This window comes from Pseudomonas sp. CFBP13528 (genome assembly GCF_005233615.1).
Taxonomy (GTDB): Bacteria; Pseudomonadota; Gammaproteobacteria; order Pseudomonadales; family Pseudomonadaceae; genus Aquipseudomonas; species Aquipseudomonas fluorescens_AM.
Genome location: NZ_QGAJ01000004.1, coordinates 168,458 through 224,225, shown reverse-complemented (window position 1 = coordinate 224,225; position 55,768 = coordinate 168,458). Strand labels below are relative to the sequence as shown.

General features: G+C 61.1%; 55 protein-coding genes, 1 tRNA gene and 1 pseudogene (2 of these 57 cut by a window edge). 11 read left to right on the top strand and 46 right to left on the bottom strand.

Annotated elements, in window-relative coordinates:
* A protein-coding gene (locus PspCFBP13528_RS10625) for a non-ribosomal peptide synthetase (protein ID WP_137200166.1) crosses the window boundary here: on the bottom strand, positions 1-128 show its 5' end (the start). It extends 6,145 nt beyond the left edge of the window; the window shows 128 of its 6,273 coding nt (coding positions 1-128); its start codon is at positions 126-128; the stop codon falls past the left edge of the window.
* 488 nt (positions 129-616) lie between these two features.
* On the opposite strand from PspCFBP13528_RS10625, the gene PspCFBP13528_RS10620 reads away from it, so the two are divergent.
* Entirely contained in the window at positions 617-1,411 is a 795-nt protein-coding gene (locus PspCFBP13528_RS10620; RefSeq protein WP_137200165.1) for a helix-turn-helix transcriptional regulator, read from the top strand.
* Positions 1,411-2,835, top strand: coding sequence for an AdeC/AdeK/OprM family multidrug efflux complex outer membrane factor (adeC, locus tag PspCFBP13528_RS10615; protein WP_137200164.1), 1,425 nt, complete (start codon positions 1,411-1,413; stop codon positions 2,833-2,835). Before PspCFBP13528_RS10620 ends, adeC begins: the two co-directional genes overlap by 1 nt.
* A 7-nt stretch (positions 2,836-2,842) precedes the next feature.
* Here the strand turns inward: adeC and PspCFBP13528_RS10610 are convergent, their stop codons facing one another.
* Positions 2,843-3,103: a hypothetical protein gene (locus tag PspCFBP13528_RS10610; protein WP_065952983.1), complete on the bottom strand. Its 261-nt coding sequence runs from the start codon at positions 3,101-3,103 to the stop codon at positions 2,843-2,845.
* A 552-nt stretch (positions 3,104-3,655) separates the two neighbouring features.
* Here PspCFBP13528_RS10610 and PspCFBP13528_RS10605 point away from each other — a divergent pair.
* Complete coding sequence (locus tag PspCFBP13528_RS10605; protein ID WP_137200163.1) at positions 3,656-3,931, top strand: DUF3077 domain-containing protein; 276 nt, start codon at positions 3,656-3,658, stop codon at positions 3,929-3,931.
* A 111-nt stretch (positions 3,932-4,042) separates the two neighbouring features.
* Here PspCFBP13528_RS10605 and PspCFBP13528_RS10600 read toward each other — a convergent pair whose 3' ends face one another.
* From PspCFBP13528_RS10600 to PspCFBP13528_RS10585, 4 genes are all read right to left on the bottom strand, one after another.
* A complete protein-coding gene (locus PspCFBP13528_RS10600) occupies positions 4,043-4,975 on the bottom strand; it encodes a pyridoxamine 5'-phosphate oxidase family protein (RefSeq protein ID WP_137200162.1) in 933 nt (310 codons plus the stop codon).
* A 79-nt stretch (positions 4,976-5,054) separates the two neighbouring features.
* Positions 5,055-5,939 carry a LysR family transcriptional regulator gene (locus PspCFBP13528_RS10595; protein ID WP_137200161.1) on the bottom strand — a complete coding sequence of 295 codons (885 nt, stop codon included), beginning with the start codon at positions 5,937-5,939 and terminating at the stop codon, positions 5,055-5,057.
* Positions 5,939-6,859 carry a LysR family transcriptional regulator gene (locus tag PspCFBP13528_RS10590; protein ID WP_137200160.1) on the bottom strand — a complete coding sequence of 307 codons (921 nt, stop codon included), beginning with the start codon at positions 6,857-6,859 and terminating at the stop codon, positions 5,939-5,941. The genes PspCFBP13528_RS10595 and PspCFBP13528_RS10590 overlap by 1 nt, the downstream gene beginning before the upstream one ends.
* A gap of 16 nt (positions 6,860-6,875) precedes the next feature.
* Entirely contained in the window at positions 6,876-7,508 is a 633-nt protein-coding gene (locus PspCFBP13528_RS10585; protein WP_137200159.1) for a glutathione S-transferase, read from the bottom strand.
* A 203-nt stretch (positions 7,509-7,711) separates the two neighbouring features.
* On the opposite strand from PspCFBP13528_RS10585, the gene PspCFBP13528_RS10580 reads away from it, so the two are divergent.
* The 3 genes from PspCFBP13528_RS10580 (at position 7,712) to PspCFBP13528_RS10570 (ending at position 10,206) form a co-directional block, all read left to right on the top strand.
* Positions 7,712-8,788, top strand: coding sequence for an aldo/keto reductase (locus PspCFBP13528_RS10580; RefSeq protein WP_137200158.1), 1,077 nt, complete (start codon positions 7,712-7,714; stop codon positions 8,786-8,788).
* A gap of 69 nt (positions 8,789-8,857) precedes the next feature.
* Complete coding sequence (locus tag PspCFBP13528_RS10575) at positions 8,858-9,100, top strand: hypothetical protein (RefSeq protein ID WP_137200157.1); 243 nt, start codon at positions 8,858-8,860, stop codon at positions 9,098-9,100.
* A 269-nt stretch (positions 9,101-9,369) separates the two neighbouring features.
* Positions 9,370-10,206 (top strand): HAD family acid phosphatase, encoded by an 837-nt coding sequence (locus PspCFBP13528_RS10570; protein ID WP_065952974.1) that lies wholly within the window; start codon positions 9,370-9,372, stop codon positions 10,204-10,206.
* 24 nt (positions 10,207-10,230) lie between these two features.
* Here PspCFBP13528_RS10570 and PspCFBP13528_RS10565 read toward each other — a convergent pair whose 3' ends face one another.
* The 20 genes from PspCFBP13528_RS10565 to PspCFBP13528_RS10470 form a co-directional block, all read right to left on the bottom strand.
* Positions 10,231-11,004 (bottom strand): OmpA family protein, encoded by a 774-nt coding sequence (locus PspCFBP13528_RS10565; RefSeq protein WP_137200156.1) that lies wholly within the window; start codon positions 11,002-11,004, stop codon positions 10,231-10,233.
* 11 nt (positions 11,005-11,015) lie between these two features.
* Entirely contained in the window at positions 11,016-11,408 is a 393-nt protein-coding gene (locus PspCFBP13528_RS10560; RefSeq protein ID WP_065952972.1) for a DUF4398 domain-containing protein, read from the bottom strand.
* A gap of 178 nt (positions 11,409-11,586) precedes the next feature.
* Positions 11,587-12,009 carry a RidA family protein gene (locus PspCFBP13528_RS10555; RefSeq protein ID WP_065952971.1) on the bottom strand — a complete coding sequence of 141 codons (423 nt, stop codon included), beginning with the start codon at positions 12,007-12,009 and terminating at the stop codon, positions 11,587-11,589.
* A 51-nt stretch (positions 12,010-12,060) separates the two neighbouring features.
* On the bottom strand, positions 12,061-13,644 hold the full coding sequence (locus tag PspCFBP13528_RS10550) for an FAD-dependent oxidoreductase (RefSeq protein WP_137200155.1): 1,584 nt from the start codon (positions 13,642-13,644) through the stop codon (positions 12,061-12,063).
* A gap of 11 nt (positions 13,645-13,655) precedes the next feature.
* The gene (locus PspCFBP13528_RS10545) at positions 13,656-14,579 is read right to left on the bottom strand and encodes an ABC transporter substrate-binding protein (protein WP_101220009.1); all 924 of its coding nucleotides are present in this window, start codon (positions 14,577-14,579) and stop codon (positions 13,656-13,658) included.
* Between the two features lie 18 nt (positions 14,580-14,597).
* Positions 14,598-15,371 carry an amino acid ABC transporter ATP-binding protein gene (locus PspCFBP13528_RS10540; protein WP_065952968.1) on the bottom strand — a complete coding sequence of 258 codons (774 nt, stop codon included), beginning with the start codon at positions 15,369-15,371 and terminating at the stop codon, positions 14,598-14,600.
* Positions 15,364-16,335 carry an amino acid ABC transporter permease gene (locus PspCFBP13528_RS10535; protein WP_137200154.1) on the bottom strand — a complete coding sequence of 324 codons (972 nt, stop codon included), beginning with the start codon at positions 16,333-16,335 and terminating at the stop codon, positions 15,364-15,366. Before PspCFBP13528_RS10535 ends, PspCFBP13528_RS10540 begins: the two co-directional genes overlap by 8 nt.
* Before the next feature lie 19 nt (positions 16,336-16,354).
* A complete protein-coding gene (locus PspCFBP13528_RS10530; RefSeq protein ID WP_137200153.1) occupies positions 16,355-18,748 on the bottom strand; it encodes a TonB-dependent receptor in 2,394 nt (797 codons plus the stop codon).
* Positions 18,749-19,184: 436 nt separating this feature from the next.
* Positions 19,185-21,404, bottom strand: a complete 2,220-nt coding sequence (gene gspD / locus PspCFBP13528_RS10525; protein ID WP_137200152.1) for a type II secretion system secretin GspD — start codon at positions 21,402-21,404, stop codon at positions 19,185-19,187.
* Positions 21,401-21,925, bottom strand: a complete 525-nt coding sequence (locus PspCFBP13528_RS10520) for a general secretion pathway protein GspN (protein WP_065952964.1) — start codon at positions 21,923-21,925, stop codon at positions 21,401-21,403. The genes gspD and PspCFBP13528_RS10520 overlap by 4 nt, the downstream gene beginning before the upstream one ends.
* On the bottom strand, positions 21,922-22,533 hold the full coding sequence (gene gspM / locus PspCFBP13528_RS10515; RefSeq protein WP_057721904.1) for a type II secretion system protein GspM: 612 nt from the start codon (positions 22,531-22,533) through the stop codon (positions 21,922-21,924). The genes PspCFBP13528_RS10520 and gspM overlap by 4 nt, the downstream gene beginning before the upstream one ends.
* The gene (locus PspCFBP13528_RS10510) at positions 22,508-23,551 is read right to left on the bottom strand and encodes a PilN domain-containing protein (RefSeq protein WP_101220005.1); all 1,044 of its coding nucleotides are present in this window, start codon (positions 23,549-23,551) and stop codon (positions 22,508-22,510) included. Before PspCFBP13528_RS10510 ends, gspM begins: the two co-directional genes overlap by 26 nt.
* Positions 23,548-24,273: a general secretion pathway protein GspK gene (locus PspCFBP13528_RS10505; protein WP_101220004.1), complete on the bottom strand. Its 726-nt coding sequence runs from the start codon at positions 24,271-24,273 to the stop codon at positions 23,548-23,550. The genes PspCFBP13528_RS10510 and PspCFBP13528_RS10505 overlap by 4 nt, the downstream gene beginning before the upstream one ends.
* Entirely contained in the window at positions 24,270-24,899 is a 630-nt protein-coding gene (locus PspCFBP13528_RS10500; protein ID WP_065952961.1) for a prepilin-type N-terminal cleavage/methylation domain-containing protein, read from the bottom strand. The genes PspCFBP13528_RS10505 and PspCFBP13528_RS10500 overlap by 4 nt, the downstream gene beginning before the upstream one ends.
* Entirely contained in the window at positions 24,896-25,258 is a 363-nt protein-coding gene (locus PspCFBP13528_RS10495; protein WP_137200151.1) for a type II secretion system protein, read from the bottom strand. Before PspCFBP13528_RS10495 ends, PspCFBP13528_RS10500 begins: the two co-directional genes overlap by 4 nt.
* Positions 25,255-25,686 (bottom strand): type II secretion system protein, encoded by a 432-nt coding sequence (locus PspCFBP13528_RS10490; protein ID WP_065952959.1) that lies wholly within the window; start codon positions 25,684-25,686, stop codon positions 25,255-25,257. The genes PspCFBP13528_RS10495 and PspCFBP13528_RS10490 overlap by 4 nt, the downstream gene beginning before the upstream one ends.
* Before the next feature lie 9 nt (positions 25,687-25,695).
* Positions 25,696-26,121: a type II secretion system major pseudopilin GspG gene (gene gspG, locus PspCFBP13528_RS10485; RefSeq protein WP_065952958.1), complete on the bottom strand. Its 426-nt coding sequence runs from the start codon at positions 26,119-26,121 to the stop codon at positions 25,696-25,698.
* 20 nt (positions 26,122-26,141) lie between these two features.
* Entirely contained in the window at positions 26,142-27,344 is a 1,203-nt protein-coding gene (gene gspF / locus PspCFBP13528_RS10480) for a type II secretion system inner membrane protein GspF (RefSeq protein ID WP_065952957.1), read from the bottom strand.
* Positions 27,341-29,071 (bottom strand): type II secretion system ATPase GspE, encoded by a 1,731-nt coding sequence (gene gspE / locus PspCFBP13528_RS10475; RefSeq protein ID WP_101220001.1) that lies wholly within the window; start codon positions 29,069-29,071, stop codon positions 27,341-27,343. The genes gspF and gspE overlap by 4 nt, the downstream gene beginning before the upstream one ends.
* Positions 29,072-29,225: 154 nt before the next feature.
* Positions 29,226-29,450 (bottom strand): hypothetical protein, encoded by a 225-nt coding sequence (locus PspCFBP13528_RS10470; protein ID WP_065952955.1) that lies wholly within the window; start codon positions 29,448-29,450, stop codon positions 29,226-29,228.
* Positions 29,451-29,959: 509 nt separating this feature from the next.
* On the opposite strand from PspCFBP13528_RS10470, the gene PspCFBP13528_RS10465 reads away from it, so the two are divergent.
* Positions 29,960-32,710, top strand: a complete 2,751-nt coding sequence (locus tag PspCFBP13528_RS10465; protein WP_137200150.1) for a glycoside hydrolase family 3 C-terminal domain-containing protein — start codon at positions 29,960-29,962, stop codon at positions 32,708-32,710.
* A gap of 630 nt (positions 32,711-33,340) precedes the next feature.
* Here the strand turns inward: PspCFBP13528_RS10465 and PspCFBP13528_RS10455 are convergent.
* The 6 genes and pseudogenes from PspCFBP13528_RS10455 to PspCFBP13528_RS10430 all read right to left on the bottom strand — a co-directional run bounded on the left by PspCFBP13528_RS10455 (position 33,341) and on the right by PspCFBP13528_RS10430 (position 41,871).
* Complete coding sequence (locus tag PspCFBP13528_RS10455; RefSeq protein ID WP_137200149.1) at positions 33,341-33,955, bottom strand: TetR/AcrR family transcriptional regulator; 615 nt, start codon at positions 33,953-33,955, stop codon at positions 33,341-33,343.
* A gap of 62 nt (positions 33,956-34,017) precedes the next feature.
* A pseudogene (locus tag PspCFBP13528_RS10450) lies at positions 34,018-34,379 on the bottom strand (substrate-binding domain-containing protein); the annotation flags it as partial.
* Between the two features lie 37 nt (positions 34,380-34,416).
* Positions 34,417-36,822, bottom strand: coding sequence for a TonB-dependent receptor (locus PspCFBP13528_RS10445; RefSeq protein WP_137200148.1), 2,406 nt, complete (start codon positions 36,820-36,822; stop codon positions 34,417-34,419).
* Between the two features lie 76 nt (positions 36,823-36,898).
* Positions 36,899-38,668: a sensor domain-containing phosphodiesterase gene (locus PspCFBP13528_RS10440; RefSeq protein WP_137200147.1), complete on the bottom strand. Its 1,770-nt coding sequence runs from the start codon at positions 38,666-38,668 to the stop codon at positions 36,899-36,901.
* Positions 38,669-38,769: 101 nt separating this feature from the next.
* Positions 38,770-40,083: a PAS domain-containing methyl-accepting chemotaxis protein gene (locus PspCFBP13528_RS28045; protein ID WP_101220253.1), complete on the bottom strand. Its 1,314-nt coding sequence runs from the start codon at positions 40,081-40,083 to the stop codon at positions 38,770-38,772.
* Positions 40,084-40,230: 147 nt separating this feature from the next.
* The gene (locus tag PspCFBP13528_RS10430; protein WP_137200146.1) at positions 40,231-41,871 is read right to left on the bottom strand and encodes a methyl-accepting chemotaxis protein; all 1,641 of its coding nucleotides are present in this window, start codon (positions 41,869-41,871) and stop codon (positions 40,231-40,233) included.
* 336 nt (positions 41,872-42,207) lie between these two features.
* Between PspCFBP13528_RS10430 and PspCFBP13528_RS10425 the strand changes: the two genes are divergently transcribed.
* Positions 42,208-43,704 carry a trypsin-like peptidase domain-containing protein gene (locus PspCFBP13528_RS10425; RefSeq protein ID WP_241669079.1) on the top strand — a complete coding sequence of 499 codons (1,497 nt, stop codon included), beginning with the start codon at positions 42,208-42,210 and terminating at the stop codon, positions 43,702-43,704.
* 192 nt (positions 43,705-43,896) lie between these two features.
* Here the strand turns inward: PspCFBP13528_RS10425 and PspCFBP13528_RS10420 are convergent.
* The 9 genes from PspCFBP13528_RS10420 to thrS all read right to left on the bottom strand — a co-directional run bounded on the left by PspCFBP13528_RS10420 (position 43,897) and on the right by thrS (position 51,351).
* Positions 43,897-43,973: transfer RNA gene (locus PspCFBP13528_RS10420), tRNA-Pro, on the bottom strand.
* Between the two features lie 90 nt (positions 43,974-44,063).
* On the bottom strand, positions 44,064-44,420 hold the full coding sequence (locus PspCFBP13528_RS10415) for a MerR family transcriptional regulator (RefSeq protein WP_003174972.1): 357 nt from the start codon (positions 44,418-44,420) through the stop codon (positions 44,064-44,066).
* Complete coding sequence (ihfA, locus tag PspCFBP13528_RS10410) at positions 44,401-44,703, bottom strand: integration host factor subunit alpha (RefSeq protein WP_002553164.1); 303 nt, start codon at positions 44,701-44,703, stop codon at positions 44,401-44,403. Before ihfA ends, PspCFBP13528_RS10415 begins: the two co-directional genes overlap by 20 nt.
* 3 nt (positions 44,704-44,706) lie before the next feature.
* Complete coding sequence (gene pheT, locus PspCFBP13528_RS10405) at positions 44,707-47,085, bottom strand: phenylalanine--tRNA ligase subunit beta (protein WP_137200145.1); 2,379 nt, start codon at positions 47,083-47,085, stop codon at positions 44,707-44,709.
* A gap of 26 nt (positions 47,086-47,111) precedes the next feature.
* Positions 47,112-48,128, bottom strand: coding sequence for a phenylalanine--tRNA ligase subunit alpha (gene pheS / locus PspCFBP13528_RS10400; RefSeq protein WP_034099107.1), 1,017 nt, complete (start codon positions 48,126-48,128; stop codon positions 47,112-47,114).
* A gap of 109 nt (positions 48,129-48,237) precedes the next feature.
* Positions 48,238-48,594, bottom strand: coding sequence for a 50S ribosomal protein L20 (gene rplT / locus PspCFBP13528_RS10395; protein ID WP_003192488.1), 357 nt, complete (start codon positions 48,592-48,594; stop codon positions 48,238-48,240).
* Positions 48,595-48,623: 29 nt separating this feature from the next.
* Positions 48,624-48,818, bottom strand: a complete 195-nt coding sequence (gene rpmI / locus PspCFBP13528_RS10390; protein WP_002553160.1) for a 50S ribosomal protein L35 — start codon at positions 48,816-48,818, stop codon at positions 48,624-48,626.
* Positions 48,819-48,877: 59 nt separating this feature from the next.
* Entirely contained in the window at positions 48,878-49,429 is a 552-nt protein-coding gene (gene infC / locus PspCFBP13528_RS10385) for a translation initiation factor IF-3 (RefSeq protein ID WP_170827566.1), read from the bottom strand.
* Entirely contained in the window at positions 49,429-51,351 is a 1,923-nt protein-coding gene (thrS, locus tag PspCFBP13528_RS10380; protein ID WP_065952948.1) for a threonine--tRNA ligase, read from the bottom strand. Before thrS ends, infC begins: the two co-directional genes overlap by 1 nt.
* A 365-nt stretch (positions 51,352-51,716) precedes the next feature.
* Between thrS and PspCFBP13528_RS10375 the strand changes: the two genes are divergently transcribed.
* Together PspCFBP13528_RS10375 and PspCFBP13528_RS10370 are read left to right on the top strand one after the other, a co-directional pair.
* Positions 51,717-52,031 (top strand): hypothetical protein, encoded by a 315-nt coding sequence (locus tag PspCFBP13528_RS10375; RefSeq protein WP_083218060.1) that lies wholly within the window; start codon positions 51,717-51,719, stop codon positions 52,029-52,031.
* 289 nt (positions 52,032-52,320) lie between these two features.
* Positions 52,321-52,533: a cold-shock protein gene (locus tag PspCFBP13528_RS10370; protein ID WP_007905882.1), complete on the top strand. Its 213-nt coding sequence runs from the start codon at positions 52,321-52,323 to the stop codon at positions 52,531-52,533.
* 72 nt (positions 52,534-52,605) lie between these two features.
* Here the strand turns inward: PspCFBP13528_RS10370 and PspCFBP13528_RS10365 are convergent, their stop codons facing one another.
* Positions 52,606-52,926, bottom strand: a complete 321-nt coding sequence (locus tag PspCFBP13528_RS10365; RefSeq protein ID WP_065952947.1) for an I78 family peptidase inhibitor — start codon at positions 52,924-52,926, stop codon at positions 52,606-52,608.
* Positions 52,927-53,071: 145 nt separating this feature from the next.
* The gene (locus PspCFBP13528_RS10360) at positions 53,072-53,380 is read right to left on the bottom strand and encodes a hypothetical protein (RefSeq protein ID WP_065952988.1); all 309 of its coding nucleotides are present in this window, start codon (positions 53,378-53,380) and stop codon (positions 53,072-53,074) included.
* A gap of 157 nt (positions 53,381-53,537) precedes the next feature.
* On the opposite strand from PspCFBP13528_RS10360, the gene PspCFBP13528_RS10355 reads away from it, so the two are divergent.
* Complete coding sequence (locus PspCFBP13528_RS10355) at positions 53,538-53,744, top strand: hypothetical protein (protein WP_137200144.1); 207 nt, start codon at positions 53,538-53,540, stop codon at positions 53,742-53,744.
* Positions 53,745-53,777: 33 nt separating this feature from the next.
* On the opposite strand, the gene PspCFBP13528_RS10350 is transcribed toward PspCFBP13528_RS10355, so the two are convergent.
* The 3 genes in view from PspCFBP13528_RS10350 to rbsK are tightly spaced (at most 26 nt apart) and all read right to left on the bottom strand, a layout consistent with a single transcriptional unit that may run on beyond the window.
* Complete coding sequence (locus tag PspCFBP13528_RS10350) at positions 53,778-54,806, bottom strand: nucleoside hydrolase (protein WP_101220257.1); 1,029 nt, start codon at positions 54,804-54,806, stop codon at positions 53,778-53,780.
* A gap of 26 nt (positions 54,807-54,832) precedes the next feature.
* The gene (gene rbsD / locus PspCFBP13528_RS10345; protein WP_065952944.1) at positions 54,833-55,237 is read right to left on the bottom strand and encodes a D-ribose pyranase; all 405 of its coding nucleotides are present in this window, start codon (positions 55,235-55,237) and stop codon (positions 54,833-54,835) included.
* Positions 55,234-55,768: the 3' portion of a ribokinase gene (gene rbsK / locus PspCFBP13528_RS10340; protein WP_137200143.1), read on the bottom strand. 383 nt of this gene lie beyond the right edge of the window; the window shows 535 of its 918 coding nt (coding positions 384-918); the start codon falls outside the window, past its right edge; its stop codon occupies positions 55,234-55,236. Before rbsK ends, rbsD begins: the two co-directional genes overlap by 4 nt.

Here is a 55,768-nt window from a genome sequence, read left to right as displayed (position 1 = left end):
CCGGGCAGATCAACGTAACCGCCGATGTTGTACAACGGCGAGTGACCCACGCGCAGTTGGTCGAGCCAGATGTCCTGTTGCGCGGCGGTAAGGGGAAAGCTGGCCGGCGAGCTGGAAAGTTGCGTCATAAGATCCTTCTCATGGGGGTCAGGCACTGGCCGCGCAGGGTCGCCCATTACCACGAATTGACCGGATTTGAGCATGGTGAAGCGAGGGCGTCTGACACCCGAAACCCGGACATCCAAACGGATAGAGCGGGCTTGGCTGAGGGTTCACTGCTGAAACGATGAAAGCCTTGTAGGAGATTGGCTATATGTGTCCGACGTTTAATTTGAAAAATGTTTTTCAATTTTTGAGTTTTCTTTAACTATCAATAGGTTAATCACATTTAAAGATTCACCTTTCGTCCTCGTATGCTGAGTTAACTGTAAGAAACGTCGAATTAATGACGCGGATTTTATGGCAGCTTGTGTCCCTCGATTCCGCTACATACGTAGGACAAATCGCTATGGCTAAATGAAATCTCGAACGCCGAGTTACGTTCACGCAGTACGGAATGCCCCGAACAGACCCAGGGCATCCGTTGACGGTTTTCGACATCAAGGATGAGATGGCTATGAGTCTGCCCCCTAGTATTACCGATACCCAGAGCCCACATTTCTATGCCGAAATGGGCGCGCTTATTTCCAGCAGCGGCCAAGAGAATTTCGCCGCGAACATGCTGCATCTGGTGGATAAATGGATACCGGTTCATCTGGTGGACCTCAGCGAGTGGTGCCTCGATGAACTGCGTGACAGCGTGCTGGATATCAAACTGCTGGGCAGTGCGGGCCTGAACGAAGACCTGCCCGCGCCTCAGACACTGCACTCGCTTGACGACCACCCCCTGCTGCGACAGATGCTGCGCATGCAGGACCCGCTGCTGATCCAGATGAAAGCCAAGGCCGACAGCGCACACCCGCGTGGCAGCTCGCACCAGTGCAACCTGGTTTCGCGCCAGGGTCATCGACGCTGTGTGATTTCGTTCTATCGCCCACCTGCCGAGCGCGGGTTTTCCCTGGCGGAACTGTCGTTTCTCAAATGCCTGTCCGAGACCTTGCTGCCGTTGATGGAGCGTCACGTGCTGATCCTGCGCCAGGCGCCGCACGCCGAGGCGGAGCCTGGGCACAACGGGCTGGAGCAGTCGCAATTGCAGCGTGAGTTCTACAAGCGCCTGGCGCTGAGCGACATCACCCTCTCGGCCCGCGAGCAGGAAGTGTGCCTGGGCCTGTTGACCGGCGGCACCGTGCCGCAGATCGCGGAAAAACTCAGTGTGAAAAACAGCTCGATTGAAACCTACCTCAAGCGCGCCGCCGCCAAGCTCGGTGTGAGTGGCCGACACGGCCTGGCCAAATGGATGGTGGGCGCCTGATGCACACACGGACCCTTGCCGCCGTTGGCGTAGCCTGGATGCTCGGCGGGTGTTCGCTGATCCCCGAGTATCAGCGGCCCGACGCGCCCGTGCCGGCCCACTATCCCCACGACGGTGTGTACCGCCAGGCGCAGGCCGGCACACTGCCCGACGCCATGGACTGGCGCCAACTGTTCCACGACCCGGCACTGGCGCCGTTGATCGACGCGGCATTGGTCAACAACCGCGACCTGCGGGTCGCCGCACTGAATGTGCAGGCATTCCAGGCGCAGTACCGTATCCAGCGCGCCGACCTGTTCCCGGCGGTGTCCGCCACGGGGGCCGGCAAGCGTCAGAAATTGCCGGAGGGTGTGACCGGCACCGGTAAGTCGGCGATCACCTCCAACTACTCCGCCACCCTGGGCTTGAGTGCCTATGAACTCGACCTGTTCGGCCGCGTACGCAGCCTCAGCGAACAAGCGATGCTGACTTATCTGGGTACCGAACAAGCCCGGCGCAGCGCACAATTGAGCCTGGTGGCCAACGTCGCCAACGCCTACCTGACCTGGCGTGCCGACCAGGAGTTGCTGGCCCTGGCCGAGCAGACCCTGGCGGCCAACGATCGCAGCTGGCAACTGACCAGCCGCAGCAAAACCGCCGGCAAGGCCTCGGCGCTGGACGTGGTACAGGCACGCACGGCGGTGGAAAGTACCCGCGCCAGCGTGGCCCGCTACGAACGCCAAGTGGCCCAGGACCTCAACAACCTCACGCTGCTGGTAGGCGGCCCGGTGGATGCCAACCTGCCCGCGCGCCCACTGGCCGACGACCTGGTCGCCCGCGTGCCTGCGGGGTTGCCTTCAGACCTGCTGCAACGGCGACCGGACATCCTCCAGGCCGAATACCAGCTGCAGGCGGCCAACGCCAATATCGGCGCGGCCAGGGCGGCGTTCTTTCCGTCGATCACCCTGACGGCCAACGCCGGCAGCACCAGCACGCAACTCTCGGGTTTGTTCAAGGGCGGCGCGGGCACCTGGACGTTCCAGCCGCAAATCAATCTGCCGATCTTCAACGCCGGCAGCCTGCGCGCCAGCCTTGATTACGCCAGGCTGCAGAAGGACATCACGGTGGCGCAGTACGAAAAGTCCATCCAGACCGCTTTCCAGGAAGTCGCCGACGGCCTCGCCGCGCGCCAGACCTTCAACGACCAACTGGACGCGCAACGGGATTTCGTCGCCGCCAACCAGCGCTACTATGACCTGGCCCAGCACCGCTACCGCAGCGGCGTCGACAGCAACCTGACCTTTCTCGATGCGCAGCGCGCGTTGTTCAATTCACAGCAGGCGCTGATTGTCGATCGCCTGGCGCAACTGGTGGCGCAAGTGAACCTGTATACCGCGCTCGGCGGCGCGTGGGATCAGCCGCCAAGCCTTGCAACTGCACGCTAGGGCAGCTTCAGACCAGCAGTTTGGGGATTACGGCCACGGGAGCCGGGGGCGTGTGCGGTGCGTTGTCGTTGTTCATCCAGGTTTTAAGCGTCGTCACTAACGTGCCCAGCAACTTCAACAGCTCGGCTGTTTCCAGATCACTCCGGTTGGACTTGAAAACCTGGCCAATGACATGGTGTGCTGGCACCTGGCCAAAACGCTCGAATTGATCAAGGGTTTTACCCGCCAGTCGAGAAGTTGCGCCGTCAGCTGTGTTGAGCGTGACCATTGTGTATAGCCTCATTTAACGAAAGGATAGAAATCGCAGTGCGATCAAGGATGCATGACTTGCCCACCGTCACCGTCGGGCATTGAGTTCAACAAGCACTCATGCGTGGCCAGCCGGTAGGAAAGGTTCCTGATGCCAACGTGGGCGTGCGGTAACAACATCCTTCTACTTCAGCCGATTTCTATCGGAAAACTCCGCAAGCCCGGCGTTTTCATCCGAGCGCAGTATTGCGCCGCCCGGCAGCATTCAGCGGGCTGCGGACACATCACGCTTGTCGGACCGCTCTTACGCAACTTTCGGGTTGCGTCCGATGAACCCCGCCGCTAACCTTCGCGAGTCGCTGCAAAATCAGCGAACGGGTGTGGTAGCCCAGTTCTTTCATAGACCCCAAAACGCTCGCGGGCGTTTTTTTGTGCGGGCTGCTTTGTGGCGGCTGTGCATGGGAGGCTTCGGCCTGCCGGGTTTCTATGACCGGTCTACCACCCCGTGTACAGTCGCCTCCCTACTTCGTGTGGTAGCGAAATGGAGGTGCTCATTCATAGGAGCTTCGCCATGAAAAAAGTCACGCCCAATCCCCCGCCATCCCCCTCGGATGACAACCTGCAATTACCCCCCGATGTCATCTTCTCCGTCCGCCCAGGCCTCAGCACCGAAGCCGCCTTGAGCAATGCCAGCGAAATGCTGGAGTCAGCGACCGTCTGCGCCTATGACTGCGCCGAACACGTGGATGGCGCCAGTCGCAAGCATGTTTTAGCCGTGGTGCAGATGATCGAAATAGCGAAGTTACTGGTGGATAATGCGCTGAACCGGGAATGTCCGGTGGCCTGATCCGGAACGCCACCCCCCAGCACAGTGCAACCCCTGTGGGAGCTGCCGAGCTTCAGCGAGGCTGTGACAGCGCCCACATCTGATCTGCCGTGCCGGCAAGACCGCACCTGGCTAACAGCGTCCCATCGCCAGGCTATGGGGTGAAAACTCTACGAACTGCCAACGCAATGCCAAGGCCGCGGGACGTCGGATCACCTGTTCCACGGTCACCGTCCACAACCGCTGCGCCCCCTCGAACTCGGCCACCTGCGGCCCGCTGAGCATCAGCGATGTACGCCCCGCCACTTGCAGCATGTCCCCCGACTCGAAATCGATGAACAACAACCCTGCCACCGGGTTGGCTTGCAGGTTGCCGAGGGTGTTGAAGAACAGGTTGCCGGCAAAATCGGGGATGGTCAGCACGTTGCCCTGCACCTGCACGAACCCGGTGTTCCCGCCCCGATGAGAAACGTCCACCGAACGCTCGCCGTGCAGGTCGACATAGCTGGCGACGAAGAAGGTGTCGGCGTTGCGGATCATGTGCTGATCGGCGCCATCCAGGCTGTCGCTGCGCTCGGCCACGTCAGCGGGTTTGCGCGCAATCGTGTCGACCGGGCGCAGTTGGATGTATTTGGGGCAATTGCCGAAGCTGTGCACCACGTCCACTGCAAAGCCTTCGTGATCCACTGCGCCAATGCGACCGTTCATGCGATTGCGCCGACGTGTGTTCAGGTCGATGCCAAGCACGCCGACGGCTGCGCCGGCCGTGATTCCAGCGCGCGCCGGATCGCTGTTGGAGGGCAGGCTGTCGATGTGCAACCGGTACGGATCAGGTGAATGCGCGAAACCGGGCGCGCCTTCGAGCATCGTCGCCCACGGCGTGCCCTGTTCATCCACCGCGCCCACCACCAGATAAGGCAGCAAGGGATAGAAATCGCGATGTTGCTCGGGCAGATGATCGCGTATGACCTTGGGGCCGATCACGGCCATGCGCTCGGCCGCGCCGGCACTTGCCTGCAGTTGCCGTTCGCCGGCATGCCAGGGGGATTGCTCGATCGAGTTCATGACGGTCACCTCTCGTTGGATAGCTGGATGCTGCGCCTGACCCGACGCGGAGAGAATGACCACCCCGGGCAATCCACTATTACGCCAGCTGAAATGCCGGGTGCCCGCGCAATGCCGCTACACAGTCATCGACAAAACTGCGCACACGCATCGGCGCATGGCGACCTTCGCGGTAGACCACCTGCACCGGCACCGCAGGCAGCTCAAAGCCTGGCAATACGCGATGCAGCCGGCCACTTGCCAGGTGCTCGTGCACCGGATAGTTCAAGCAACGCACCAGCCCCGCGCCCTGCACGGCCGCATTGATCGCGCCTTGCACCGTGGCGCAGCGCAGACGTGCGCGGGCCTTGAGCTGACAGTGCGCGAAGTCCCACTGCACCGGGTCGGCATCGGCGATCAGATGGTGCTGCCTGAGGGCGTCGGGATGCAGCGGCTCGCCGTGGGCGGCAAGGTAGCCGGGACTGGCGCAGAGGATGTGCCGCACATGCCCCACCGGTCGCGCGATCAAGGATGAATTGGGCAACGCGCCCACCAGCATCGCCACGTCCAGCCCTTCCTCATGCAGGTTCGGGTAGTAGTCGTGATAGTGGGCGAACAGGCGCACCAGCGGGTAACGCTCCATGTACGCGGCCAGTACCGGCGCCATCACATAGCGGCTGAACAGCAACGGCATGAATACGCGCAGATTGCCCTGGGCCTGGCTATGCAAGCCCTTGGCCGACGCTTCGGCCGCCTCCACCGCCGCCAGCAACCGCACGCAGTCGGCCATATAGGCAGTGCCGGCGTCGGTGAGGCTGACCCCACGGGTGCTGCGCTGCAACAACCTCACCCGCAAACGCGCTTCCAGACGCGCAATCGCGCGCACCAGGGTCGGGCCCGAGACGTGCGCAACGCGCGCCGCCGCCGCCAGACTCGGTTGCCCGGCCAGCGCCACGAACAACTGCATATCGCGATAGCGCTCCATCAACCGCGCTGCTTTTTCATCGGCTTGAGGGCCACGTCATGCCCCAGGCGCTCGGCCAGAAAATCCACGAATGTGCTGACCTTGGCCGGCACTCGCCCGGTGTTCTGGAACACCACGCGGATCGGCAGCGCCGCCGGCTCGAAATCCTGCAGGACAATCTCCAGCTCACCGGCCGCCACGGCCGCCGCGACCTGATAGGACAGCACCCGGGTCATGCCCCACCCCAGCCGCGCCAGGTTGATCGCGGCATGGTTTGCCGTGACCGCCAGGCGCGGTTCGATCGGCACCGTCAGCGGCAGCCCGTCGTCAACGAAGGCCCATTCACTCACCCGTTGGCTGGCGGATGAGGCGACGATCTTCGCTTCACGCAAGTGTTCAGGCCGCTGGGGTCGCCCATGCCGAGCCAGGTAAGCGGGCGATGCGCACACGACCCGGCGCACCTCACCGACCTCGATCGCCTGCTGCCCCGGCTCGGGCAGATGACCGATGCGCACGGCCACATCGACACCTTCGTCGCTTATATTGACGACGCGGTCGACCAGCAGAGCATTGATGTTCACCTGGGGAAAACGGTCGAGGTACTCCCCCAGCGCCGGCGCCACAAACAACTCGCCGAACAGCACCGGAGCAGTCACGTTCAGTTGCCCGCAGGGGATCGAATAACTGCCCGCCGCCGCTTCCTCGGCTTCGTCCAGCTCGGCGAGGATCCGCCGACAGTCTTCCAGGTAACGCTGCCCGGCTTCGGTCAGGTGCAGGCTGCGGGTGGTGCGCGCCAGCAGTTGGGTGCCGATGCGTTGTTCCATGGCGGCAATCGCCCGGGTCACGCTGGGCGGCGAGGTGTTCAGACGCCGCGCGGCGGCGGCAAAGCCGGCCTCTTCGGCCACCGCAAGGAACACCTGCATTTCATGAAAACGGTCCATCGACACCCCTTGAAGATTACTCTGATTGCAGCCCCACCACGGTGCGCGGCATGCCGACGAAACCCGGCAATGCTTCAATACTGGCGAGCCAGGCGCGCACCTGAGGATAGTCGGCCAGCGACACGTTGCCTTCCGGCGCATGGGCCACGTAGGTGTAGAAGGCAATATCGGCAATGCTCGGCAGGTCGCCGGCCAGAAAGCGGCTCTCGCCCAGTTGCTGCTCCACCACGTTCAACAGGGCGTGGGCGCGGTTGATGGCAACGGCTGTGTCCACCTCGGCACCAAACACCGTGGCCAGGCGCGCCGTGGCAGGCCCGGCATGCAATTGACCGGCCGCCGCCGAAAGCCAACGCTGCACACGTGCCTGCCCCACCGGGTCAGCGGGCAGCCACTGGCCATTGCCATATGTGTTGGCGAGGTACACCAGGATCGCGTTGGAGTCGGCCAGCACCGTGCCGCCGTCGTCGATCACCGGCACCTGGCCGAAGCGGTTGAGGGTGGCGAGGAATTCGGGTGATTTATGGGCGCCTTGCTTGAGATCCACCAGGATAAATTCCATGGGCAGGCCCAGCAGGGATAGCATCAGCTCGACCCGGTGGGAGTGGCCGGACAGGGGAAAACCATACAGTTTGATCGCAGGCTGGGTCATGAAAGGCTCCAAGGAATAGGTATCAACGCCAGGCATGTTCCACCCCTGTCGGACTTAGCGGAATGGCCAGGAATGACAATCCAGCATTTCACCTGATGAAACAATCGGGCGCTAAGCCAAACACAGGATTTCGATAAAAAAATTCAAACTATCGCCCCTCCCATCGTTCACACCTTCACGTGCAACGCAATGTAGGAGGCAACATGCAATACCGACAACTGGGCCATTCCGGCCTGCTGGTCTCGGAAATCATCCTGGGCACCGTGCCGTTTGGCGGTCGTGCCGAGTTCGAGAAATGCGGCGCGGTGGACGTGCCCCAGGCCAGGCGCATGTTCGAGATCGCGTTCGACGCCGGGGTGAATATGATCGACACCGCCGACCTGTACTCCCATGGCCTGGCCGAGGAAGTGGTCGGCAAAGCCTTGGGCGACAAGCGCAACGATATTCTGCTGGCGACCAAAGGCCGCAGCCCGGTGGACGAGAACCCGAACAATTCCGGCTCGTCGCGCTACCACTTGATTCGCGCCTGTGAAGCCAGTTTGAAGCGCCTGGGCACCGACCATATCGACTTGTACCAACTGCACAACTGGGACGGTCTGACGCCGATCGAAGAAACCCTTGAAGCGCTGCGCCTGTTGGTGGGCTCGGGCAAGATCCGCTACTTCGGCACCAGCAATTTCACCGCCTGGCAAATGATGAAAGCCCTGGGCAAGGCCGAGTTGCACGGCATGCTCAAGCCGATCACGCAGCAGATCTACTACACCCCAGAATCCCGCGAGGCCGAGTACGAGCTGCTGCCTATGGCGCTGGACCAGAATATCGGCACGCTGGTGTGGGGACCGATGGGTGAAGGCCTGCTGACCGGCTCGACCCGGCGCGGGCATAAGCCACCGGCCAATACCCGCCAGGGCAGCGGCTGGCCGGAACCCTACGTGCATGACCAGGAACGGGCGCTGGATATCATCGAAACCCTGGCCGCCGTGGGCGACGAGCACGGTGTGTCGGTGGCGCGCACCTGCCTGGCGTGGCTCAAGGATCGCCCGGGGATCACCTCGCTGATTGTCGGCGCCCGCACCGAAGAGCATCTGCGCGACAACCTTGCGGCGACCGAGCTGAAACTGACCGAGGAGCAATCCTCACGCATCGAGGCCGTGACGCGCCGTCAGCCGCTGTATCCTTACTGGCATCGCTTTACTGCGGGGATCGATCGCTTCGATCCGGCAGAACAGCCGTTCCTTGCCGAGCATCAAAAAACCATGGATGCGCGCAAGGACAAATAGCCCCTGCACGCAGCACATCAACAGGTGGGAGAGGCTTGCGCCCTCTCACCTTTGATAAGGGAGATCGCGTTGATCGCACAGCTCATGATCGCCGCCCTCGGCGTCGTCGCCATCTGGTTCAGCCAAAGCAAACGTCTCAACGTGCGCCGTTATGCCTGCCTGTTCGGCATGGCCGGGCAGCCGTTCTGGTTCTGGTCGTCGATCAATGCCGAGCAATGGGGCATTGTGCTGCTCAGCTGTTTCTACACGGTGGCCTGGGCCAAGGGCATCAAGACTCACTGGATTGATCGCAAGACTGATGAACCCGTCTAGCCGCACGCCACCCCGACCGCGTGGCCAGCAATTCCCCCCTATTGACGCCTTGGCAATGAAACCGCCCAAGACACGCGTCAGGCCTGCTCAGCTCGGTTGGCGAAGCGCCATCGACTAGGCTTCCTCGTCAGAGGAGCCTTCCATGATGAGCTCGATGATGGCTTCTCTATATTCCTTCACATCTAAAGGCATACCGGTTCTATTCGCCTGATAGCATGAGTTCCGAATGCCGCCTGAGCCAAAACTGCTTTCATCTGCGAGACCACACTATGCGTAACCTGATTGTCGCCGGCGCTTGCCTTTTATCCATCACCCTGACCGGCTGCCAGCACACCCCACCGGCCAACGACCAACTGGACGCCGTGCTCTGGACCCAGACCTCCATCGAGCACGAGTTGATCTACCGTCAGCTCTTCGCCAACGCCACCCGCCAACTGGATGTCGCCCTGGCCGATCCCGGCTGGGACGCCCTGCCCTTTCCCGCGCGAGATCTCACAGGCCTGCCGCCGGCGGTAGTGGTCGATATCGACGAAACCCTGCTGGACAATGTGCCGCTCAATGCCCGCGACATTCTGAACAACCAGGTCTATTCCTATGACCGCTGGAACACCTGGGTCGACCAGGCCAAGGCCCAGGCGCTGCCCGGTTCGGTGGCGTTCCTGCAGGCAGCCCGGCAAAAAGGCATCAAGGTCTATTACCTCACCAACCGCGAACACAGCCAGGTTGCGGCCACGGCGCGCAACCTGCGCCTGCGCGGGTTCCCGATTGAGAGCGATGAACACATCCTGGCAGCCAGCACGCCTACCGGCCACTGCGAAAGCGCCGGCTATGGCAAGAACTGTCGTCGCCAGTGGGTGGCCAGCCATGCGCGGGTGCTGTTGATGGCCGGTGATTCCCTGGGCGACTTCGTGCAGGCCGAACACAACACGCTGGCGGCCCAGCGCAAGGCGGTCGAACCCTATATGAACTGGCTGGGGCAGCGCTGGTTCCTGCTGCCCAATCCGAGTTACGGCAACTGGTACAGCGCGCCCTATGGGGATAATGAGAAGTTGGCGTTCGAGCAAAAGCGCAGGCTCAAACAGCAGGCGTTGCAGTTGCAGGAGTAGCAGCGTGCACTACTCCCGCCTGGCTCAGCGGCGTGCGCTGACGGCTGCGCCGTCGTTGGACACGATCACTTCCACACGGCGGTTCAACTGGCGTGACGGCGCGCTCAGGTTATCGGCCACCGGGTACTGCTTGCCGTAGCCCGCCACGGTGATGCGTTCGCTGCCCACGCCGAACCGCTCCAGGCCACGCGCCACGGCCTGGGCGCGACGTTCGGACAAGCTCTGGTTGAAAGCGTCGCCGCCGGTGCTGTCGGTAAAGCCTTCTACGCGAACCTGGCGTTCAGGGTTCTGCAACAGAAAATTCGCCAGCCCCTGGAGGTCGCGCTGGCTGCCCGGCTTCAGCTCGGCCTTGGCGGTATCGAACAGCACATCGCCAAAGGTAATCACCTGGCCGCGCTCCGACGGCTGCGCCTTCATGGCCTGCAAGGCCTTGAGCTGTGCGGTCCTGACGTCAAGCTGGACCTGGGTGCGGTCGACTGCGATGTTGTCGAGCCGCGCATCGATTTTGCGGCCGGCAATGGTCTGTTCCGCTACCGCGATTCGCTGCGACGCCAGGTACGCCAACTGGTCGATCTTCGGATCGGTGCGCTCATGCAGCGAAACCTGGTTGGCGCGGTCAAGCGCATTGGAGGCGATACGCGTCTCGACTGCCGCCAAGGTGGTGGACTCAGGCTTTTGCTGCAAGCTGGAAAATTGACTGCGCGCTTGCAGCAGTTGCGCGTTTTCCGGTGGCGTGGCGCAACCGGCCACGGCCAGCGCCAAGGCGGACAGAACGGGAATGAAGTAAGTGGCACGCATGGGGAGAATCCTCAGTGGGTAGTCGCGGGAGCGTTGAGCATTTCCTGCTTGAGCACCTGGATGCCCTCACGTGCCTGCTGCAAGACCTGCTGTTTACGCACCGTGTTGGCCTTCGTCTCGGCGAGGTTGGCGTCGACTTCGATCTGCTCGGCCAGCGCGTCCACTTCCACGTAGTGTTTTTCGCCGATGGCTTGCTCCATACGCGCCAGTTTGTCTTGGGCGGTCTTCATCTCCAGCGGTGCGAATTGCGTGGCTTGCGCCGCCAGGGCGCGGCCCACCGAATCGCGGGCCAGGGAGATTTTTTCCGTCGGTGCCAGCGGCGTGGCGCAGCCTGCCAATGTTGCCGCAACGATCACCGCCCAGGCCGAGCGGCGCAGGCGTTTGCTCACACGGGTGATCCTCATGTTTTGACTCCTAAGCCTATTCGTATGGCTGTGGGGCCTGTTAGACAGGCCCCTTGCCGTCTCGCTTGTGGTCAAGCGATGGCGCCATCCTAGGAGGAAAAACACGGGCGAGAAGAATGAAAACTCCCAGATACCTGTAGGGGATTTCTCAGAGAAAGGGTGACAGTCTGCCCTGCGCTCACACCGCCCTGGCCGCCACCGCCTCTACTTCCACCAAGGCCCCGGGCAATGGCAATGCCACCACCTGCAACGCCGTGCGCGCCGGTTTGTTCGGTTGTTCAAGGGTGCCAAAGAACTGCGTATACCCGCGCTGCAATCCGGCGAAATCCAACTTGCCGTCGGTTTGTGCGGCGCCCACCAGGAACACCCGCAACTGCACGATATCGCCCAGGTCCAGATCCTGCTGCCCAAGGATGTTGCGCAGCTTGTTGAACACCGACACCGTTTGCACTTCGGTGTTGCCGTACACCCCGGGAACGTTCGGGTCGACCAGGTCCGGCAAGGTGCCGCTGACGAATACCAGGCTGGCCGAGGCCGGCACGGTCACGGTTTGCGAGATGGGGAAATCGCCGACGCTGGTGCGTTGGATACTGTCGCTCATGGTGTTGCTCCTTATTGGATGTCTACCCAGGTTTTAAAGGCCGCCGCAGCGTTATGACGCCGCCATTGCCGCACGGTGACGTTGCCGGCTCACGCGTTCGGCCAACTGCGCAACCACATGCCGCGCCGAGTTGGCCGCCGACTCCTGCCAGATACCCACGCCGCTCTGCACCAGACCGTCGCCGGCGAAGTACACGCGGCCGTGGGCCTGTTCCAGCAACGCGCTGGCCTCGGCGGGAAAGTGCTCGCGTTGCAGCCAAGGGCCTTCGCTGTAGGGGATCTGCTCCCAGGCCACCGCCAACGGGTGGCGCAGCTGCCTGGAATAACCGGGGTGCAGCAGTTCCACGGCGTGCCGGGAGGTGGCGTACTGCGCGGCGAACGACTGCGCGCCGAACGCGCCGGCGCCCTCCCCGGTGACATAACCGGCCACCAGTACCCCGTCGCGGGTGTTGAGGTCGTTGCTTGGGTACCACAGCAGGCGCGCCGGATGTTCAACCCAGGACAGCCCGCCGTAAATGCGGTAATCGGTTTCCCAGAAGCGCGGCGATTGCCACGCCACTTTGGTCGCCTGGTCGCTGCGGGTGCTGAGCAAGGCGGCTTTGACCGGGTCGCTGAAGTCGGTGTCAAGCCTGGCCAGCAATGGCAGGGGCAAGGTGGATACCAGGTAATCGGCACGCACCACCTGTTCACGGCCGCTGTGCTGGTCGTGATAAGTCACCGCGACGCCGTCTTCCAGTTGGCGAATCTGTCGCACCTGAGCGCCCAGTTGCACCTGCTCGCGCACACGTTGATAGAACGCCTCGGTGATGCGGTCCATGCCGCCCACCGGCTGAAACATGGTCGCCGAGAACTCCGGGAATTCGGTGTGCAGCAGCGCGCCCCACAGCTCGGGATGCAGCAGGCGCTCAAGGCCGATCGGCTGCGCGCTGGCGGGCAGTGCGCCGGGATGCACGGGCGATTCACGGTGGCCGGAACGCAAGCTGCCTTCGTAGGCCAGCGCCTGGGAAAGGTCGCCATACACTTGAAGGAATGCCAGCAAGCGCGTGCGTTCCTCGCCGCTCAATACGTCGTCGAGCGCATCACGCTGCACCGCCTTGGCCAGCAAGCCGGACAGATGGCCGCGTGCATCATTGACCGCCTGGCCGACGGTGAACGCCGGTTGTTGCAGGTCCGGCCGCACCTGGGCGCCATGGCTGCTGTTGACCAGCACTTGCAGCGGCACACCCAGTTCGCTGCAGTAGTCGAGGATGGTGCGGTGCTGGCTGGGAATGCGCGCGGGGCCGGCGTTGAAATACTGGCCCGGATCGAACGCTACCGTTTGCGCGCGGCCATCGGTGTAGTCCACGCGGTCGCCGTTGCGCAGGGTCCAGGTGCGCCCACCCACGCGGTCGCGGGCCTCCAGCACCTGCACGGTGAACCCGGCACGGCTCAGTTCCAGCGCGCTGACCAGCCCGGCGATCCCGGCGCCCAGCACCAGCACGCGGGTGCCCTGGCCCAGGCCGACCTTGAGTTGCAGCGGTTGCGGCCGCCGGTGTGAAGACGGCCCCAGGCCCAATGCGGCCAATGCGTCTTTGGCCGCCTGCTCACCGCCGACGGCGGCAATACTGGACAGCGCTTCACGTCGTGTCAGTCCCATGTTCGATACTCCTAATCCGGCAGGCCCGGTGGGTTGATCAGCGATTTATCGACGCGCTCCACATCCAGCCCCCAACGCTGCAAGACCTGGGCGTATTGGCCGCCGGCAATCGCGCCTTCCAGGGCGGTATGGATCGGCTTGACCAGGCCGTTGTCCTTGCGCGTGGTCACGGCGATATCGGCCTGCAACGGCCAGCCGCCGTTGACGGTGCCGACGCGCTTGATGCCGCCGGTGATCGCCGCCGAATAGGCGTACACCGAGTTGGGCCCGAACAACGCATCGCTGCGCCCCGACTGCACCGCCAGTTGCGCGGCGGCCTGGTCGTCGAAGTACTGCAACAGCGCAGGTGTGAGGCCCGCTTTTTCATTGGCCTCGTTCCACGCCAGCAGGACTTTTTCCTGATTGGTCCCGGAGCCGACGATGATCTTGAGCCCGGCAATGTCGGCGGCCTGTTTGATCTCGCTGATGGGGCTGGTGCTCTTGACGTAAAACCCGAGCACGTCCTGGCGATAAGTGGCGAAGTCAAAACGCTTCTTGCGCGCTTCGGTCACGGTGACGTTGCTGACCACCGCGTCGTACTTGCCCGAACTGACGCCCAGGGGCCAGTCCTCCCAACTGGTCTGCACCACATTGAGTTGCAGGCCGAGACTGTCGGCGACCAACTGCGCGGTGTCGGCTTCACTGCCGATGGTGGTCTTGTCATCGCTGGCCAGCAGCGCCAGAGGCGGCCCGGCCACGCCGGACACGGCCACCGTGAACTTGCCCGGTTGGGCGAACTTGAAGCCCGGCGGGATCTGCGCAATGGCCGCTTCGTTACGGGGCGCATGAATGCGCGGGCGGTCGGGGCTGAGGTCGACCTGCTGCACGGCGAACGCCTGTTGCGCGGTGGCGACGGCGAGCGCCAGCACGGCCACACGCAGGGGGTGGTTAAACATGGGCAGTCACTCCTTGAACTAAAGCACTTTGCCGAGAAAGGCCTGGGTGCGGGGATGTCGGGGTTGGCGGAAGATCTGTTCGGGCGGGCCTTCTTCGATCAATTGGCCGTCGCAGAGAAACACCACGTGGTCGGCCACTTCGCGGGCAAAGCCGATTTCATGGGTGACGATGACCAGGGTCACGCCCAATCGGGTCAGGCCCTTGATCACGTCGAGCACTTCGCCCACCAGTTCCGGATCGAGGGCCGAGGTGGGTTCGTCGAACAGCAATACCTTGGGGTCCAGCGCCAGGGCACGGGCGATGGCGACGCGCTGTTGCTGGCCGCCGGAAAGCTGACGCGGGTAGGCATCGAGCTTGTCCGCCAGACCGACCTTGGTCAGCAACTCGGCGGCGTTGTAACGCGCCTGGGCCTTGCTCCAGCGTTTGTGCGCCAGTGGCGCTTCGGCAATGTTTTCCCAGGCGGTGAGGTGCGGGAACAGGTTGAAGTTCTGGAACACGAAACCCACGTCGATGCGCCGTTTGAGAATCTCGCGCTCCTTGAGCTCAAACAGCAGATCGCCCTTGCGCCGATAGCCGACGTACTCACCGTCAATGGTGATATGCCCGCTGTCGATCTTCTCCAGGTGGTTGATGGTGCGCAGCAAGGTGGACTTGCCCGAGCCGGACGGCCCGAGGATCACCGTGACCTTGCCCGGGTCGATCGTCAGGTCGATGTTGTCAAGCACCTGCTGGTTGCCAAAGCGCTTGCCGACGCCCTGGATCTGGATACGTCCTGCGCGTGCTTCAGCCATGGGATTTCTCCTTGAGCCAGTGGCGCAGCCGTTGCAGCGGTGTCGGCGGCAGCACGCGCGCAGTGCCACGGGCGAAATGGCGCTCGACGTAATACTGGGCGCTGGTCAGTACGGTGGTGATGATCAGGTACCACACGGTCGCCACGATCAGCAGCGGGATCACCGCCTGGGTGCGGTTGTAGATGACCTGCACGGTGTAGAACAGCTCCGGCAGCGCCAGCACGTAGACGATGGAAGTGCCCTTGACCAGGCCGATGATTTCGTTGAACCCCGACGGCAGAATCGAGCGCAGTGCCTGCGGCAGGATGATGCGAAAGATGCGTCGCGAAGCCGGCAGCCCCAAGGCCGCCGCCGCTTCATGCTGGCCGGCTTCCACACCGATCAGGCCGCCACGGATGATCTCCGCCGCGTACGCCGCCTGCATCAGGCTCAAGCCCAATACAGCCACGGTAAATTGGCTGAGCACATCCACCGTCGACCATTCGGCGAACACCACCTCGGTGAAGGGCACACCGACCACGATGTGGTCGTAGAGGTAGGCAAAGTTGTAGAGGATGATCAGCACCAGCAGCGCCGGCATCGAGCGGAAAAACCAGATATAGCCCCAGGCCAGCGCCGCCAGCAGCGGCGAGCCGGACAACCGCGCCAGGGCCAGCGCGGTACCGAGGATGATGCTGAACAGCGTGCTCAGCAGCGTCAGCAGCAACGTCTGCCCCAAGCCACGCAGCACCGAGGGCGAGAAAAACCACTGGCCGAACACGCCCCACTCCCAGCGCGGGTTGGTGGCCAGGGAATGCACAATGGCGAGCAGCACCAGCGCGGCAAAGATCGACCCGGCCCAGCGCCAGGGATGCCGGGCGGGCACTACCTGCAGGGCCTTGATCGGCGTGGCGACACGGCGCTGGTGACGCGGGTAAGGATTGACTTCATCGATCAGGTCGAAGGGTTTGGCGACAATGGGCATGGTCTATTCCTCGCAGGCCTTAGAAGGCATAAGTCAGCCGGGTGTAGTAGTACCCGCCAGTAAAACCGTAGGGCGAATAGGTGCCGTAGCTGGCAAGCATGGTGCTGCTCGGCACGCCTTGTTTCTTGGGGTAGAGGTCGAAGAGGTTCTTGGCGCCGATGGCCACGTTGAGGTCTTTGGTGAGGGCGTAGCCGAGGTCGAGGTCGGTGATCCATCTGGCGCTGTAGACCCGGTCCAGCTCGCGATCAGCCGAAGCATTGACTTCCTTGTAGGCGCCGTAGCGCGTCAGGGCCAGGTTCAGGTTGAAACGCTCGAAGCTCCAGTCGCCGCCGAGGATCAGCTTGGTCGTGGGTTGCACGCCGGTGATCAGGTTGCGCGCCTCCCGGTCCATCAGCTCATAGGAAGTGCCGAGGATATTGGTCGACTCCTTGTAATTGCGGATTCTGGTCTGGTTCCAGTTGAACGCGGCAGTCCACTTCACGGCACCGAACGCGCCCAGGTCGTGGTTGTAGCTGCTGACCAGGTCCAGGCCCTTGGTGCGGGTATCGGCGCCGTTGATGAAGTACTGGCCGCCGGAGGTGGAGTTGACGCCGTTGTTCTGCAACACCTGGCTGACTTCGGGCCCGAGCAGGGTGCCGGTGAGGGTGATGCGGTCGCGCAGGTTGATCACATAGGCGTCGGCGGTGAAGCTCAGGCGGTCGGTGGGGGTGAGGGTCAAGCCCAGGCTGAAGTGGGTCGAGCGTTCGGGCTTGAGGTCCTCGGCGCCCAACGCCCTGGCCGCCGCCGAACCGACCGGCAACACGCCGTAGTTGATCGACTGGTACACCCCATCCACCACGCCATAGGTGGTCGAGCGCGCGCTGAACAGGCTGTTGGCCAGGGACGGCGCACGAAAGCCGTTGCTCACGGTGGCACGTACCGCCAATTGCGGGGTGAAGTCATAGCGGGTGGTCAGCTTGCCGCTGCGGGTGGCGCCCACTCCTTGGTTGTAATGTTCATAACGCACGGCGCTGCCGACGTACCAGTCCGGCAGCGGGTTGAAGCCCGCATCGACATACCCGGCGACGCTGTTGCGCGAGGCGCTGCTTGCTTCGTCGGGGGAAATGCCATTGGTGACCTGGGCCCCGGACGCGGCGCAATTGCCCGGCGCCACGCAGTAACCGCCGTCGGCATAGGACGCGTAGTCTCCGGCCTGCACCTCATAGGTGTCGCGCCGGTGCTCGAAGCCATAGGACAGGTCCAGCGGCTTTTGCAGGCCGATGTCGAAGCCGCGCTTGACGTCCAGGTTGGTGGTCAGCTCGGTGGAAATCCACGTGCCGGAGGTGAAGTTGTTCGGCGTGGCCTCGCCCAGGGACGGGTTCTGGTTGTGGGTGGTGCCCTGCTCCGCTTCGTTGCGCCCGTAGGTGGTGGACAGGTCCCAGTCCCACTCGCCCACAGTGCCCTTGCCGCCGAAGGCCGCCTGGAAATCGTCTTCGTCGATGTACCAGGTGGGCGTGTAGCCGGAAGGATAGCCATTGGGCCCGGTGGTGATGGTGTTGGTGATGGTCGGCAGGCGGAAGTTCTGGCCCTGCTCGGCCTTGCGCCGCGAGTAGGTGGTGAAGGAGTACAGGCTGAGGCTGTCGTCGATCGGCAGTTCGGCGTTATAGCCCAGGGTCAGCAGATTGGTCTTGGGCGTGCCGTAGCCACCGTACGTAGACTTGCCGGCCAGGCCATAGGCTTGTTCATAGGTGTAGCCGTTGGCGCTGGCCTTGTTGTCGTCATTCTGGCTGCGCGCATCCAGGGCCAGTTGCACGATACCGCCGTCGCCGATTTCGAAGCCTTTGTTGAGGCTTTGCTGCACGGTCTGCTTCTTGCCGTCATAGCCCAAGCCCGCGGTGGTCACCGAGGTGCCGCGGGTGTCGGCCTTGAGGATCACGTTGATCACCCCGGCGATGGCGTCGGAACCGTACTGGGCGGCGGCGCCATCGCGCAGCACTTCCACATGGTCGATGGCACTGATGGGGATCAGGTCCAGGTCCGCCGGCGCGGCGCCGGTGTTGATGCCGTTGATGTTCAGGGTGGCGCTGGTATGGCGGCGCTTGCCATTGACCAGTACCAGCACTTCGGCGGCGCTCAAGCCACGCAGGTTAGGGGCGCGGGCAATGCCGCTGGCGTCCCAGCCGGTTTTTTCCGGCAGGGTCAGCGACGGGATCACCGCGCTCAGGGCCTCCATCAAACCGGGCTTGCCGGTGCTTTGCAGTTGCTTGGCGCTGACCACATCGATGGGCACCGGGCTGCGGGTGACGGTGCGCTGCTCGGCGCCTCGGTTGCCGGTGACCACCACGGTGGACAGGGTGCTGTCATCCTGGGCCTGGACCGCGGCGGCCAACAGGGACAAGGTCAAGGCGGCGGTGGGGGGTAGAACATGCTTCATCGCTATTCCCGGCTTTTTTCAAATCGCAGAGTCGGGCAGGCACGCGCCTGGCGCGGCATGGCCGGTGTTCAAGGTGCAGGTGCGGTTTGAACTAGGTGTGGGGCGAGCGAGGGGTTTGAAGGGGCAACATACGTCGAACTCCGTTCCAACGATTCTGCTGCGGGGGGATTACCCGGTCAGGTGCGCAGAATCTGAATCACGCTGGGTACCATCCGGGGTCAGGGGTAGGCTGTTGCGATCAAACATAACGGAATGGATTTTAAAAATATAATGCTATTTGGGCATAAGCTAATATTCTTGAATTTCATTATTTTTAAAAATGTTTATTCATATAAATAATAACTAACCTGCCAAGCCCAGCCCGGATACACCTGACACAAAGAGGATCAACTGTGGGAGGGGGCTTGCCCCCTCCCACATTTTTAACCACGTTCCTTCAGTTAGCGGGCTTCAGCAGTTGCATCTGCTGGCGATAATCATCAGTCACCTGCCGCGCCTGGCTGCTGCTGGTGATCACCCGGGGCGTGATCAGCACAATCAATTCGGTGCGGTCCTTGGATTTGCTGGTGTTGCCAAACAACCAGCGCAAGCCGGGGATCTTGCCCAGGTACGGCACGGCACTGACGGAGTCCGCATTGTCCTGCTTGATCAACCCGCCCAGCAGCACCGTCTGCCCACTCTGCACCGCCACCTGCGTCGACACCGACCGTGTGGAGATACGCGGATTATTCGGCGTGTCATTATTCGACGACGCCTGATCCTGCGCATCACTGACCTGCTGCTGAATATCCATATACACCAGACCTCCCGGATTGATCCGCGGCACCACATCCAGAATCACCCCGGTCTGCACATACTCCACACTGCTCAAGGTAGTGTCAGAAGTCCCCGTGTTCACCGTGGTCTGGCTGATGGGAATGTTATCGCCCACCTGAATCTGCGCCGGCTGGTTGTTCATCACCACCAGCGACGGCGCCGACAGCACCTGGGTGCGGCCGTTGGTTTCCAGGGCGTGCAGGGCCACTTGCAGGTTGGAACTGACGAAGGAATAGAACAACGAATCCGCCGCCCCCAGCCCGGCCCCGCCACCGCCCAACGCGCCCTGGCTGCCGGCGGCGTTCGCCACCGTGGTGCTGGTGGAATTGCCGGCCAGGCGACCGAGGTACCACTGCACGCCCAGGTCCAGTTCGCCGGTGAGTTTGACCTCAAGGATGCGCGTCTCGATCTGCACCTGCAGCGGCGGATTGTCGAGGCGTTTGATCGCCGACTCGATCTCCTTCCACTGCACCGGGCGCGTGCGCACCAGCAGCTGGTTACTGCTTTTTTGCGCGGTGATGCGCGTACCGGCGTCGAGGCTTTTGGCCGGCGCGCCTTCGGTGGTGTCTTGCTCGACAGTGTCCTCGGCTTGTGGCTCCTGCTCCTCATCCTCGGCGGCAGGCTGGTTGTTATTCAGGTTATTGCTCAAGCCGCCAGGCGTGCTGCCGGACGTGCTGTTGGTGCCGGGCGATGACAGGGTCGCGGTGCGCAAACCGGGCGCGACCTTGGCCGGGGCGTCGTCCTTGATTGCGCCGCTGCCGTAGATCTGCCGCAGGTACTTGGCCAGGTCGGTGGCCTTCATGTTGCGCACGTCGTACACATACATCTGCGGCTCGTTACCACCGCCTTCGTCGATGGTGTGAATCCAGTCACCGACTTCGCTGAGGTACTGTGGCTGCGACGAAATCGCGACCACCGAGTTGGTCCGCTCGATCGGCAAAAAACGCACCATGCCCGCCAACGGCATGCCGCTGTCAGGACCGAACATTTTTTGCAGTTCGGGCATCAGCTCGGCGACGGAGGCGCGTTGCAGGCCGAACACACCCACCGACATGCCCTTGAGCCAGTCCACGTCAAAGGTGTCGATGGTGTCCTGATAGTTGGCCAGCTCTTGCGGGGTACCGGCCAGGCTCAGCACATTGCGCGCCGGGTCAACCAGCAGAAAGGCATTCTCGCGGGCAAACGGCTTGAGCAGTTTCTGCATCTCGGTGGCCGAGATGTAACGCAGTGGAAACAGTCGCGCCGACAGGCCGCTGGACGGTTGCGACACGCGCATCTGCGGCACCAGCTTGCCCGCCACCGCCTGATTGGCCGGCAAAATCACATAGCGGTTGCCCTGCTTGATCATGGCGTTGTCGGTCCACGACAGCAGGGTTTCCAGAATCGACAGCGCCTGCTCCTTGTTCACCGGTTTGGAGGTGGAAAAGCTGACATTGCCCTTCACCCCCTGGGCAATGCTGTAGTTCTCATGCAGCAGGTCGCCCATCACGCTGTTGATCACCGCTTCGATCGGCTGGTCGGCGAAGTTGAACACGATGTCGCCGCCCGCCTCTGCCTTGCCAGCCGGCGCTGCTGTTGGTTGGCGCACGAACTGCTGGTTGCCGCGAATCAATTGGCGCTGGGGGGGTGTCTTGGCCTGGGGCTGGCTGCTGTCGACCGGGGCCTGTTCGCTGGCCGGGTCCACGGGCGGGCGTTGCGCGCCGGTGCCCTGCATCGCCTCGTGCAACAAGGCCTCGTCCGGGTCCAGATGCTCGGGGAATGTGCCGCAGCCACCGAGGGAAACGGCGGTGGCCAGGCAAAACACAGTGGTGCGCAAAGCGCCGGGGAATGTATCGATCAAGGGGCGGACTCGTGAGGAAGGGTAATCGGGGGTGTGGTGGACGGCGGCGGCAGACGCAGGCCTCGCAGGCTCAGGGTCTGCGTGCGGCCGTCGAGTACAAAGCGGGCTTCGCGGGGGGTCAGGTGTTCCAGGCGCCAGCCGTTGGGCAGGGTCTGGTCCTGGTGGACTTTCAGTGGCGGGCCGTCCGCGCGCTTGAGCAGTGCGACGCGCAGGTCGCCGTCCAGCACGATGCCGGTCAGCGTCAGGCTCGACAGGCTGGAGACGGCGGCTTGGCCCACCGCGCGGTCAGGGCTGCGGTCAGGGCTGAACAGCGGCGCCTGCCAGGTGCCGGCAAGGCTCTCCAGGGTTGCGCTCGGAGCCACCAGTGCCTTGGCCGTGGCGTTGGCGCGCGCATCGGGTTCGGGCGCCGGCAACCACTCGGGCGCATCGCCGATGCTGCTGAGGATGCCGACCATCAACAGGCCCAACAGCCCGGCCACGCCGAGCAACAACCACTCCAGGGGACGCAGTGCGTTGATCATCGGCGCACCTGCGCGGCAGAAGCCGGTTGCAGGTAGCCACGCACCAGCAGGTGCACCACCAGTTGACCGGCGCCACCGCTGGCGGGCGCGTTCGGCCCTCGGCGGATGCTCATCTCATCGACAAACAGAAACGGGCGCTGGTACTCCAGCTCATGCAGGATCGCGGTCAAGGGTTCGATGGCGCAGTTCAGGGTCAGGCTGACTTTGACTTGGCGGTAGGGTTCGCTGTCGTCCTGCTCGGGGGTGATCGGCATGCGCTGCGTGAGGCTGCAGCCGCCACCGAGGCCGGCGCGGCTGTTGATCAGGTCGGCGATGCGTTGCATCAGGTCCGCCGCCACAGCGCTGGGGTCATCGCCTGGCAGCAGGCTGGTGCTGCTGGCCGGGTCCTGGCGAGCCTCCTCGAGTTGCTGGCGCAGGGAGTCGCCCTGGCGCAATACGCCGGCGTAGCGTTGCTGCTGTTCGCGCAACTGCTCGGCCTGCTCGCCCATCTCGCGCAAGGGGCCGGCGAACCAGCTGTCGACCAACAGCCAATACGCGGCGCCGAGTACCAGGGCCAGGCCGATCAGGGCGGCGCCACGACGTTCACGGGGTGTCAGTGGTCGGCGCATCGGCGGCCTCCTGGTGCAGGTGGGCGCGCAAGGAAAATTGATCCTTGCCGGTTTGCGCATCGGGTTGGATCACCCCTTCGAACTGGGCGTTTTCCAGGCTGTGGCAGCCCTTGACCCGGGTGATCAGGGCGCTGGCCTTGGCGCTTTGCCCGGAGAATGAAACGTCGGCGCCATCGTTGACTTCCAACTGGTCGATCCAGGTGTCGGACGGCAGGCAGGCGGTCAGCTCGTTGAGCAGCCCGGCCAGCGGCGGCTGTGCGGTCTTGCGGCGGATCAGGTACTGCGCGGCGCCACGGGTATTGAGCAGTTGCTGGCGCAGGGCCTGGATCTGGGCGACCTGGGCTTTTTGCGCACGCACGCTTTGCTGCATGCTGTCGAGCACGCGCTGGCGGTCGTTGAGCCACAGCAGCATGGCGGCAATCAGCAAGGCGCCGCACAGCCACGGCAGGCTGCGTTGCAGGCCTTTGCCCGCCGGGCGCTGGCGTGGGCGCAGCGGTACCGGCAGCAGGTCGATGCCCATCGGGACGCCCGCCGCGTCCGCCACATCCACCGCGTGTGGCTGCAAGCCGAGGGCGGCGCACTCCGTGAGGATCTGGTCGAGGCGCTCGCGCAGGATCGCCACCAGCGTCACGTGCACGTGGGTTGGAGTGCGCCGCTCCTGGCGCGCGACGAAGTACAACTGCGCCGCATCGAACGGGGTAAAACGGTCCAGTTCATACCCCACCACCGTCGCCAGGTTGCGCGCCGCCGCCGGGGGCAGTTGCAAGGCTTGCACCAGCACCGCCGAGGGCGCCAGCAACAGCACCTGGCGCGCGTCGCCGGCCACGGGCGACACAGGCGCGGTCAGCGGCCATGGGTACACATGCTCGGGGATGTCCTGCAGCGACAGCCACGCCGGCAGGCAGCCACGCAACTCCTTGAGCCACAGCCGCCAGCCCATTTGCAGCAGGCTGCCGCGCCAGCGCTGGGTGATGGGCTCCGTCAGCAGCTGCAGCCGTGCGGATAAGTGTTCGTTCATTCTTGCCAACGTAAGACTCGATAAGGTTGTGCGCTGCCTTGCGCGGGGCTCAATAACACGGTGGCCTGCAACTGGGCGTGGTGGCCGCCGGGGCGTTGCGCGCGACTGTCGATCACCAGCACTTCACCAGGGTCGGCGCCCACCGCACTCAGGTGCGGCAGGTTCAAGGCGCGGCGCATCAGCGCGCTGGCGAAGGCCGGATCGGGCCGGTCCAGGCCACTCCACAAGCTGATCTCGGGGACCAGCGCGCTGTACAGCGCCTGGGTCATGCCCGGCAACTGCCGCACTTCTTCTATGACCCTGAACGGCGCCAGGCCCTGGTTGCGTCGTACCTCCAGATCCTTGGCGAGCTGGCTGGCCTGGGCCTGGGTCGCGCCGCAGGCCAGGGCCAGCCGCGCGAAATCGCCGACTTCGGCGCTGTTCAAGTACAACTTGCCGCGCTCACTGCGCAGGCTGACGTGCAGCTGCGCATCGTCGAACACCAACGGGATTTCACGCCCATCGGCGATCCACTGTTTGCGCTGCAACGGGTCGGCCAGGCCCTGTATCGCCAGCGCCACGCCCGCTTCGGCGGCCAGCACTGCCTGGGTGTGCTGGCGGTGCCACGCCGCCTGGCGGGTTTCCAGTTGCACCCAGCCGGCCAGGCCGCCGAGCAGCAGGCTGAGCAACGCCAGCACCCACAGCACCAACAGCAGCGCGACACCGCGCTGATGCCGGATCATTCAGGGCCCCCACCCGACAGGTTCAACCGCAGCGCGACCACCTGGGTGACCCAAGGCACCGGCCCGTTGACGCGCGCCGCAATCCGCACCGCCGAGGGCAAACGCTTGGTCCACGGCCACTCGCTGATCCAGCCGGTGGCCTGGCCCTTGGGCGACACGCCGCGATAGCTGAACTGCAGATCTTCGACACCTTTCAATAACACCTGTGGCTCACTGCGCGACGCCGGTACGCTGACCTGCGCTGGAGACTCAAACCGCGCGAACGCCACCTGCAAATCGCGCTGCGCCTCGGCGCCGGTCAACTGCAGCGTGAAGCGCTGAATCCCGCCACCGAGCACGCCCGGCAGGGTCGCGACAAACTGCATGCGCTGCGGGCTGCCGGCGAAAAACCCGTCGGTCTGGCTGTCGTCCTCGGTCACGTCCAAGGGCAGCGCCTCGCTGATCGCAGTGCGCAAAAACTGCTGCGCGGCCCGCATTTCATCCAGGCTGACTGTATAGCGCTGCGCCTTGAGCACCGCGCGATTGGCCCCCAGCAGCGCGCCACCGACCAGGGTCAGTAATACGCCGAGCAGGCTCAGCACGATCATGATTTCGAGCAGGGTAAAGCCCTGCTGACGGCGCTTCACAAACCGGCCCCTGCCGCACGCAGTTTCAAGGTGCTGAAACTGGCGTGACGCGGCCCTTCGCTGACCGTCAGGTCGAGACGAAACATGTGCGGCTGGCCGATCCGGGTCGGCTGTTGGGCGATGCGCAGCTGCCAGGCGATGCCGTCCAGATCGCCGTGGCGCACGCCATTGGCCAGGAGGCCTGCTGCTTCCTGGTCCATCACGCTGACGGCAGCATGGCTCAGGCGGTCGCTGTGGGCGACTTGCAACAGCGCGCGCGCGCTCTGGCCGAAGGCGACCAGCAGCACCGTGCTGCAGATCGCCATCAGCGTCAGCGCGGCGAGCATTTCCAGCAGGGTGAACCCGGCTTGCCGCTTCATGGCAGCGCCCTGGACTGCACGCTGCCGGTCAGCCAGCCAATATCGATGCGCCAGCGCCGGCTGCCATTGGCCAACAACAGGTTGCCGCCGGTGGAACTGCCGTCGGGGTAGAACTCCACCGCCGAGCCCGCGTGTTCGGCCGTGTGCAAGGTGACTTGCAGGTCCGCCGGCCAGTGTTTTTTCGGGCGGCCAGGGGCCTGGAAGCTGAGGCTGCGCAAGTCGAACAACGTGCTTTGCGCGGTGCCGCTGACAATCGCCCGCGCCCGCGTGCTGCGCAACGCCTCGACCATCTGCCCGACCGCCTGGCGCTCCTTGGCGGCGCGCAGGCCTTGTTGCAGGCCAAAACCCACCAAGCCGGCCGCGATGCTGATCAAGACGATCACCACCAGCATCTCCAGCAAGGTAAAACCACGTTGGGCGTTGGCCATGTTCAGCCGTTATTCCCAGTTGCCCAGGTCGGCGCTGTAGCCTTCGCCACCGGGCTGGCCGTCCTGACCGTAGAAAATCAGGTCGAACGCGCCGTGCTCGCCGGGGAAGCGATAGCCGAAGGCATGGCCGAACGGGTCCTTGAGGTCCGACGGCTTGGCATACGGGCCGGCCCAGCCGGCGGTGTTGCCCGGCTTGTCGACCAGTTGCTGCAGGGACTTGGGCGGCGAGCCGACATCCAGCCCGTAGCTTTCGATTTTCATGCTCAGGCTCGCCAGTTGCGCCTTGCCCGCGCCGTACTTGCCCTTGTCGACATTGCCGCCGACCTGGCGTACCACAATGGTCGCGACGATGCCCAGCAGCACGATCACGGCGAGCATTTCCAGCAGGGTAAAACCGCCCTGGCGGCGGGCAGACTTGAATCGGGTATGGCGCATCGGCTTGCTTCCTTGAGGGTTCATATATTGCTGGTCAGGCTCATCAGCGGCAGCATGATCGCGAGCATGATCACCGCCACCAGCACCGCCATGACCACGGTCAGCGACGGCACCAGCGCGGCGAGCAGGCGGTCGATGCCGCGCTTGGCTTCAACGTCGAACACATCGGCGACCTTGAGCAGCATGCTGTCGAGTTCGCCGGCCTGTTCGCCGACTTCAATCATTTGCAGCGCCAGGTCGGGCAGCAGCGGCTGCGCGCCAAAGGCACTGGCGAGGGTGCCGCCGCCCTTGACGGATTCGGCGGCCTGGGCGACTTGCGCTTGCAGCGCGCGGTTGGTGCACACCTGCCGGGCGATCACCAGCGCCTGCAGCAGCGCCACGCCGTTACTCAGCAGGGTGCCGAGGGTGCGCGTCAACCGCGCCGCTTCGACCCGTTGCAGCAGCGGGCCGATCACCCGGATGCCGAGCACGCGGCGGTCATAACGTTCACGGCGCTGCGGGTCACGCAGGCGTGCAGCCAGTGTCCAGATCATCACAATCAACCCGGCCAACACTGCCAGGCCGTAGGCCCCGAGAAACTGGCCGAGCCCGAGAATCACTTCAGTGATCAGCGGAATGGGCACACCGAGGTCTTTGAAAATGGGTACAAACTGCGGCACCACATAGGCCAGCAGCAGCGCCAGCGAACCCAGTACGCCGACCACCAGAAAGGCCGGGTAGATCAGCGCGTTGATCACCTCGCCCCGCAGTAATTGGCTGCGCTCCAGGTAGTCACTGAGCTGGCGCAGGGTGTTTTCCAGGGCGCCGCCCGCCTCGCCCGCGCGCACCATGCTCAGGTACAGCGGCGAGAACGTGCTGCCCTCTTCCTCCAGCGCTTTGGATAACGGCTGGCCGGCTTTGACCTGTTCGCGGATACGCTCGATGAGGGCGCGGGTCTGCGGCTGGCCAGGTTGCTTGAGCAGGATGCCCAGCGAGCGCTCCAGCGGCTGGCCGGCGCCTAACAGGGTGGCCAGTTGCTGGGTGAAACTGACCAGCGCCGCGCCGCTCAACTGACCACGGCCAAGGGCATTGAGCAGCCCTTGGGCACCGGCGACGTCAACCTGCAACACCAGCAGCCCGCGCTTGTGCAAGAGGGCGACGGCGGCGTCGAGGTCCTTGGCGTCGAGCGTGCCGTTTTGCGCAGCGCCCTGGCTGTCGAGCGCGCGGTACTTGAACAGGCTCACGTGCCCTCCCCGCGGGTCACGCGCAGCACTTCTTCCAGCGAGGTCACGCCGGCAACGGCCTGGCGCAGGCCTTCTTCATGCAAAGTGCGCAAGCCGCCACGGCGGGCGGCGGCTTCGAGGGTGGCGGCGTCGGCCTGGCGCATCAGCAGGCCGCGCAGTTCTTCATTCATCACCAGCAATTCGGTGATTGCGCTGCGACCGTGGTAACCACCGCCCGGCGCATTGGCACGCGGGCGATAGAGCATGATCGGTCGCGCATCGGTAAAGCTGTCCAGGCCATGCTCGGCGATCAGTTCGGGCGGTGCCTCAAAAGCTTCGCGAGTGGCAGGGTCGAGGCGGCGCACCAGGCGCTGGGCCAGGATGCCGTTGACGGTCGAGGCAATCAGGTAGCTCTCGACCCCCATGTCAAGCAGCCGCGTGATACTCGCCGCCGCGCTGTTGGTGTGCAAAGTAGAAAGCACCAAATGCCCGGTCAGCGACGATTGAATAGCGATGCGGCAGGTTTCCAGGTCGCGGATTTCGCCGATCATGATCACGTCCGGGTCCTGACGCACGATAGAGCGCAGCGCGCCGGCAAAATCCAGGCCGATGGCCGGCTTGACCTGAATCTGGTTGATGCCTTCCAGTTGATATTCCACCGGGTCTTCAACCGTGATGATCTTGCGCTCGGCGGTGTTGAGCCGTGACAGCGCGGTGTACAGCGTGGTGGTCTTGCCCGAGCCGGTCGGGCCGGTCACCAGCAGAATGCCGTGGGGCCGCTCCAGCACTTCAAGGAAGGTTTCCAGGCGCTGTCCGTCGAAGCCCAGGCTCTGGAAATCGAACTGAACGGTCTGCCGGTCAAGCAGACGCATGACCACCGATTCGCCAAAACTAGTGGGCACGGTAGACACCCGAAGGTCGAGCTCCTTGCCCTGGATGCGCAGCATGATCCGGCCGTCCTGGGGCAGACGCCGTTCGGCGATGTCCAGGCGCGCCATGATTTTCACCCGCGAAATCACCGCGGCGGATGAGCTCGACGGTGGCGCCTCGGCCTCGTGCAGCACGCCGTCGATGCGGTAGCGCACCTTGAGCTGGTTTTCGAAGGGTTCGATATGGATGTCCGAGGCGCGATGTTCCACCGCGCGCTGCAGGATCAGGTTGACCAGGCGAATCACCGGCGCCTCGGAGGCCATGTCCTTGAGGTGTTCGATGTCTTCCAGCGCACCGCTCTGCTCGTCGAGGTTTTCGATCAGCGTGCCCATGGCCGAGCGCCCCTGGCCGTAGTAGCGCTCGATCAGGGTTTCGACCTCGTTGCGCGGGCCGACCGCCAGCCACACGGGCACGCCGCAGGCATAGGCCATGGCCTGGAACGGGTAGACCCGCGACGGGTTGGCTGCCAGCACGCGCAGACCACCCTGGCTCCAGCCCACGGGCACCACCTGGTAGTGGCGCATAAAGCGCTCGGTCAGGTTCGGTAAAGGGTCAAGCAAAGGTGGCGCGGCGTCGGCCAGCAGCAGCGGCGCGCCGAGCAGGTCGGCCCAGGCGCGGGCCAGTTCGACTTCGGAGACCAACCCCAGGCGGGTCAGCAGGCCAAGTAATTCAGTGTCGGCGCCCTCTTGGGACAGGCGACGGGCGCGCTCCAGGTCCACCGTTTTCAACCCGGCCTGTTGCATCAGCCACGCGCAGACCTGTTCGGTATCCGGGACGTGCATCTGGCAGGCATCGATGGGCGTTGAGGGACTTGGCATAAGCAGCTATCTGAGGGGCAATGTTCTACAGAACTGCAGGAACCCTTGTGGGAGGGGGCTCGCCCCCGATAGCAGTGGACCAGTTGGCGCATGTGCTGGCTGATACACCGCTATCGGGGGCAAGCCCCCTCCCACAGGGGACCGCGTTTCCAGGTTAGTTCGAGGTCTTCGGCGCGGCCTGGCTGCTGCTCAGCGGTCGGCCGCCCTTGGTGGTTTCGGCTTTCTGTTTTTTCGCCGCCTTGGCGTCGTGGGTCTGGGTCAGCACGGTGGAATCGGTAGCACCCGACGTCGCATCGGCGTCGGTTGATTCAGCGGCCATGGCCGCGCCACTCAGTGCAACGCCGAGCACGAGGCCGGCACCCATCAGGGACATTTTCATAAACATTCTCCAGTTCAAAAACAGCGGACAGCTCAAGTGGCGCCTTGAATTCGATCAAGACCCTACACCAAAGCGTTGTGAATGACAGCTTGTATAAAACATGGCCTTTTAGAACTACCGGGCAACGCCACTAGTTCGCCATGCCGCCATAAATTTCCTTAAACCAATCGACTGGTAGGTTTAACCTTAGTTCCAAAACGTAATGAAATATTTCTTATTTCACGCAAAAATTAGCTTTTGTTTGACTTATAACCGCAAGAATTGCCTTAATTATGCAGTTTTAGCGGTTCAAAACGCTATCGCGTGATGCCACTTAGGCACTACCCATAACAACAATCACTACAATTATTAAACTTTTAATACTGCAAAAACTGCCAAGTAGTTGCAATTAGCCATTGGTTAAAAATTGCGATCAAGGCGGACTATTGCCCGTGAAAAAGTGACGAGCGCGCTGTGTGAAGCGCGCGTCTTGGCGCCCTATTTTCAATAAACAGTTGTCGGAGAAACCCATGAACAAACGCAAATTGATCGGTGCGCAGTCGGCATTTGCCCTGCTGGCACTGGCCGTGTCCCAGGTGCATGCGGCCACCAGCCCGGCCCTGGACGAGGGCCGGGTGAGCCGCGCAGAAAAGGCCGCGGACAAAACCCTGGCGAAGATGACCATGGAAGAAAAACTCGCCTACATCGGCGGCACTGGCGGTTGGGACGTCAAGCCGCTGATCCAGTACGGCATCCCGCAGATCCACGGCGCCGACGGCGGTGTCGGCGTGCGCTACACCAGTGAAGGCAACGCGCAGGGCGTGGTATACCCGTCCGGGCCGAACCTGGCAGCCAGCTGGAACCCGCGTCGCGCCATCGACCTGGGCCGCGCCCTGGGCTACGACACCGCCAGCGGCGGATATCAGTTCGTCACCGGCCCCGGCGTCAACCTGTACCGCATGCCGTACAGCGGCCGTGCGTTCGAGTATTTGTCGGGTGAAGACCCCTTCCTCGGCGCCAGCCTGGGACCGGCAGTGATCAACGGGATTCAGTCGCGCGGCGTGTGGGCCAACGCCAAGCATTTCGCCGCCAATGACCAGGAAAGCAACCGCTTCCACCTCAACGAAACCATCAGCGAGCGCGTGCTGCGCGAGATGACCCTGCCGCCTTTCGAGTCCGCCTCCAAGAACAGCAAAGTCGCGATGATGATGTGTGCATTCCAGAAGGTGAACGGCGAGTTCGCGTGCCAGAACAAGCACCTGATGCGCGACATCCTGAAAACCGAATGGGGCTATCCGGGCTTCGTCCAGAGTGACTACAACGCCGTGGTCGACGGCTTGCCGGCAGCACAGGCCGGTACTGACCTGGACATGATGGGCTACCAGATGAACAGCACCGTCCTCAAGCCGTACCTGGACAGTGGTGAGCTGAGCAGCGCGACCATCGATGACAAGGTTCGCCGCATCCTCAAGCAGATCTACCTGTACACGTTCGACAGCAAAGCCCCGCTGACCAGCCACAACATGAACAGCGCCACCAGCAACCGCACGGCGCTCAATGCCGCGCGCGAAGGCATCGTGCTGCTGAAAAACCAGAACAGCCTGCTGCCGCTGGACGCCAAGAAGGTCAAGCGCATCGCCGTGGTCGGCACCCTGGCCAAGTACGCGCCGCCTACCGGTTTCGGCAGCGCCAATGTGATGGCCGCCAACTACATCAGCGAGCTGAGCGGCTTACAGCAACTGGCGCCAGGCGCCAAGGTCGAGTTCATCGACGGGCTGTCGCTGGACCCGGCCACCTCCAGCTGGACCCATGCCGACAGCAATGGCACTAGCGTCAAAGGCCTGAAGACCGAGTTCTTCAGCAACACCAACTGGTCCGGTGACCCGGCTGCCACCCGCACTGACAGCCACATCAACCTCGACTGGTCCACCGACAGCCTGCCGGTGAATGGCGATACCGCCGCCACGTCGATTCGCTACAGCGGCCAGATCACCCCGACCGTCAGCGGCGAACAGGTGTTCAAGATCCGCGCCGACGGTGCGGTACGCCTGTACGTCAACGGCAAGAAAGTCCTCGACAACGGCGACGGCAAGCCGCTGCCGAACAACAGCATTCCGCCGACCATCCCGGTGTTCGCCAAGGTCAATCTTGAAGCGGGCAAACCGGTCGACATCAAGCTCGAATACTCGCGCCGCAACGGCTACCTCTCCACCATGGGCGGCCTGGTCGGCGTGCAGATGAGCTGGGCCTCGCTGGTTGCGCCACAGGACCTGGCCCAGTACGACGCCGTACTGGTGGCAGCCGGCAACAGCAATGAATACGAGGGCGAAGGCTTCGACCACAGCTTCGACCTGCCGGAATACCAGAACCTGCTGATCCAGAGCATCGCCAAGGTCAACCCGAACACCGTGGTCACCCTGCACGGCGGCACCGGCTTGAAGATGAGCGACTGGATCGACCAGGTGCCGGCCGCACTGCACGCGTTCTACCCTGGGCAGAACGGCGGCCAGGCCCTGGCAGAGATCCTGCTGGGCAAGGTCAACCCGTCGGCCAAGCTGCCGATCAGTATCGAACGCAATATCGAAGACAACCCGATCTATGCGACTTTCCCCAAGTTCGACAATCAGGAAACCCTGAGCGAGATGAGCTACAAGGACGACCTGTTCCTGGGCTATCGCGGCTACGAGAAGAAGGGCATCAAGCCGCTGTATCCGTTCGGTTATGGCTTGTCGTACACCACCTTCGGCTACAGCAACATCAGCGTCAGCCCTGGCGTCGCAGTGGCCGGTGCGCCGATCAAGGTGTCGTTCGATCTGACCAACACCGGCAAGGTCGCAGGCGCCGAAGTGGCCGAGCTGTACGTGGGCCAGAACAACCCGAAAGTCGAACGCGCGATCAAGGAGCTCAAGGGCTACAAGAAAGTGTTCCTCAAGCCTGGCCAGAGCAAGCGCGTGACCATCGAGCTCAACGACCGCTCGCTGGCCTACTACGATGTGGCCGGCAAGCAGTGGGTGGTGGATGCCGACAGCTTCAACCTGTCGGTGGGCGCTTCGTCCCAGGACATCCGCCTGAACGCCAAGCTGGTCAACCCGTTCCGCCAGGAACTGTCGACCACCACCAGCAACCCTCTGCCGCGTTCGGCGCTTAATTCGACGTTGCGTGAATCGACGGTGAAGACCGGCGGCGTGCTGCATCAAAATGAAGGGGATAGCGGCACCAGCGACGGTGATGGCTATGACATGAGCGATGACAGCAGCCAGGGCAGTGCTGCGGGCAACTGATCCCTGCGGGAGGGTGCCTTGCTCCCGATAGCGGTTGTCCAGTCGACACTTGTATCGACTGAATCACTGCTATCGGGCACCTAGGTATCTACACAGGTATCTACACAATACTGCAGCGCCCCCCTAACCACGATGCGCAGCGAGCCGCTCTTGACCTTGACCTTGACCTTGACCTTGATCTTGATCTTGATCTGCTTTTGATCTTAGGCGCCCCGTTAAACCACGCTGGCCGAACGCAGGCTTGAATCCGTGGGCAACCCGGCAGGACGCCGGGTTAGCCGCACTGGGCCAGGGATGGCCCATTGCGGCGGCCCACGGATTCAAGCCGGAGAGAGGGCACACCGAGCATGAGCGAGGTGCCGAGTGGTGGGGCAAGAGCCTTTTTGGTTACTTTTGGGGCTCTTTTCCAAAAGTGACCCGCTGTAAAAGCGGAACCGATAGCAGCCGTGACCGCAGAAACGGATATGTACTCGGTCCAATCCAACATCCTGGTCGGCCCAGAGGCCGCCATCGGGGGCAAGCCCCCTCCCACATTTGGATTGTGGAGCATCAGTAAGATAGTCATAAGCTAACAACGGGGGGCAAGTCGAATCGTCGCACAGCCCCTCCCACATTTGGATTGTGTTCGACTCAGGCTCTAATTGCCGCTTCGACCCGCGCAATATACGCATCGAACCGCGCCACCAGGTCCACCCGCTCCGGAAAGCGCAGCCACTGGATCTGCAGGCCATCCATCATGGCCAGGATCTCTTCCACCAGCCCGGCGATGTCGACATCGCTGCGCACCTCCCCCGCCACCACCAGGTCGGCGAACTGCCCCTGCAAACGTCGCTGGATCCCCGCATAGCGCTCCTGGAACCAGCCCCACGCCGGTTGCGTATCAAGCAGGCTTTCCGCATTCAAAATGGTAAACGCGCGCACCACGCCAGGCGCGGTGGCATTCGAACGGTTGATCGCACGCAGGCTGCCAAGCAACCCGCTCAACGACTTCTCGGCGCGTACTTCATCGGCAATCCGTTGGTTGACTTCGTCGCGGCGTTGCAGCACGCCCATCAACAACGAGATCTTGCTGGGAAAGTGATGCAACAGGCCAGCCACGGAAATACCGACAATCGCCGCCACCTGGGCCACGGAGGCGCCGCTGTAGCCCTCCAGGGAGAACACCTGCAAGGCCGCGTCCAGCAGCTCTTCGCGGCGTTTTTCTCCCTTGGGTGCACGGCGGGTTTTAGGGGCGGGTTCGGTCATGGGAACATCCTTGTGGGCAGGCCTGCACCGTATCCAAATTGCCCCTGGGCCGCAAATAAAGCTCAGGCGCTTTCGCGTTTGATCAAGCGGCAGTCCAACAGCTTCAAGCGCTGTACCTCAACCACCACCGGCAGTCCGCCAAGGCTTTCCAGCACCCGCGTGGCCGCCAGCACACCGATTTCCAACGCCGGCGGCTTGCTGGTGCTCAGGCTCGGCAACAGCATTTCGGCAAACGGGTAATCGCCGAAACCGAGTACCGCGCAGTCCTGGAGGATCTTCAACCCGGCACGCTGCCCCGCCAGCAAGCCACCGGCGGCCAGGTTGTCATTGGCGAAGAAGATCGCGTCGGCGGTGTGGCATGGCTCATCAGGCTTTCCATCGCCTGATTGCCCGCATCAAAAGGCGCGCGATCGGCGTCGGGGGCAAGCCCCCGCCCACAGGTTGATGGGTGTTTACAGCCCTCAGAAATCGACAGTGGCCGACAACAGGTAGGTACGCGGGGTCGACAGGGTCAATCCCGGCTCACTGTCATCCGACGCACCGGCCGAACTCCAGTAGCGCTTGTCGGCGACGTTCTCCACATTGGCCCGCAGGGTGATGCGCTTGTCATCGACCTTGAACGCGTAACGCGCACCCACGTCGATGCGGTTCCAGGCGTCGATCTGTTTGACGTTGGACTGGTCCAGGTACTGTGAGCTCGAGTAAATGCCGCGACTGGTCAGGGTCAGGCCTTCCAGCGTCGGCACGTCCCATTCGGCGCCCAGGTTCACGTTGTATTTGGGTGTGGCGGGCGCGCGATTGCCGTCGAACGTACCGTTGGTGGTGTGGGTCAGTTCGCTGTCGATGTACATCACCCCGCCGAGCAGGCGCAAGCCCTTCAGTGGTTCGCCGAACACGCTCAATTCCATCCCATTGTTCTGGCGCTTGCCGTTGGGGCCGAACACCCGCGAGGTGGCGTTGGTCTCATACGCCGGTTGCCTGATACGGAACACGGCGGCGGTCACGGCAAAGGCCCCAGCGTCGTATTTGGCGCCCGCTTCGATCTGGCGGCTGATAAAGGGCGGGAAGATTTCGTCCTCGTTGATCGAGGTGGACGGTGCGACCTTGCCCTGGCTCAGACCTTCCATATAGTTGGCGTACAACGACAGTTTGTCGGTGGCCTTGAACAGCACGCCGCCCGAGGGCGAGATCTTTTCTTCATCGTAGGCGGTGGCGCCTTTGACGTTGTCGGTCCAGTCATCCACCTTCACCCGCTGCCAGCGCGCGCCAAGGGTCAACAGCAAACGGTCGTCGAAAAAGCCCAGGGTGTCGGACAAGGCCACGCCGCTGAATGTATTTTCGGTATAGACCTTGGAATCAAAGCGCGTCGGCCGTGAGGGCGCCGGGGTCTGTACCGGATTGTAGAGGTTGCTCGGCGCCGCCGCATACCGCGCCCCGCCGTTTTCAAAGTCCATGTAGAAGTAGCTGGCCGCCAGGTTGATTTCATGACTGACCGGCCCGCTGTGGAACCAGCTGCGCACGCCTGCAGTGGCGGTGCGCACGTTTTCATCGCGGGTAAAATCACGCGGCAGCACGCTGAAATCCCCGGCGTTGTTGGTGACCGAAACCGCGTGGCGCAGGAAGTCATGGTTACTCTTGCGCGCGCCTACCCCGCCGTACAGCATCACACTGTCGCTGAGATCGAACTCGCCGTTGACCGTGCCAAAGGTGTCGTTGGTACTGGCCTTGCTCCAGGACTGCGCGTAGTTGCGTCGCACATCATTGGCGCTTGGCACCTTGGCATTGGCGCCGACCTGCACGCGCTCCTGGGGCGCATCGGTGTCCCGCTCGGTACGCCCGATATCGGTGGAAAGACGCAGGCGCTCGCCGCGAAAGTCCAGGCCGAGCACCGCCATTTCGCGGTCAACCGACTGATGATCCCACGCCGTATCCCCGGCCTGTTTCACCCCGTTGAAACGGATACCGAATTTGTTGTCCTCGCCAAACCGACGCCCGATATCCACCGCGCCACCGGCCTGGCTGTCGGACGCCCAACTGCCGGTGAATGAATTGATGTCCTTGTCGGTAGCACGCTTGGGCACCACGTTGATCCCGCCGCCGACACTGCCGCGAGGGGAGATGCCATTGATCAACTGCGTCGGGCCCTTGAGGATATCGACGCGGTCGGCCATTTCCATGTCGATGGTGTAAGTCGGCAACACACCGTACAAGCCGTTATAGGCCACATCGCTGTTGAACAGGCTGAACCCACGGATGGTGAACTGCTCATAACGCCCGCCGGCCGGGTTGGTGGCACGCACCGAAGGGTCGCTGGCGATCAGATCGCCGAGGGTGCGCGCCTGCTGGTTCTTCACCGCATCCGCGGTGTAGGTGGTCATGCTGAACGGCGTTTCCATGAAGTCCCGCGAGCCCAGCAGCCCTTGCGAACCGCGACGCGCCACCTGACCACCGGCATACGTGTCGCCGTCGGCCAGCCCTGTGGTGCCCACAATCGACGTCGGCGCCAATTGCAGGCTCGCGCCCTCCGGCACCGCCACTAACACATACGCCTGCTCCCCCATCGGTTGCAGTTGCAGACCGGAGCCTTGCAGCAACCGTGCGAAGCCCTCCTCCACGGCATAATCGCCGGACAAGCCACCGCTGCTGCGACCGCTGACCAACGCCGGATCGACCGACAGGTTGACCCCCGCCAGCCCGGCGAAACGCGTCAGCGCCGCGCTCAAGCTGCCGGCGGGTACCTGGTAACTGCGACGGGCGGCGGCGTCTTCGGCGTAACTGAGCGGGATGAACAGCGGGCTGGTGCTGAGGCTGAGCATCAGGCTCAGTTTCAGTAAGGGACGCAAGGACATGGCGGGGACTGCGGGCATGGGAAGGCTCTCGATTTTATTCACTGCCTGGAATGACAGGCGAGGTGAAAAAAAGGGACAGCCTGCAGTTGGATAATTATTCCTGGGCGCGATTAGAGACCCACCCGGGTATCGCTGTAGCCTCCATCGGCCTTGCGATCAGATATCCCTGAACCTCATGACACCCCCACCCACGGACAAGCTCATACGTTTGCAGGTTCTCAACACCTTCAGCCACCACGCGGTACCCCAACGAATTGGCAAGTTTGATAATTGTGCGTACCAGACACTGACTTCTGGACTGCTGAACCAGGTTTTCAATCAGTGAACGATCTAATTTAACGACACTGGCGGGCAGCCGTTGCAGGTGGGACCAGTTGCTATAGCCCGTTCCGAAGTCATCAATGGCAATCTCGATACCCAACGCACGCAGCTGATTGAGATGGCGCAGGACGCTTTCGAAATCACCTATGCGGGCGCTTTCAGTCAACTCCACTTCAAGTAACCGAGGATCGAAATCAGCCTGTCGAACCCTACGTACCAGAGCGTTTATGAATATTGAAGACTCGATGTCCTGCACAGTGACATTGATCGACACCTTGAAATTCAAGCCCTTGCGCTGCCACTGAGCCGCCTGGTCGATCGTGTTTCGCAAGACCCACAGACTGATCTGCTCCATTAACGCTGTTTTTTCCGCCAGCGGGATGAACTCTGAAGGTCCGATGGCCCCCAGAAGCGGGTGCTCCCAGCGCAGTAGCGCCTCAACCGACGTGCATGTTCCAGTACCTATATCAATACGAGGCTGGTAGACCATTCTGAATTGTTCATCGCCGGCTATAGCCGTTGCCAGCGAGCTCAAGATAATAAAAGTGCGCTGCTGCGTGGCGTCCAGTTTATCCTCGTAGTAACCCCAGCCAACCATTCGATCTCGGGCATCATCCGCGGCGCTGATCGCCAGACGCAGACACTCATGCGGCGACTCACCTGAACGCTCAAGTTTCAACAAGCCCACGCCGACGGTCATCTGCAAAGGAATGTCGTGGCACAGTACCGGCGTGATGTAGTCATTGATAACCGCTTTGCTGACAGCTTCTCCAATGGGGCAAGGCACAATAAGGCCGAACCGTGTAGGACTGATTTTGTAAAGCCGGGATTCGGGTGGAACAATCCTTAACAAGCGCTCCTTGATAGCCAACATCAAGTCCAAAGAAAACTCATAGCCCAACGTCTTGACTACCTCGTTCAAAAAGTCGGGAGAAATCACATCAATCACGACGAGACTACAGACTTGCAGGCGATTCTGAGCATTGCCGATGTCGCTCTCAAGCCGAGCGCGGTTGTATAAGCCTGTGGCAGGGTCAACATAGCTTTCTGATCTGAGCGCAATGATTCGACTCATCACCAGTCCAGCCAGATGCCTCAGCATTGAGGCATCTTGTTCGCTCATCATTGGCCTGGTGACGGTATCAATCACGCACAGAGCGCCAAGACCCAAACCGTCGTCAGTGGTCAGCGGCGCGCCCGCGTAATACCGGATACCTGGAAGCCCGGTGACCAGGGGATTGTCCTGGAAACGCGGATCAAGCATCGCGTCCGGCACCTCGAGAAACTCATGGGAGTACAAGGTATAAGCACAGAAAGATTCGCGGCGGGGCGTTGCATTGATGCTTACGCCGACCTTGGCGCGGAACCACTGCTGGTGTTCATCCACAATTGAAATGAGCACAATGGGTGCTCGGAAGTATTCAGCACAGAGCGCAACGATTTGATCAAACGTATCATCGCGCTGATCGTCGAGCAGACATAGCTCACGGATTCGCAGAAGACGACGTTGCTCAAGGGTTGACAGATCTTCGGCGTGTTCCATCAAACTCTCAACGAAGGTAATGAGATAAAGGACGATTCTTCGACGTCGCGGGCAGAGGCTTCGATCGGCGAGAACAGTGCGACCAACGATTCCTGCGCGACCTAAGCCACTTGAGTCGCGAACCTGCCCACCGCCTCGACGACTCTCTTGGCCCCATCCTGGATTTCAACAATGACCTGGCCTGCCTGCGTGGCAAGTTCAAGGCCTTGCTCTGCCTGGGACTTACTGTTTGCCATCTCAGCGACGGTTTGTTCCACCAGCTTCTGGTTCTGCAACACCACCGATGCGATCTCTTCAGTAGCGGTACTGGTGCGGCCAGCCAGTTGTCGAACTTCATCCGCTACTACAGCGAAGCCTCGCCCCTGCTCACCTGCGCGAGCAGCTTCAATCGCAGCATTCAATGCCAACAAGTTGGTTTGCTGAGCAATACTGCTGATCGTCTGAATGATCGAGCTGATCAACAACGACTGCTTCCCGAGCGCCTCTACCCCGCCGGAGGCAGCCTGCATATCACCCGCGACTTTACGCATGGTGTGCATCGTATCGTTGACTACGACGGCTCCGCGCTGAGCAGTGACATCCGTCTGCTGGGAGATCTCAAATGCAGTTTGGGCTGCTTCACTGACTTCCTGCTCACGCGCAACCTGGTCGGTGATAACCGTCGCAAACTTGACGACCTTGCAGAGCGTTCCTTCGGTGTCATAAACCGGGTTATACGTCGCTTCCAGCCATACCGTCCTACCGCTACTGTCAACACGCTCAAATCGCCCGGCGACAAACTCACCCTTGTTCAAAGTGGACCAGAACTCCTTGTATTTCTGCGACGACGCTTCCTCCGGCCTGCAGAAAATACGGTGGTGACTGCCCTTAGCCTGGCTCAGGTTGTAGCCCATCGCTTTCAGGAACTGCTCATTCGCCATGAGCACATGCCCGGAAAGATCGAATTCGATCACGGCCGTCGAACGAAGTAATGCATCGATGAAGGATGTGTTTTCCGACGCTTGTTCCACGCGCGAAGTGATGTTCGTGGCATGGCAGGTCACATGGCTCAACCTGCCATTTTCATCCTTTACCGGTTGCCAATGTGCGTGAAGCCACACCAGGGAACCGTCAGCGTGCAGGTATCTGTATTCATCAGAGATGGATTTACCGGCCGCTACCGCTGCTCGAAAGTTATGGAAGCATGGGAGCTTGGACACGTACTGCGGAACAACATCAGCCATGGCGCGACCCAGGAGCCGATCCTGGTCGTAGCCCAAGGCGCGTGCGAAATTTTCGTTGCACGCGATAATTTTGAATGTCGGGTCGATGCTCATTGTCAGCATTTCGCGGTTGAGGCCATCGCGCAGTTGGCGCAGCTCCAACAGCTCTGCCGTCTGAGCGTGAAGCTGGTTCTTGATTTTGGTATTGAACATGGAAAACCGCCTATAGGGTCATAGCAAGTCTATCGGCACCACCTGAATGATATTGAGGCCGTCCGCCGCAGATAAAGGATGCGGCGAGAAAGTACCGACCTCAGCCCCCGGTGTGTCAAAGACGTCGTCCTGCCCCAACCTGATATCCTAAGCCGCCGTGAAAAAAGCCACTTTCGCCGTAAGGCGATCCGCTAACTGCGAGAGTTCCATGCTAGCGGTTGCAACTTGATGCGAGCCGGTGGCTGATTGCACGGTGGAGCCGTGAATACGGTTGATGTTTTGAGCAACATCATCAGCCACGCCACTCTGCTGTACAGAAGCGCTGGCAATCTGGGCGTTCATATGACTGATGGCGCCAACCTGCTCGCTGATCCTGGCCAGTGCACTCTGCGCGCTGCGGGTTTGTGTGACGGTTTGGCTCGCCAGCTCGCAACTGTTGCGCATGGTTTGCGAGGCGGCTTGCGTCCCCGATTGCAGCGTGCTGATCATCTCCCGGATTTCCTCGGTTGACTGCTGGGTACGGTTGGCCAGCGAGCGCACTTCATCGGCGACCACCGCAAATCCACGCCCATGCTCTCCTGCCCTCGCCGCCTCAATAGCAGCGTTCAGCGCTAGCAAGTTAGTTTGAGAGGCGATGGAGTTGATGACATCGATCACTGACTCGATATTTTCACTGTATTTGGATACCTGATCTACGGTACCCGTGGTTTGCTCCAGCATTATTGCCAGTTGGTCAATGGCAACGGCAGTGCTGGCAACCAATCGATTACCGTTTTCCACTTCGATGTCCGCCACGCGGGACGCATCAGCTGCCTGCGCGGCATACCCGGATACTTCGCTGACAGTAGCGGCCATTTGCGTGATGGCTGTGGCTACCTGCTCGGCTTCGTGGGTTTGCAGGTTGATCTGGTTATTGTTGGTCGACGAGGTGGCAGACAATTGGATGGAGGACTGATTGACCTCCTGGGCCGCCCTGCGCACTTGTTGAATAGTCTGCGCCAAGTGCACAAGCGCGTCTTTGAGCACCCCCATCACACTCTTGGGGTAATCAGTGCAAATAGTCTGGTTCAGATCACCCGCCGCCAGACGCTCAATGGCCAATGCCACCTCAGTGGGCTCGGCGCCCAACGTCGATTTAACGAAGCGAATAATCACCGCCGATAACGTGACGCTCAGCAGCAGGGCGATACTGGTCGCGATCAGCATCAGGGTACTGAACTGGCTGGCCGTTTCCTGCACCGCGCCAAGCTTGGCCTTGATGGATGCTTCTTCATAGTCAATCAGCGCATTCACGCGCTTTAACCACTCGCTGTAATCCAAAGACGTTTGACGCATCAGAAGCGCCTGGGCTCCGGGAATGTCCCCCGCTCGGCGCATTGAAATGACCGCCTGGGTGGATGTGAGGGTTTGTTGTTCAATCTCCTTGATTGCGGTCAGCAGTCGAAGCTCTTCGCCCGTAACGCTTGCGCGTGTGAACAACTGATCCATTGGCGCCGCCGAGTCGGCGTAGGCTTGCTCCAGGGTTTTAATCTGCGACAAGTATGTGTCCAGATCATGGTCGCTCGTCACGAGCACCGCATCCCGGATAGCAATGGCACGGTTATGCACGCTGCCACGGAAATTGATGGCGTAGCGCTGCACCTTCGCCGCGTTTTCACTGACGTCGCCCAACGTGCCATCAATGAACCCAACGCGCTGAATGCCGATGGCAGTGATCAACATCAGAAGTGCCAGGATGGCTGCGAAACTCAGCCCTATGCGTGTGGCCAACGAGAGCGTTTTCTTCATGGCTTACTCTGAAATATGCCCGTCATGGGACTGGGTTGATGCGGATGACGCGAGGGGCGCGGTGAGCCAATCACGCTGGGTGCGTTGAAGATACGTCGATGCCGGATAACCAATCCATTGAGTATTACGCACTGCATTGATAGCTCAGTGCTATCACGCGAAATAGTGAGCCGCAGGCTCATGAGGCAGCGCGCCGGGTGCCTGCCATCGCTCGGAACCTCAATAAAACGGTGACAGAGGCCCCCGTCAAAGGCTCACGCAATAGCCCTGTATATCACCGGCCTTGACCTGATCGAGTAGTTTCAGCCAATCACTGACTTCCTTGCCGAGGCCCTTATGGCACTGACTCACATCGCTTGCGTCTTTTTGTATTTCCTATTGCTCAGCACTGTCTCGCCCAGCCACGCCAGGGACCTGGCCGAGGGCCTTACCGAACAGTCACCTTCGGTGGCACTTGAAAATAAAAACCAGCGGTACCCGCAATGGACCGGCATCGGTTTACTGAAAAACGCTTTGGGCCAGACCTGCAATGCCGTGCTGCTCGACACGCGCAATCGCCAGGGTAAGGCCGTCGGCCCGGCTTATGTGCTGACCAGCGGGCATTGTGTGTTCTATAGCTACGGTACGGCGCGCATCCGCCAGGCGTTCACCGCCGACGTGACCTTCAATTACTTTCATGACACCCCCGAACGGCATGCCACCTACGCCGTCAAGACGGCACATTGGAGCAGCATGGCGGGCACTGACCTGGCCGTACTCGAACTGGATACGTCACTGGCCGTGCTGGTGGCCAGCGCGATCATGCCCCTCAAGCTCGCCGCTCATCGTCAGACAACGGATCGAGAAGTGATCCATGTGGGAGCGCCGACCGGTTTTCTAAAAAAGGGCCTGCGCATGAGTGCCTGCGCGGAGTCGACCCTCAACAGTTTTGCCGAACACCCCGGCGTGTTTCCCAGCGCCTTGCACAACCGCTGCAACGGTCTGCGCCCAGGCAGCTCCGGCAGTCCGATGCTGGACCGGAACACCAATGAAATCACCAGCATCATCAGCAAAGTCGCGTCTGCCATTCAGAAGGACATTCTCAACAGCTGCCAGAACAACTCGGCGTGCGAAGCCGCCAAATTCAACTACAGCTATCCTGCCAACGACTTGTACTACTGCTTTGTAGACGGTGTTTTCCGTAACGACACCCCAACCTGCCAGCTCAAGGCCGTTGACATCACGCTGGACGAGCCGTGGAATCTGAAACCGTATGTGCATTTAAAACGTGACGCCGCCGACCAGATTACCCATCCGACCTGGAACCTGAGGTTCTCGATCCAGGAGCCGTTCTACCGATTCAAGGCCGTGAATGACATCAGCGATTGCGCACGCACACTCGGATACCAAGTTGCTGCCGCCTCTGACGAGGCCTACATCAACCAGCCCATCGGCCCAGTGCTGGGGCCGCATGTGCTATGCATACTCGGGGTACAAAAGGCCGAGCAGCCGCTGACCGAAGCACTGCTGCGCAATGTGTTCACCCATTCGGTATTCCTGACCAACCCGGCACCGGCCCCGCTGCTCAAGCACCGCTATCACATCGCCTGGGAAAACCAGCGCAACGGTTTCAGCCAGCATTACTACTACAGCGTGAACTCGGCGATCAGCACCACCTGCGGCGATATTGACGACGATCGCTACACCCTGGCCATGGATGGCACTTTTCTTGATATAGCAGAGCTGCCGATCACGCTCTGCAGCTATGCGCGTAACAGCGCTGGGCAACCGTCGGCCATTCGCACAGACGTGATCAAAGGTGCAATGGTTCGCTCGCAGCGTCATGCCAGGTGAGGCAGAACGCATCTGATTCCACGTCTATGCAGATCAACTGCACCGTCGAAGAGATGTTTGCCAGGCTGAGGCGCCTATGCGCCAACACCTCGGTCCTTAACAGCCCGCGGCGGGCCAGGAATTCCAGTAGGTTTTTTTCGCAGACATGAAAAAGCCCAACCGGTGAAGATTGGGCTAAGTCATTGAATAATATGGTCGGGACGGAGTGATTCGAACACTCGACCCCTAGCACCCCATGCTAGTGCGCTACCGGACTGCGCTACGCCCCGACTAGGCGTGTTACTGGGCTTGCTTCTTAACGAAGCGAACCGGAATATACCGCAAGCTTTTGAAATGTGGAAGTATTTTAAAAGCTTGAATCACTTTTTCAATACCACCAGCACATCTTCGAGTTCGGAGATCATCTGGCGGATCAGTTGCTTGTATTGGGTGGTGTCGTCTTTGGCTTCATCACCGGACATGCGCTGGCGCGCGCCGCTGATGGTGAACCCCTGATCGTACAGCAACGCACGGATCTGTCGGATCATCAGCACATCCTGGCGCTGATAATACCGACGGTTCCCGGTGCGTTTGACGGGGTTGAGCTGAGGAAACTCCTGCTCCCAATAGCGCAGCACGTGCGGTTTTACCGCACACAGCTCGCTGACTTCACCGATGGTGAAGTAGCGTTTGCCTGGGATGACGGGTAGTTCGTCGTTATGACTTGGTTCCAGCATAAGCCTCAACTCGGGCCTTCAACTTCTGCCCTGGACGAAAGGTGACCACACGGCGAGCCGTGATCGGGATTTCTTCTCCCGTTTTTGGATTGCGGCCGGGCCGCTGGCGTTTGTCCCGCAGGTCAAAATTGCCGAAACCGGACAATTTGACCTGTTCGTTGTCTTCCAGAGCGTGCCTGATCTCTTCAAAAAACAGCTCGACCAATTCCTTGGCCTCGCGCTTGTTCAGACCCAACTCTTCGTACAGACGTTCCGCCATCTCAGCTTTCGTCAAAGCCCCCATACGTCACTTCCTTAACGTGGCGTTCAACCTTTGTTCGAGCGAGGTGAGGATATTTTGTGTCGTGGTATTCACCTCATCGTCATTAAGAGTGCGCGATGGATGCTGCCAGGTCAAGCCAACTGCAAGGCTTTTTCTATGCGGATCAATGCCTTTACCCTGATAGACGTCAAATAGCCTGAGGTCCGTCAGCCATTCCCCTGCATTTTCTCGGATTACCTCCAGAACGGCAGTGGCGGCGACTTCACGATCGGCGATCAAGGCCAGATCACGACGCACTTCAGGGAAGCGCGACAACTCGCTGAATTTGGGCATCTTGCCCGACGCAACTTCAGCCAGGACCAGTTCAAAAACGAAGACTGGACGGTCCAGACCCAGGGTTTTCGACAGTTCCGGGTGAATGGCGCCGACAAAGCCGACCAAGCGACCCTCGCGCTCGATGCGCGCGGTCTGGCCTGGGTGCAGCGCCGGGTGTTTGCCGGGCAGGAACGTGAACGCATCCAGCGCACCGGCAAAGCCCAGTACCGCTTCCACGTCGGCCTTGACGTCGAAGAAGTCCACGGCGTCGCGGCCCTGGGCCCAGCCTTCCGGCAGGCGGCTGCCGCAGACCACACCGGCCAGCATCGGCTCTTGCTTCAAGCCATCGAGTTGACCGACGAAACGCAGGCCGCTTTCGAACATGCGCACGCGATCCTGCTGACGGTTCAGGTTGTGAGACAGCGCCTTGACCAGGCCTGGCCACAGCGACGAACGCATGGCCGCCATGTCATTGGAAATCGGATTGGCCAGCAACAGCGGCTCAACGCCCGGGTTGAACAGCTCGAATTGCTTTGGATCGATGAAGCTGTAGGTCACCGCTTCCTGATAACCACGAGCCACCAGCAGGCGACGCAACTCAGGCAGGTGCGCACGCGCCTCGGCCTTAGGTTGTGGCGCAAGACGCGCTTGCGGGTAGCGCACCGGCAGACGGTTGTAGCCGTACAGGCGAGCCAGTTCTTCGATCAGGTCGACTTCCAGACTGATATCGAAGCGATGGCTTGGCACTTCAACGTGCCACTGCCCTTCCCCACCCGCAGAGATGGCGAGGCCGAGGGCCGACAGCAGTTGCTCGATCTCGGCAGGCTCAATCACCAGGCCGAGCATTTGCTCGACGCTTTTGGCACGCAGGGTGATGGGTGCAATGGACGGCAGGTACTGTTCGTTGACGATCTCGGTGATCGGACCGGCTTCGCCGCCGGTGATGTCCAGCAGCAGGCCAGTGGCGCGCTCCATGGCTTCACGGGCCAGCTTCCAGTCCACGCCACGCTCATAGCGGTGCGATGCATCGGTGTGCAGGCCGTAGGAACGGGCCTTGCCGGCGATGGCGATCTGGTCGAAGAACGCGCTTTCAAGGAATACGTCGCGAGTGGTCGCGGATACACCGCTGTGCTCGCCCCCCATCACGCCAGCAATCGCCAAGGCGCGGGAGTGGTCGGCAATGACCAAGGTGTCGGCGCGCAGGCTGACTTCCTGGCCGTCGAGCAGTACCAGCTTCTCGCCTTCCTCTGCCATACGCACGCGGATGCCGCCGTGGATTTCGGCAAGGTCAAACGCGTGCAGCGGCTGGCCCAGCTCCAACATCACATAGTTGGTGATGTCGACGGCCGCATCGATGCTGCGCACATCAGCGCGGCGCAGGCGTTCAACCATCCACAGCGGGGTTGGCCTGGACAGGTCGACATTACGGACCACGCGCCCCAGGTAACGTGGGCAGGCGTTTGGCGCCAACACGTCAATCGAGCGCACCTCGTCGTGCACGGCAGGCACGCAGGCAACCGCAGGACGGGTGACAGGCACGCTATACAGCGCACCCACTTCACGGGCCAGGCCGGCCAGGGACAGGCAGTCGCCACGGTTCGGGGTCAGGTCGACCTCGATGCTGGCGTCTTCCAGTTCCAGGTAAACACGAATGTCCTGGCCCACCGGCGCATCGGCCGGCAGCTCCATCAGACCGTCATTGCCCTCACCCACCTGCAACTCAGCCTGGGAGCACAGCATGCCGTTGGACTCGACGCCGCGCAGCTTGGCCTTCTTGATTTTGAAGTCGCCCGGCAGTTCGGCACCGATCATGGCAAACGGGATCTTCAGGCCCGGGCGCACGTTGGGCGCTCCGCACACGACCTGGAAGGTCTCTGCGCCGTTGCTGACCTGGCACACGCGCAATTTGTCGGCATCCGGGTGCTGCTCGGTGCTCAGCACCTCGCCCACCACCACGCCACTGAATACACCGGCGGCCGGGGTAACGCTATCGACCTCAAGACCGGCCATCGACAGACGCGCAACCAGCGCGTCGCGATCCACCTGCGGGCTTACCCAGCCGCGCAGCCATTGTTCACTGAATTTCATCCTGCTCTCCTAAAGATTCGTTACGACTAGCGAAATTGCGCGAGGAACCGCAAGTCGTTGTCGAAGAACAGACGCAAGTCGTTCACGCCGTAACGCAGCATGGCCAGACGCTCAACGCCCATGCCGAAGGCAAAGCCCGAAAACTCTTCCGGGTCGATCCCGGACATGCGCAGCACGTTAGGGTGGACCATGCCGCAACCCATCACTTCCAGCCAGCCAGTCTGCTTGCAGACACGACAGCCTTTACCACTGCACATCACGCATTCCATATCGACTTCAGCGGAAGGCTCGGTGAACGGGAAGAAGGATGGACGGAAACGCACCGCCAGCTCTTTCTCGAAGAACACCCGCAGGAACTCTTCGATGGTGCCTTTGAGGTCGGCGAAATTGATATCGCGATCAACCAGCAGGCCTTCGACCTGGTGGAACATCGGCGAATGGGTGATATCGGAGTCGCTACGGTACACACGGCCCGGACAGACGATGCGGATCGGCGGCTTGTTCGCTTCCATGGTGCGGACCTGTACCGGCGAGGTATGGGTGCGCAACAGCATGTTCGCGTTGAAATAGAAGGTGTCGTGCATCGACCGGGCCGGGTGATGGCCTGGGATGTTGAGCGCCTCGAAGTTGTGATAGTCGTCTTCAACCTCAGGGCCTTCGGCAATGCCGTAGCCGATATGGGTAAAGAACTGCTCGATGCGTTCCAGAGTCCGGGTGATCGGATGCAGACCGCCCGACGCCTGGCCACGGCCAGGCAAGGTCACGTCAATGGACTCGGCGGCGAGCTTGGCCGCAAGATCGGCCTCCTCCAGCGACGCCTTGCGCGCATTGAGAACCTCGGTGACGCGCTCCTTGGCAACGTTGATCAGAGCCCCGACCTGCGGACGCTCTTCAGCAGGCAAATTCCCCAGGGTCTTCATCACCTGAGTCAATTCACCTTTTTTGCCAAGGTAGTGAACCCGGATTTGCTCCAGGGCATTGATATCTTCAGCGCTTTGCACAGCCTCAAGAGCTTGCGCGACGAGCGCGTCCAGGTTTTCCATGTACAGACTCCAGATACAAAATAGGGGAAGAGCTTGAAGGCTCTTCCCCTATTTATGACGTTTACCACCTTGGGCTACAGGAGCAACCCAGGGTGACTGTCGGGGGTACTTAAGCCAAGGAGGCTTTAGCTTTCTCGACAATCGCAGCAAACACCGCTTTTTCGTTCACGGCCAGTTCAGCCAGAACCTTACGGTCGATTTCGATGGACGCTTTCTTCAGGCCAGCGATGAAACGGCTGTAGGACAGACCGTTAACACGTGCACCAGCGTTGATACGAGCGATCCACAGAGCGCGGAACTGACGTTTTTTCTGACGACGGTCACGGTAGGCGTATTGGCCTGCCTTGATTACCGCTTGCTTGGCAACACGGAATACGCGTGAACGCGCGCCGTAGTAGCCTTTAGCAAGTTTCAGAATTTTTTTGTGACGCTTACGGGCCATGACGCCACGCTTAACACGAGCCATGAGTTACTTCCTCTATTCTTGAACCAAAATTAACGAAGGCGCAGCATGCGCTCGACTTTTGCCACGTCAGACGGATGCAGCAAGCTGCTACCGCGCAGTTGACGCTTACGCTTGGTCGACATTTTGGTCAGGATGTGGCTCTTGAAAGCGTGCTTGTGCTTGATGCCGTTAGCAGTTTTCAGAAACCGCTTAGCAGCACCACTTTTAGTTTTCATCTTTGGCATGTTCGGTACTCCGCATTCAGTTGATAAACATAATCAGAAGGCCTGCCGTGCCCTGTTGATTACTTCTTCTTTTTCGGGGCGATGACCATGATCAGCTGGCGTCCTTCCATCTTAGGATGCTGTTCGACCGAACCGTACTCGAGCAGGTCAGCTTCAACCCGCTTGAGGAGTTCCATCCCCAGCTCCTGGTGGGCCATCTCACGGCCGCGGAATCGCAAGGATACCTTGGCCCTGTCCCCATCACTCAGGAAACGTACCAGGTTGCGCAGTTTTACCTGGTAATCCCCTTCCTCCGTCCCTGGACGAAACTTGATTTCTTTAACCTGGATCTGCTTCTGGTTTTTCTTGGCTGCGGCAACCTGCTTCTTCTTCTCGAAGATCGATTTGCCGTAGTCCATCAGCTTGCAGACAGGCGGTACAGCATCGGCGGAAATTTCCACCAAATCGAGCTTGGCTTCTTCAGCCTTAAGAAGCGCGTCTTCAATTGACACAATCCCAAGCTGCTCACCCTCAGCCCCAATTAACCGAACCTCGCGTGCCGAGATATTCTCGTTGATCGGGGCTTTCGGTGCAGCTCGTTTATCTTGTCTCATTTCACGCTTAATAGTAATTACTCCGAATCTGGGCGACCACGCCGGGAAACCGCTTGCGCGAGGAACTCAGCGAACTGGGCGACGGGCATCGAGCCCAGGTCAGCACCTTCACGAGTACGCACAGCGACAGTCTGCATCTCGACTTCCCGATCTCCGATAACCAAAAGATAGGGAACCTTGAGCAAAGTATGCTCACGGATTTTAAAGCCGATCTTTTCATTTCTCAAGTCGGACTTGGCACGAAATCCGCTTTCGTTGAGTGTTTTTTCAACTTCAGCGGCAAAATCTGCCTGTTTATCAGTGATATTCATGATCACTGCCTGGGTCGGAGCCAGCCACGCAGGGAACGCGCCCTCGTAGTGCTCGATCAGGATGCCGACGAACCGTTCGAACGAGCCGAGGATCGCCCGGTGCAGCATAACCGGGTGTTTACGACTGTTGTCTTCGCAGACGTATTCGGCTCCCAGACGGATCGGCAGGTTAAAATCGAGCTGCAGGGTACCACACTGCCAGACACGGCCAAGGCAATCTTTCAGCGAGAACTCGATCTTGGGACCGTAGAACGCGCCCTCGCCCGGCTGCAGGTCGTACGCAAGGCCCGCGCTGTCGAGTGCTGCGGCCAGTGCAGCTTCGGCGCGATCCCAGAGTTCGTCGGAGCCGACGCGTTTTTCCGGACGAGTGGACAGTTTCATCTCGACTTCGGTGAAGCCGAAATCGCGGTAAACGTCCATGGTCAGCTTGATGAACGCGGCCGATTCAGCCTGCATCTGCTCTTCGGTGCAGAAAATATGGGCGTCGTCCTGGGTAAAGCCGCGCACGCGCATGATGCCGTGCAGCGCACCCGATGGTTCGTTGCGGTGGCAGGCACCGAACTCGGCCAGACGCATCGGCAACTCGCGGTAGCTCTTCAGGCCTTGATTGAACACCTGCACATGGCAAGGGCAGTTCATCGGCTTGATAGCGTAGTCGCGGTTTTCCGACTGGGTGGTGAACATATTGTCGGCGTAGTTGGCCCAGTGCCCGGACTTCTCCCACAGGCTGCGATCGACGACCTGCGGGGTCTTGATCTCGAGGTAGCCGTTTTCGCGCTGAACCTTGCGCATGTACTGCTCGAGCACCTGGTACAGGGTCCAGCCGTTCGGATGCCAGAACACCATGCCCGGCGCTTCTTCCTGCAGATGGAACAGGTTCAGGCGCTTGCCGATCTTGCGGTGGTCGCGTTTCTCGGCTTCTTCGATGCGCTGGATATAGGCGGCCAGCTGCTTCTTGTCGGCCCAGGCGGTGCCGTAGATACGTTGCAGTTGCTCGTTCTTTGCGTCGCCGCGCCAGTAGGCACCGGACAACTTGGTCAGCTTGAACGACTTGAGAAAGCGCGTGTTCGGCACGTGCGGGCCACGGCACATGTCCACGTATTCTTCGTGGTAGTACAGACCCATGGCCTGCTCGTCCGGCATGTCTTCCACCAGGCGCAGCTTGTAGTCTTCGCCACGGGCGCTAAACACGTCGATCACTTCGGCGCGCGGGGTGACCTTCTTGATCACGTCGTAATCTTTTTCGATCAGCGCGTGCATGCGCTGCTCGATGGCCGCCAGGTCGTCCGGAGTGAAAGGACGCTCATAGGCGATGTCGTAATAGAAGCCTTCTTCGATTACCGGGCCGATCACCATCTTGGCGGTCGGGTACAGCTGCTTGACCGCATGGCCAATCAGGTGCGCGCAAGAGTGGCGAATAATCTCGAGCCCCTCTTGATCCTTGGGCGTGATGATCTGCAGGCTGGCATCGGAGGTGATCAGGTCACTGGCATCGACCAGCAGGCCATCGACCTTGCCGGCCACGGTGGCCTTGGCCAGGCCGGCACCAATGGATGCGGCGACCTCGGCTACGGAAACCGGATGATCGAATGAACGTTGACTGCCGTCGGGTAGAGTAATAGTTGGCATGGCGCCTCCTCTCCTAGTGGTGACCCCTACCAAAGGTCACGTGGGTTGGGATGAGCCAGTACAAGATCCAACACCAGGCTGTTCAATGCTGAATGCCTGCCTTACAGCGGCAGGAGCCTTTCGGCCAACCGATAATCGAACCAGAGTGACTGGAGTGAACAAAAAAAGACCTGACAAGGCGGCAAATGGCACACCTGGGAAAAGCCAAGCCGACGATGCTAGCACAGATGAACGGTCATCGCGCCGACACGACCGGGGTAAAAGCAAATTCCAGGCTTTATGGGCGCAAAAGTGAACTTGAACTGTACGTCAGGCCTCAAACACCCCGAGAATCGCCGTTCGTCCTCGACCCAAAGGAGCATCCCATGATGCGTTTTACCTCGACCCTCGCCCTCGCCGCTTCCCTGGCATTCCTTTCGCTCGGCGCGCAAGCCGCGGCGCCATCGAACTGGCCGGCCGGTGCCCGTGACGCCTTCGTCAACGACTGCAGCTCCGCGGCCAGCCAGAACGTGGACGTCAAAACTGCCAAAGCCCACTGCGAATGTGGCGCCGACAAGATCAACGCCGATTTGAGCACCGCGGAAATCAAAGAACTGATGACCAATCAGAACGCCAGCGCGGAGCTCAAGAACAAAGCAGTAGCGGCTATTTCGTCCTGCAAAGTCGTCAAGAAAAAGTAAGAACGGCCGCTGATCAGGCGTCCTTTTTGCCAAAAAAACTGCCTAAAAACTGCTATTTCTCACAAATTACGTAGCTTTTACGGCTTTTTTTAATAGCTGATATTTCGCCGCAAAGCCCCGCAGGCCGGGGCTCTCAGCCAGAATCTGGATTGAACGCAACGCGATTGATTAGCAAACAATGCCTTGGGGGGGCTCCCAAGTCGAACATTTCGACTATGATAGCCCTGTGTGCCCAGTTGGCCTGAGCAGCACAGCACTACTGAAAATATATGTTTCTTGGAGATACACCATGTCTAATCGCCAAACCGGCACCGTTAAATGGTTCAACGATGAAAAAGGCTTCGGCTTCATCACTCCTCAAGGTGGCGGTGACGACCTGTTCGTACACTTCAAAGCTATCGAAAGCGACGGTTTCAAAAGCCTGAAAGAAGGCCAAACCGTTTCCTTCGTGGCTGAGAAAGGCCAAAAGGGTATGCAAGCTGCACAGGTTCGCGCCGAGTAATTCTCCGCTGAGCTAAAAAAACCCCGTCCATGTGACGGGGTTTTTTATGGGCGCTGCTAAAGCCGCAGGCTATCAGCCGCAATTGACCCGTGTGATCACCAGATTATCGTCGGCATTCAGGTTCAAGCGGTCGGAGCGATACTCCAGCGTGATCATGTCGTTGGGCTTGAGGATGCGTGCATTTTGTGCACCGGCACGGGTACGCGCCTGCTCCAGTAGTTGAGGCGAGGCTTTCTGGCCGATTGTGTACTCGGCGGCCTTCGACTCACAGCGGCTATGACCGGCATCGGTCACGCTGGCATCTTTGCCTGGCTCAGAGGCACCCGGGGTGCTGCAACCCGCCAATGCGAGCGCCGCCAACAAAGTACCGAATGATGCGAGCTTCCAAGGCATGAAGCCTCCTATGATAAAAAAGTGAACAGAGATCGTGCGACAGCGATTGAACCGATTGGTTTCAAGACGTTAACGTCTCACCCGCAAGTCTGCCTGAGTCACGCCAGGCAAGCGTCCAGTCAATCGTGACCAGATATGAACATGCTCAGTAGATATCGATGTAGTCAGACGACGGCTCTGGCCAGTTCTGCTTCAGCGCGTTGAAAATCTGCGTCACCCACACCTCGTCACTGGCAGCCACATTTCCTACATACCCCGACCCCTTCGCCCAGGTCTCCAAGCGAAACAGCAGCCCGTCGATATCTACGCCGCCTACGAGCTTTCCTGAAGAGATGTAGGCGATACCGGCGTTGGTGACCCGAAGCTGGGCATGTTCATCGTCACTGGCACTGGCAATCAGTTGCCGCACAGCTGCCAGATTAAGGTCTTCAGACTTATTCAAATCGATCTGCACGCGGTGTTTCCCGGCCAATAAACAGGGCGGCAGTGTCGCACACCCCTTTCCTTATGCCTAAGTAGCAGTGCCAAACCCCGCGTAAAATGCTTAACTGCGCCCGCTGCAGCCGCACGCCAGCGCATTGCCCCAGTACTTACAGCCCGCGAGATTTTCCATGACCACCGTAACGCTCCAAGCCGATATCAAAGCCAAATGGCCCCTGGGGCAAAGCTCCTATAGCCCCGGTAGTGCGGAGGAGCTGGCGATCATTGGTATCGACTTGCTGGTCAAGGAGCTCGGCACCCAGGGCGCGCACGCTTTCATCGGCCAGGTATTCGAGAAATACCCGGCCGACCATGTGGGCGCACAAGAGCGCGAATAAGAACCGGCCGGCGAGCGCCGACCGGCAAGCGGTTTACTTCAAACGCGCCAGGCGCTCGGTCAACAGATCGAAGAAGCCCTGGGCGTCACCGTTCTCGACCCAGAAGGCGTTCTTGTCCTGCTTCAGGCCGTCGTACCAATCGACGATGGTCTGGCCGAAGGTCGGGCCTTCCCGACTGTCGACAACCACGTTGACCTGGCGACCACTGAACAGCGATGGCTTGAGCAGGTAAGCGACCACCGTAGCGTCATGTACCGGGCCGCCGGGAATGCCATAGTGCTCCATGTCGCCCTTGACGTACTCGTTAAGGATATTGCTGACGACTTTGCTCGCGTTGTTGTTCAGGTCTGCGATCTTCTTCAGGCGCGCTTCGCTGGTCAGCACTTTATGGGTGACGTCCAACGGCAGGTAGGTCAACTTCACGCCACTTTTAAGCACAATTTCTGCGGCCACCGGGTCGGCGAAGAGGTTGAACTCGGCCACCGGCGTGATGTTGCCGCCATTGAAGTGCGCGCCTCCCATTACCACCACTTCCTTGATGCCTTGAGTGATTTCCGGCGCCTGGGTCAGGGCCAGGGCCAGGTTGGTCTGCGGGCCGAGCATGGCGATGGTGATGCTGTGGGGTTTGGCGGTCGTCAGGGTCTTGATCAGATAATCCACCGCGTTGCCATCAGCCAGGCCTTGTTTCGGCTCATGCACGGTGACACCGGAGATACCTTCCTTGCCATGGATATTCTCGGCATAGATCGGCTTGCGCAGCAACGGCGCTGGAGCACCCGCGTAAACCGGGATGTCCTCGCGATCTGCCCATTCGCGCGCCAGGCGTGCGTTGCGCGAGGTCTTGTCCAGGCGGACGTTGCCGGCCACTGTCGTCAGTGCGCGAATGTTCAGTTCCTCTGGAGACGCCATGGCGAACAGCAAAGCAACCACATCGTCGGCACCGGGATCGGTATCGATGATCAGGTCGATTTTTTCCGCCGCCTGGGCGCTCGCTGCTGTTAACGCGGACAAAAGCAGAACACTCCGAAACAGGTTTTTCAGGGATGGAAGACCACGTTGCATAAAACACTCCTTGTCGTAGGGGGACTCTAGAAGGTTACGCCGGATACCAGCGCGATATTGCAGTAAGGCTGACATTCGCCGGTGCGCACGACCGCGCGCGCCCTGCCACTCAATTGCTTGAACGCTTCATGGCTGAGCAGGCGTCGCTCGCCCAGCGCAGCCTGCTCTGCCAGCGCGTTGAGCGCGACTAGCGCCGGAGGCTGCTTGAGCAGGATTTCTTCAGCCAGCACGTGGCTTTCCACCTGCATTTCACTGAGCACAACGCGCAGGGTGCTGATGAAATCCGGAGTGCCCTGGGTCAGCGCCAGGTCGATCAATTCGACGCCGGGAGGCACCGGCAGGCCGGCATCCCCGATGACCAGGATGTCGCCGTGCCCCAATGATGCGATCACGCGGGACAGGGCGATATTGAGCAGAGGGGTCTTTTTCATGAGGGCACAAAACCTTGTACGTCGTGCAGCGTAGGAATGGAAGGCTGGGCGCCGGCACGGGTCACCGACAACGCGGCCGCGACCTGGCCAAAACGGATGGCCTCGGCTTCGCTCTTGCCGGCTGCCAGCGCGGCGGCAAAGCCACCCACGAAAGTATCGCCGGCAGCCGTGGTGTCCACTGCCCGGACCCTGGGTGCGACCAAGTGCTCGAAGCTGTTGCCGTCAGCAAAAAGTGCGCCCTGAGCGCCAAGGGTGATGATGACTTTGCCGGCACCAGCCTTGATCAGCGCTGTTGCGGCGCGTTTGGCGCTGTCGAGCGAATCGACCGCAACACCGCTCAAGGCACCGGCTTCACTTTCGTTGGGAATCAGGTAGTCGATCGAGGCATACCACTCGGCCGGCAAGGGCCCATTGGCCGGCGCCGGGTTGAGGATCACCGTCTTGCCCAGCTCGCGGCCGCGCTTGAGCGTATGCCCGACGGTGTCCATCGGCACTTCAAGCTGGCAAATGATCACGTCGGCAGCCTGCAAT

Excerpts from the sequence above, each read along its gene's own strand:
- PspCFBP13528_RS10620 (WP_137200165.1), top strand. The coding sequence starts at position 617 with ATGAGTCTGCCCCCTAGTATTACCGATACCCAGAGCCCACATTTCTAT.
- adeC (WP_137200164.1), top strand. The coding sequence starts at position 1,411 with ATGCACACACGGACCCTTGCCGCCGTTGGCGTAGCCTGGATGCTCGGC.
- PspCFBP13528_RS10610 (WP_065952983.1), bottom strand. The coding sequence starts at position 3,103 with ATGGTCACGCTCAACACAGCTGACGGCGCAACTTCTCGACTGGCGGGT.
- PspCFBP13528_RS10605 (WP_137200163.1), top strand. The coding sequence starts at position 3,656 with ATGAAAAAAGTCACGCCCAATCCCCCGCCATCCCCCTCGGATGACAAC.
- PspCFBP13528_RS10600 (WP_137200162.1), bottom strand. The coding sequence starts at position 4,975 with ATGAACTCGATCGAGCAATCCCCCTGGCATGCCGGCGAACGGCAACTG.
- PspCFBP13528_RS10595 (WP_137200161.1), bottom strand. The coding sequence starts at position 5,939 with ATGGAGCGCTATCGCGATATGCAGTTGTTCGTGGCGCTGGCCGGGCAA.
- PspCFBP13528_RS10590 (WP_137200160.1), bottom strand. The coding sequence starts at position 6,859 with ATGGACCGTTTTCATGAAATGCAGGTGTTCCTTGCGGTGGCCGAAGAG.
- PspCFBP13528_RS10585 (WP_137200159.1), bottom strand. The coding sequence starts at position 7,508 with ATGACCCAGCCTGCGATCAAACTGTATGGTTTTCCCCTGTCCGGCCAC.
- PspCFBP13528_RS10580 (WP_137200158.1), top strand. The coding sequence starts at position 7,712 with ATGCAATACCGACAACTGGGCCATTCCGGCCTGCTGGTCTCGGAAATC.
- PspCFBP13528_RS10570 (WP_065952974.1), top strand. The coding sequence starts at position 9,370 with ATGCGTAACCTGATTGTCGCCGGCGCTTGCCTTTTATCCATCACCCTG.
- PspCFBP13528_RS10565 (WP_137200156.1), bottom strand. The coding sequence starts at position 11,004 with ATGCGTGCCACTTACTTCATTCCCGTTCTGTCCGCCTTGGCGCTGGCC.
- PspCFBP13528_RS10560 (WP_065952972.1), bottom strand. The coding sequence starts at position 11,408 with ATGAGGATCACCCGTGTGAGCAAACGCCTGCGCCGCTCGGCCTGGGCG.
- PspCFBP13528_RS10555 (WP_065952971.1), bottom strand. The coding sequence starts at position 12,009 with ATGAGCGACAGTATCCAACGCACCAGCGTCGGCGATTTCCCCATCTCG.
- PspCFBP13528_RS10550 (WP_137200155.1), bottom strand. The coding sequence starts at position 13,644 with ATGGGACTGACACGACGTGAAGCGCTGTCCAGTATTGCCGCCGTCGGC.
- PspCFBP13528_RS10545 (WP_101220009.1), bottom strand. The coding sequence starts at position 14,579 with ATGTTTAACCACCCCCTGCGTGTGGCCGTGCTGGCGCTCGCCGTCGCC.
- PspCFBP13528_RS10540 (WP_065952968.1), bottom strand. The coding sequence starts at position 15,371 with ATGGCTGAAGCACGCGCAGGACGTATCCAGATCCAGGGCGTCGGCAAG.
- PspCFBP13528_RS10535 (WP_137200154.1), bottom strand. The coding sequence starts at position 16,335 with ATGCCCATTGTCGCCAAACCCTTCGACCTGATCGATGAAGTCAATCCT.
- PspCFBP13528_RS10530 (WP_137200153.1), bottom strand. The coding sequence starts at position 18,748 with ATGAAGCATGTTCTACCCCCCACCGCCGCCTTGACCTTGTCCCTGTTG.
- PspCFBP13528_RS10520 (WP_065952964.1), bottom strand. The coding sequence starts at position 21,925 with ATGATCAACGCACTGCGTCCCCTGGAGTGGTTGTTGCTCGGCGTGGCC.
- gspM (WP_057721904.1), bottom strand. The coding sequence starts at position 22,533 with ATGCGCCGACCACTGACACCCCGTGAACGTCGTGGCGCCGCCCTGATC.
- PspCFBP13528_RS10510 (WP_101220005.1), bottom strand. The coding sequence starts at position 23,551 with ATGAACGAACACTTATCCGCACGGCTGCAGCTGCTGACGGAGCCCATC.
- PspCFBP13528_RS10505 (WP_101220004.1), bottom strand. The coding sequence starts at position 24,273 with ATGATCCGGCATCAGCGCGGTGTCGCGCTGCTGTTGGTGCTGTGGGTG.
- PspCFBP13528_RS10495 (WP_137200151.1), bottom strand. The coding sequence starts at position 25,258 with ATGAAGCGGCAAGCCGGGTTCACCCTGCTGGAAATGCTCGCCGCGCTG.
- PspCFBP13528_RS10490 (WP_065952959.1), bottom strand. The coding sequence starts at position 25,686 with ATGGCCAACGCCCAACGTGGTTTTACCTTGCTGGAGATGCTGGTGGTG.
- gspG (WP_065952958.1), bottom strand. The coding sequence starts at position 26,121 with ATGCGCCATACCCGATTCAAGTCTGCCCGCCGCCAGGGCGGTTTTACC.
- gspE (WP_101220001.1), bottom strand. The coding sequence starts at position 29,071 with ATGCCAAGTCCCTCAACGCCCATCGATGCCTGCCAGATGCACGTCCCG.
- PspCFBP13528_RS10470 (WP_065952955.1), bottom strand. The coding sequence starts at position 29,450 with ATGAAAATGTCCCTGATGGGTGCCGGCCTCGTGCTCGGCGTTGCACTG.
- PspCFBP13528_RS10465 (WP_137200150.1), top strand. The coding sequence starts at position 29,960 with ATGAACAAACGCAAATTGATCGGTGCGCAGTCGGCATTTGCCCTGCTG.
- PspCFBP13528_RS10455 (WP_137200149.1), bottom strand. The coding sequence starts at position 33,955 with ATGACCGAACCCGCCCCTAAAACCCGCCGTGCACCCAAGGGAGAAAAA.
- PspCFBP13528_RS10445 (WP_137200148.1), bottom strand. The coding sequence starts at position 36,822 with ATGCCCGCAGTCCCCGCCATGTCCTTGCGTCCCTTACTGAAACTGAGC.
- PspCFBP13528_RS10440 (WP_137200147.1), bottom strand. The coding sequence starts at position 38,668 with ATGGAACACGCCGAAGATCTGTCAACCCTTGAGCAACGTCGTCTTCTG.
- PspCFBP13528_RS28045 (WP_101220253.1), bottom strand. The coding sequence starts at position 40,083 with ATGTTCAATACCAAAATCAAGAACCAGCTTCACGCTCAGACGGCAGAG.
- PspCFBP13528_RS10430 (WP_137200146.1), bottom strand. The coding sequence starts at position 41,871 with ATGAAGAAAACGCTCTCGTTGGCCACACGCATAGGGCTGAGTTTCGCA.
- PspCFBP13528_RS10425 (WP_241669079.1), top strand. The coding sequence starts at position 42,208 with ATGGCACTGACTCACATCGCTTGCGTCTTTTTGTATTTCCTATTGCTC.
- PspCFBP13528_RS10415 (WP_003174972.1), bottom strand. The coding sequence starts at position 44,420 with ATGCTGGAACCAAGTCATAACGACGAACTACCCGTCATCCCAGGCAAA.
- ihfA (WP_002553164.1), bottom strand. The coding sequence starts at position 44,703 with ATGGGGGCTTTGACGAAAGCTGAGATGGCGGAACGTCTGTACGAAGAG.
- pheT (WP_137200145.1), bottom strand. The coding sequence starts at position 47,085 with ATGAAATTCAGTGAACAATGGCTGCGCGGCTGGGTAAGCCCGCAGGTG.
- pheS (WP_034099107.1), bottom strand. The coding sequence starts at position 48,128 with ATGGAAAACCTGGACGCGCTCGTCGCGCAAGCTCTTGAGGCTGTGCAA.
- rplT (WP_003192488.1), bottom strand. The coding sequence starts at position 48,594 with ATGGCTCGTGTTAAGCGTGGCGTCATGGCCCGTAAGCGTCACAAAAAA.
- rpmI (WP_002553160.1), bottom strand. The coding sequence starts at position 48,818 with ATGCCAAAGATGAAAACTAAAAGTGGTGCTGCTAAGCGGTTTCTGAAA.
- thrS (WP_065952948.1), bottom strand. The coding sequence starts at position 51,351 with ATGCCAACTATTACTCTACCCGACGGCAGTCAACGTTCATTCGATCAT.
- PspCFBP13528_RS10375 (WP_083218060.1), top strand. The coding sequence starts at position 51,717 with ATGATGCGTTTTACCTCGACCCTCGCCCTCGCCGCTTCCCTGGCATTC.
- PspCFBP13528_RS10370 (WP_007905882.1), top strand. The coding sequence starts at position 52,321 with ATGTCTAATCGCCAAACCGGCACCGTTAAATGGTTCAACGATGAAAAA.
- PspCFBP13528_RS10365 (WP_065952947.1), bottom strand. The coding sequence starts at position 52,926 with ATGCCTTGGAAGCTCGCATCATTCGGTACTTTGTTGGCGGCGCTCGCA.
- PspCFBP13528_RS10355 (WP_137200144.1), top strand. The coding sequence starts at position 53,538 with ATGACCACCGTAACGCTCCAAGCCGATATCAAAGCCAAATGGCCCCTG.
- PspCFBP13528_RS10350 (WP_101220257.1), bottom strand. The coding sequence starts at position 54,806 with ATGCAACGTGGTCTTCCATCCCTGAAAAACCTGTTTCGGAGTGTTCTG.
- rbsD (WP_065952944.1), bottom strand. The coding sequence starts at position 55,237 with ATGAAAAAGACCCCTCTGCTCAATATCGCCCTGTCCCGCGTGATCGCA.